This is a genomic window from Oceanobacillus sp. J11TS1 (assembly GCF_018333215.1).
Lineage (GTDB): Bacteria > Bacillota > Bacilli > Bacillales > Amphibacillaceae > Oceanobacillus.
This window is the reverse complement of sequence record NZ_BORO01000006.1, coordinates 1-57,671: the sequence shown is the minus strand read 5'-3', so window position 1 is coordinate 57,671 and position 57,671 is coordinate 1. Positions and strand designations below refer to the sequence as shown.

Here is a 57,671-nt window from a genome sequence, read left to right as displayed (position 1 = left end):
TTGAGTTCTTCAAGACTTTTGATATGGGCTTTTGCAGCTTGGATGACACTATTGGCATAATAGTCATCCAGTTGGAATTGTTGTTTGACGAGCAAATGAAGCGACTTATTTCTTCGCTGCTCGCCCGAACGCTTTTCTTTAACCATTTTATCAAAGGCGAATTGCTTGACGCGATTAAATTGACGCAATGTATCCCCTATAGCAAGTACCATTGAGGATAGCAGCGTATTTTTATAGATTCGGTTGGAAAAGAACGCTCTCATTGCCATCATGTAGACCCCTTTTCTTCTTTATGTTATACCCTATTATACAGGAACATTCGTTTCCTTTCCATCATTTTACGAACAAATGATTGTAATTTTTATTTCGAAGGTCGGAGAACAGGGGCGGGATTCATCTCCACCCTGCTTTGGAGGATGGAGTCTTCTCGCTTGGAAATAATAAATTTCTTCTGGATGAAACAGAAAGGAGATTTATTGTGGAGGATAATGATTTTCCTGTTGGCATTGTAGAGCTTGTAGAAATTAATTTTATTCATCGCAACTGCGAAATTCAAATTATTATCAAACCTGAATTTGGCGGTAAAGGGTATGCAAAATATGCTTTCCAGGAAACCATTAAGTATGCTTTTGAAATTCTAAACATGCATAAAGTCTATCTATATGTCGATACAGAAAATGATAAAGCTTTCCATATTTATGAAAGTCAAGGTTTTAAAGTTGATGGCAATTTTAGAGAGCACTTTTACACAAACGGTACTTATCGGGATGCTTATCTGATGTCCATTCTAAAAAGGGAATGGCTGAAAGAAAGAGAAAGCTGATTATTTTCTCTCTTTCTACCAAAGCTTGTACAGCAATAACAACGATATGCATACTAGTTCTGTTACAACGATATTCCATTCAAAATCACCAGACTATACTTTATTATCCTTCATTTATACACTCTTTCAAAGCGCAATGAAAAGCCTCTCTCTGAACCATTTTAAGTTTAGAGAGAGGCTTCAATTATTGCAATGCCTGTTTGACCTGCCTGATATAATAGAAACGGACAATAAAGAAATAGACGATTTGAATGACTAAGAACAAACTGAGCACCATTGTGGATTCCTTTAAGAGGCTGTAGAAAAACATATTCGACAGTGCAGTTAGTGCTACAGCACCGTGAATCAGTGCTACTGCAATCGGTGCAAAGAAAAGAAGTGCTGTTTGTCTGTTTAATACTTTCTTCAATTCTTTCTCTGTTAGTCCCATTTTCGTTATCGCTTGGAACTTTTTCTTATCTTCGTCTAAATCGGAATACAGTCGGAAGTAAAGAAAGCTTCCTGCTGATACGAAAAAGACGATACCGATAAATAGGCCGACAAATAGAATTGGACCATACATTTTGTTCATTATATATTCTTCATAGTGACCTATCCGGATTCCTTCTGCAGACAACTTACTATCTAATTTCTCTGCTATCTCTAATGGAATTTCTTTATCCGCCGTTTCCTGCCAAGCATAATAATTTTCCCCTGTGGCAGGTTCGGGTAAGCTCTCAAAATCATGATCAGAAACTACATAATACGCTGTAGTAGAAGGCAATACATTAGAAGCTACCATCTGTGCAGGTTCCAAAATAGTGTCATTGTCTAATTCAAGCACAGCATCTTTTAATGCTTCTGCTTCCTCTTCATGCGACGTTTCTCCGCCGACACCAAGCAAAGTCATTTCAGGCCCCATCAAAACTGGGGCCCCATCTTCTACATGAAGGGTTTCATTATCACTTAAATTCGCGATTCGGTTATAGTCAGATTCTTTTGCAATTAAAACCTCTGAATCATCAGGGAGTTTATAGTAATGAAGCGTTACGCGCTCTTTATCCATGTCAATGTTTGCTTTATCCAGCGTGTCATCAATATACGCAACATTTGCTTCCTCATTTCCAGTATCATTATCCTGATAAGAAACGGTAGTTTGATTCACCTGCTTTAGTCCTGCCGTGATATACGACTGAAAACCATACAGCGTGCCAATTGCACTAAAAGCAACCGTAGAAATAATTGCTACTAAGAAAAAGGATCTTGCATTATCCTTCATGCGAAAAGAAAGATCGGAAAGCAATATCATATTTGTTTTATGCCAGAAGAAATTCTCCTTTCTCTTTAATCTGCGAATGATAAATACACTTAACTGCGTAAACAGGAGGTACGTTCCAATGATAACAACAATGATAACCGGAATCATTGCGGCAATTACCATTAATCCATCGACTGTCAAAGCAACAGCATATCCTGATCCAAGCAAAAGAACTCCCAAGATCGTTAAAAATATATTTGCTTTTGGCTCTCCCTTTGACTTTTTATCACCTTTGATTAAGTCAATTAACTTCCGGCTCCGCAAAATATAAGACACAAATATAGAAATGAAGAAAAATAATAGGATAAAGCAGCCAAACGTAAGCAAAATGGGCTGTGTTGGAAAATAAAATGGCAGTTCATTATCAATAATAAGCACATTTTCCGCAACGAGTAAAATTCCTTTGGCAAAAACAAGGCCTAACCCAATACCGCCAATGGTAGCTATAAAGCCAATAAACATATTTTCCAAGAATACCATCGAGCGGATCTGCTTCATGCTCATCCCTTGAATCATTAATAAGCCGAATTCTTTTTTTCTCGATTGTAAGAATGAACTCATCGAATAGAGCACAAAGAAAAAGGAAAATACATAAATAATTCCTGCTGCAACATTCATTCCAAAGCTCACGTAAGAATCCATATTATCCCCTGTCAACTGCGGGTGAGAAGCAAAAATGGAAAATGTAAAAAACACCATTACCGTAAAAAGGCTGGACAGAAAGTACGCAGCATACAGCCGTTTATTTCGGATTACATTATTAAACGCGAACTGACGAAACGTCATTGGAATCCCCTCCCATTAATGAGAGCGTGTCGATAATCTTTTGAAAAAAAGCTTGTCGATTATCTCCCCGGTGAATTTCCGAATAAAACTTCCCATCACGGATGAACACCACACGATTGCAATAGCTCGCAGCCTGCGGATCATGTGTTACCAAAAGCATCGTTGTTTTTTCCTTCTCATTAATCGACTCCAGCATTTCCATCACATCTTTAGAGGATTTCGAATCCAGATTTCCTGTCGGTTCATCTGCCAGGAGCAGCTTCGGCGTATGAATCATGGCCCTGGCAACAGCTGCTCTCTGTGCCTGACCGCCGGAAATTTCATACGTTCTTTTATTCATTATTTCTGTTATCCCCAGCTTTTTAGCGATGTTCTTTGCTTTTTCCTTCATTTCACTTACTTTTTTACCATCAAGCGTTAGTGGCAGCACCATATTTTCTTCCACGGTTAGTGTATGAAGCAGATTAAAATCCTGAAAGACAAATCCTAATTCTCGTCTGCGGAATTGCGCTAACTTTTCCTTTTTCAGACGATGCGGATTTTCCCCGTTAATTAAGATCTCTCCAGTTGTCGGTTCGTCAATGGTGGCAATCATATTCAACAAAGTGGTTTTGCCGCTCCCGGAGGGTCCCATAATCCCAACAAATTCATTATCCTCTACTGTCAAATTGATGTCTGACAGCGCACGATAGGCGATCCTTCCTTCGTATACTTTACTGACCTGTCTTATTTTCAACATGTAAATACTTCCTTCCTTATCGTTTGATTTAAGATGAGTATACCGCTAGATACGAGGAAGAAACTATCGAAATTCCTTTCAGTTACCTTACATTGTTGTAAGGTTTTGCGTTTCCGTGAAGATAATTCGAAACGTTGTACCCTCTCCGACCTGTGACTCAAATTCAATATGATGATGAAGGTGCTCCACTGCCTCTTTTATCAAATATAGCCCCATCCCCGTAGATTCTCTGAATTCCCTGCCATTTTCTCCTGTATAAAAAGCATCAAAAATACGTTTTTTGTCCGCTTCAGGTATCCCTATTCCAAAGTCTTTCACTTCCAAAACAGCTTCTTTTTCTCTTTTATAAACAGAAATAAGAATCGAGTTACTTTTTCCTGCAGAGTATTTCACTGCATTTAAAATAAGCTGCGTCAGAATAAAGAAAAGCCACTTTTCATCTGTTTGCACCGTCAATCCTTCTGTTCTTTCTTCCACTTTCGGATAGACCTTATTACGTATGTAGAATCGTTTATTTTCTCCATTTACCTCATGAACCAATGATGCCAAATGGATTGGCTTGATATGAAAATCCTGTTCAATTGTCCGCAGCCTTGCCATATAAAGAATTGTATTTAACCCAGATTTCATTCGCTCGGTTTCCTCCCGAATACTTGACGAATCTGGCTCGTCCAAATTTTGCGCTGTAAGCTCAATGACGGAGAGCGGCGTTTTCATCTGATGCACCCAGTGATCCATCAATTGGAGATGTTCTTCTCTTTCTTTTTCAATGCTATTTATCTGCTGCTGATAATGTTTATATTGGCTCCGCAAAAGTTCATTCAAAGCTTCTGAAACAGGGTGCTGGCTGTTCTTCTGCAATGATTCATCCAATGTCTCTAGAGGTCTGCTTAATCGTTGATAGAATGCACGCCGACTGAAATATTGATAAAAAAGATAGCAAGCAAGAAAAAAGAATCCGATAAAAATTGCATATAAAGCCGGCAGCAGATTTCGATAACCATCCAGCCAATAAATAAGTAAAATAGCAGCAAATTGTAGTATGTTAAGAGCAATCAGTAAAGCATGTTCCTTTAAAAATAGCTTCATTGCAAATCTCCTTTTTAGTTACATCATTCTTCTTTAAGCGTGCTTTTCAACCGGTAACCAACACTTCTGACCGTTTCAACGCCATCCTCTATCCCGACAGACTGCAGCTTTTTCCGTACTCTTGTTATATTGACATTCAATGTATTTTCATCCACATAAGTCTGGTCATCCCAAAGTTTCACCAGTAAATCTTCCCTGCCGGCAACGCGCGGATAACGATTCATCAAGCTCTCTATAATATCTGCTTCTTTTTTGGACAATTGTGTATCTTTTCCATCAAACGTTAATTCCAACCGCTCCGGAAAAAGCTTTAATCCTTCTACTTCTAAGAAACGTTCTTTGGCGTCATGTGCATATTCCCCGTACGCACGCCGCAGCTGACTGCGTATTTTGGCCATCACAATTTCAGCACTGAACGGCTTCGTTATAAAATCATCGCCACCGTTCTCCAGTGCCATGACTTGATCCATCTCACCAGTTCGAGCAGAAATAAAAATCACCGGGCAAGTAGATGTTTGGCGAATTTGCCTACACCAATAATAGCCATCATAGCTCGGTAAATTAATATCTAGAAGCACCAAATCAGGCTTTGTCTCTTGAAACACTTCCATAATTCTTTCAAAATCCTTGATAAAAGATACCTGATAACCATATTTTTCGATATAGTCCTGCAGATGCTTCGAAATCTTCGGATCATCTTCTACTATCATAATGGTCTGCATCTATTTTCCTCCTCTACGGGCATCGCTGAAATGTTTACGTTTTTCTAAAGTAATTATGGCATAGATTCACAGTTCCCACAAAAACTGAACCATCGCAGCAGTGCCCCTTCACCAAAATATAGATGGAATTGCCCTATTAATAGACTGGATATTACGGGTTCCTGTAGAAGACTACTATGTGGTAACCACAGAAGATAATTGTGATAAACGATGGAGAGGGAATTATGATATATCTTTTAGGATATAACAATGAATCTAATGAACAGCAAATTACTAAAGTATAGACAGAGAGCTGCGTTCGGATGCTTTCTTGAGGATTGGAACAGCCGTCTCCAGGGAGTTTTAAAGAAGAAATGATCAAAGACCTATTTTTATAGCTAAACAAAAAGGGATGTTGCCCCTTTTTAAGGTAAGGTTTAACATCCCATTAAATTGAACGCTATTAGCCCAAATACTCTTTTATCAAAATCGCTTTAAATTCCTCGTACATTTCAAATGATTCTTTTAATAACTCTTCCTGTTCATCATAGTTTCTAAAAGCCGGCATTTTTATCCTAATAATCGAGAATAAACTGTCCAAGGACTACCTAATCTTACTTCATCATTATAGCTTACTTCCCATATATAATCTCCATACTGCCACGAAAAATAATATTAACACCAAATATTAATCCTTCCTGAATTACTTCTTCAATTTAATAATTTAATATCTTATCCACTTATTTTTTTGAGTTAGTGGTACTGACTGGCAATGTGGTGACAAACAACACGTAACGTTTCTAATCATTAATCACAGTAATCTTTAATGATAAACTCTAGTGATTTTGACGGTATATAGATTAAAAATCCCCTTTGCGATAAATTTCGCAAAGGGGATTCAGTGGTGAATCATCATATTATTCTATTTCAATTTTACGACCATTATTAATCTGCTCTTGTTCTTCCTTTTCTACTGTTACTTCTAATACACCGTTTTCCATCCTTGCATGAACTCTTCCATCCGGGTTAGCGTCTGTCAAATATAAGGATCTCTGCATAGAATCACGGCGTCTTTCTCTGTGGATATAAGCACTGTCATCGTCTTTCTTTTCCACTTTTTCTTCTCTATTAACAGAAATAGAGAGCCTGCCATCATCATTTAGGTTAATATCTACATCCTCTTTTTTAACGCCAGGGAGTTCCGCCTCAATAAAATATTTCTCATCTTCTTCTTTTACATCAACCTTGAAGGGGTCAGTAATAAGATTTCTTCTTAATATTGGAAAATCGTTAAAAGCTTCGTCAAAGAAGTCATCAATCATATTAAATGGATTTTTAGGACTAGCGCTCACAACATTTCGATTCTTTCTGTTGAAAGGAATTAATCCTGCCATAACTAATCACTCCTATTGATATTTTACTTTTTGTAAAACAATAAAACCCGCTTAAAATATCTCAAGGTGCTAACCTTCGTCCAAAAGGCAAGTCCCCCTTGGACCACCGACCATTAAAGAGGTTATCAATCATGCTTGAGAGATAACCTTTTTCAACATACACAATACTAGAGTTATCTTTTCTATTAAAAGAATTCAATTTAAGCATAACCGATCACCTCCTTGTAAACAGATTATATGCATTAGCACTCAACAAGTTCAAGTGCTAATTTCTATTTATAATTTACCACATGAATAAATTTTTAAACATAGGATCTCAAAAATTTAGGATCTCTCTAAAAAATAGCCAACAAATGTCATGTTTTTCATAGAGTTATGACGGGTATAGTGAAGTTCAATATTTTTTATTTCATTTTCACTTGAACACGATCTAATAACTTTATGAAAGGGGTCTATCTATGTCCTTACAAATTGTCGGTTTTGCTATTATTATACTAGCCGCTCTGCTCGTAATCGGGAAGCTTATTCGTCTGAAAATCCCTATCCTTCAAAAACTCTTCTTACCTACTTCTTTGATAGGCGGTTTCTTAGCACTCTTATTGGGGCCTGAAGTATTAGGTCGTCTAACTACAGATGGCTTTCTTGATGCTGGCTTCTTTACTGAAGATATAGTAGAAGTTTGGACGGGTTTACCTGAGCTATTGATTAATATTGTTTTTGCATGTTTATTTATTGGATTTGTCTTACCAAAACCTAAAAAGATGTGGAAGATTGGTGGACCGCAAATAGCCTTAGGCTATACAATATCTTGGGCTCAATACGCAGCGGGTATATTACTAGCGCTTACCGTATTAACCCCCCTCTTTGGACTTAGTCCTGCAGCAGGAGCACTCATTGAAATTAGCTTTGTTGGTGGTCATGGCACCGCTGCAGGATTACAAAGTACATTTGAGGAACTTGGATTCTCCGAAGGTTATGACCTTGCTATTGGTTTAGCAACAGCAGGAATACTGTCCGGCGTAGTAATTGGTATGATTATGGTGAATTGGGCTGCACGCAAAGGGAAATCTCAGACGTTACATCATCCCGATGAGATTTCTTTTGAGCAACAAACGGGGATTATAAATAAAGAACACCGTGAATCAGCAGGTACAAAAACTACCTCCCCGCTATCGATTGAACCATTCGCATTTCATTTAGGGCTAATTGGTATTTCGATTTTCATTGGTTATGTACTATTAGAAGCGTTTATTTGGTTAGAAGCTGCAACGTATGGAAGTGCACTGGATATTTATTTATTTGAATATGTTCCTTTGTTTCCATTTGCAATGATTGGCGGGATAATTGTCCAAATCTTTCTATCCCGTTTTGATCATCATGAATTAGTTGATCGAGATACAATTAACACGATTCAAGGAGTAGCATTAGATTTTCTAATTATTAGCGCCATGGCTTCACTAAGCTTGCAAGTAATTGGAGCTAATATCATTCCATTTATTTTACTTGCCGTTGTTGGTATAGCTCTTAATATCTTCCTCTTCCTATATCTCGGACCTAGAATGATTCCAAGTTACTGGTTTGAACGAGGAATTGGAGATTTTGGTCAAAGTACCGGTGTTGCGGCAACAGGAATAATGCTTATGCGTATCGTGGATCCAGAGAATAAATCCCCTGCACTCAATGCGTTTGGTTATAAACAAATATTATTTGAACCAATGGTTGGTGGTGGACTTGTAACTGCTGCTTCCGTACCGTTTATCATCCAATTTGGAGCAATTCCTGTATTAATAGCAGTGATTTTATTAACCACTGCATTTTGGTTATTAGGTACATTATACTTTGGAAAAATGAAAGAATTCGATTAGTGTATAAGCAACAGCATGAGTACTATTTCATGTTGTTGCTTTTTTCTCACTATAGTATCTTTAGAGAAATTTAGTTTCGTGTATTTCTTCACTGGATGTGCACCAATGAAGCTAACACTAGAATATCCATGAACCTGCCCGTGAAGAATTAAAGAGCAATAAATAATAATCGCTTGGCGTTTTTAGAATTTAAAGTCAAAGCAACAGGTAAAGCATTAAACAGCGTAAAATCAGCTTGTAGTGAAAATGAATCAATCGGCGACCTTATTAGTATTATTTCTTGTCCATATCCTTCTTTATTTGCAAAATGTTTCAATGCTTTTTTATATAATCTCCATTTATAAAATTAAAATGTATTGACATCAGTTTATCAATTTTTTCTTTATCCTCAACTAGTTCATATTCTTTAACCACTCTATTTCCTCCTATCATCTTTAATCTAAAGTCGGGAAAAAGTTAGTTACCTCCCCGGCTTCATTTAGATAACCTCTAAATTTTAATGTTTCCAGTCTTATCTTTTCTAGGTATTCTATATTCAACTCCAAAGATTCCTTCAATAGAAGGATGTGACTTCTTAGAAGCAATCAAATCTCATCCTATCACTCCTCTAAAAAATCGTAACGTAACATTATATTCTGATACTATTTTTATAAAATTTAATTATTTTTAATCCTGTAATTCAATTCATACGATGCATCTTCTACATCATCTTTAAGCTTTGGATTATCTTTGAAACTTTCTATCAATATTCTATACTGTTCTTTTCCTGAATAGCCTAAAATTGATAAGATATAACTGATACACTGCTCATTAAAAATAGATAAATTGGAAACTATAGGTGTTAAATTTAACTCTTCATCGACAACTTTAGAATCTTCCGTATCAAGAATGATTCCGAGAATCTCTTCTTTCATATCATCATCATCTTGCTGAACTAGATATCTAATCAATATATCTAAATATTTAACTGTTGTTTCTTTATCAATATCTCCATATTGTAAGTAATCTCCAATATCAGCAATACGATTTATCTTAACTTGTATACTAGCTTCTGTATCATTGAAAATCTCTTCTAATTTATCTTCAAATTCCATACGGATTTCCCTTCTTTCTAAAATCACAAAATTTTATTTTCCAATGGTTGAATAGAATATGAGTGCTATTTGCCATTTCATCACTATAATGAGGCCTTCTTGGATATATTCCTTGTACCAATATTCACCTAAATTAAAATGCATCAATACCAACTAGTCATTCGGAACAGAGAGGCCATACATTACAAATGGATACACTGTCCTCCTTCTAAAAGTGAAAAACAGGAGCACTGTCCTTCATAAAAGGTGTGCTCCTGTCCACGTTCATTTATTTGTATCTGATGTTAATGCTAGATACCGTCTATTCCTCATCCATTCCGAGGTCTTCCTCTTCTCCTAAATTACCTTCAGGCTCACCTTCACCTACGTCCGGTTCAGGATATATATTTTGCTGCCCTTCCGAGAAGTCTGGTGGATTCGGCGGCGCGGAAGCATTATTGCTAATACGTATCTCCACTGTGTAGGTCATTGGCACAAATTCGTTAAATACACCCATGTCAACCACGGTACCTTTGACTTCCGGTGAATCAACATACTTTACAATATAGTTGATATCAGCGCCTTTTGACTTATATTGTTCATAAAACAATCTTGGCAAATCACCTTCTGATTGTCCGCGGAAATCATGCAAATATGGTTTCCCCTGCGAATACGTAACGGTAATATTTTTATCGTCTTTTTCCGTCAGCTTTGTATCTGGCTCAATCGATTGTGCAATCATTGTTCCATAGGAAACATCTGCATGAAAAACTTGTTTGACTGTCACGTTTAGATCTGGATAATTCATCGCCGCTTCTTCTGGGGTCACTTCTCCAAAATTAGGAACGACTATTGCTTCTCCTACTGACACGACGACTTTCATTTCATCCCTTTTCGCAATTTTTTCATCCGGGGCTTCACTTTGACTAATGATATTACCTGCTTCAACGCTTTCCGAATCAGCTTCTTCATAGGTCATCTCGATTTCATTCGTTTCTGCCCATTTCTCTACTTCCTCTTTAGGTTTTCCTGTAAAGTCAGGGATCGTAATATTCTTCTCAAAAACTTCTTTCCCTTTGGAATAGTAGACAGCGGCACTATCTTTCCGTTTGTATTCTGATGCATCTATATTGCTATCCTTGATGGAAAATTTAATAAAGTTTCCTTCCTCAATATCGTCACTATATTCTGTGACCATCTGCAGGTTTTCTGCTTTATTTTCATCAATCCAATTCTGTGCTTCTTCTTGACTCATTTCCGAAAAGTCAGCAAGCGGAATAACCTCTTCAGGGTCAGGACCGAGACTGCTTGTGAGCGTAAGTGTCTTACCTTTCCGAATTCTTTTGCCTTCTGGGACACTTTGCGAAATCACTGCGTTTGCATCATGCTCCATGCTATATTCTTGTTCCAATTCGACCTCGACATCATTTTCCTGTGCCCAAGCACGTACATCAGAAACCGGCTTGCCCACAAAATTTTCAACCTTTACGTGTACAAGCATATAATATAGGAAGAAAATCAAAATACAAGCTAAGACAGCACCCGCGATAATCAGGACCATCCGGCGTTTCTTTTTCCTGCGATAATCCAGGTCAATCTCTATTTCTTCTTCCGCATCCTGACGGCGGCTGCTTCTAGAAGAAAGAGGCTCTGACTTTATAGGAGCCTTTCTCTCAGAGACTGTCTCTTCTCTTTCCACAGCAGAGGCCTGCTCTTGCCTTGGCTCTGTTTTTTCAGCCTTTACCGCTTTCTTGTCATCTCTTTCCTTATCTTCTTTTTCATTCACCAAATCATCATACTTGTCTTTATTAAACTTTGATAAAAAATCACTCATAAGGAGACAGTACACCCTTCCTCAAATGAAATGCCTGATCGGACTGTAAAGCAATTTCATTAGAGTGCGTTACTACAATGACACATTTTCCATGTTCATGCGCTAACTTTTTAAAGATATCAATGATTTCCTGCTCCATATCTTCATCAAGATTTCCTGTAGGCTCATCGGCAAGAATCAGTTCCACATTGGTTGCTAAGGCACGAGCAATAGCCACACGCTGCTGCTCTCCCCCAGAGAGCTTATTAACCAGACGATCTGCTTTGTTTCTTACAATACCGATGTAATCTAGTAAATTATAGGCTACTGTTTTGGTATCTTCCGGAATGTCGTTTTCCGTAATCGACATGGGAACCAGTACATTTTCCACAGCTGTTAAGGTTGGAATCAGATTATAACTCTGAAAAATAATCCCGATATTATTACGGCGATATTTTTCATAGCCAATTTTCTTTATATCCTCTTCATTAAATAACACTTCTCCGCTATGTGGTGAATCCAAGGCACTGAGTAACGATAATAAGGTGGTTTTCCCGGAGCCGGACTGCCCTAGAATGGTATAAAACTTCCCCTTCTCAAAAGAGACGGATGTATCTTTTAAAATATAACGGCGCTGTTCGCCATCCTGATAATAATAATTTAAATCCTTTGCTTCTAATATCATGATTTCACCTCTCTATTACATCAGTATTTTCTTCGGATTCAACCGTACAATATAAATTAATGGAATAATCGTTGAAATTAAAATGGTTAATAACCCGATACCATAGAATCCTAGTACATAACTTGAGTTAAGCTCTACTTCATAGGAATCTAGCACGTCCTCTGTCGTCAAATTGCTTTCCAGGTTTTCATAGTAAACACCTTCAAAGTACTCACTTTCATTATCATTCGATTTCATGATGGTATCTGATACCTGTCCCGCCAATAGATTTCCGCTGAACAAGGATAGTGTGATTCCAACAATGGCAACGACCATGACTTCAATTAAAATTTGGCCAATCACCTTACTTCTCTTTTCACCTAAAGATAAATAAATACCTAATTCACGTTTGCGATCTCGTAAGAATAGTAAAACAACTAAGCCAGTAATCAAAATGGTTGCTGCCACTGCTACCATCAAAACATATTTTGCTAGTTTTGACATGGACTCCATCGGCCCTGAAATTCTTTCGTATTGATCACTCGCACTGATTACGGTATAAAGTTCCGGTAATAACGGTAATACTTCTTCTCTAAATGCTTCAATATCTTCTGGTTTATTTAAGTAATAAATCGGCTCATAGTATTCAAAAGATTCATCTTCCATCATTTCTGCAAATTCTGGATCATTTTCTGCATATACTTCCATTGTGAAATTATCCTCAGCAGATACAATCGCATTTGGAACGTACATTGCATTTTGATATTCGATATCCTCCATAAGGAACATATCGCTATCTTCATTTTTATCATCAGATTCTTCTTTTGCAGATTGTGGATCAAATAATCCAATCACTTCTAATACAACATCTCTGGAACCTATAAGTTCTTCTTCCTCTGAATCTTCTGGATAATCGTAGACCGCGTTCAATAACGTAAATGTATCTCCTACTTCCAGATTGTTTTCAGATGCAAGCTTTTGGGAAATAACCGTTACAGAAGCACCATTATCAATCTCTTCCTCTGTAAATACACGCCCATCTACTAATTTTGCTTTACCTTCTTCAAAATCAATTACTGGAGCATAGTTAATTCCTTTCAGCCTAAATGGCATATTATCTCCAGAGAAAAAGCCTTCCCCGAGATCCGCATCTTCATACGGTTCAATACTTTCTGACCCCACCCAGGTTGTCATATTATAATCATAATATTTCACATATGAGAGATCGCCGATTTGTTTAATCAAATCAATATCTAACATTTCCGGCTCAAATGTTTCCAATTCTTCTTCACTCATTTTGTCCCAAGCTTCATAATCCATATCAACTGTTGCTGCAGTCCCTAGTCTCTCTTTGATGGTTGACTCCACGTTTCCAGTTGCTTGCTGAATTGAAATAGCGCCAGATATTAAATTCCCTAAAATAAAAATAACTGCTAATAGTATTAATGATTTCCCCTTTTTTCTTGTAATACCTAAAAATGCCCGTTTAATAAAATTCATTACAAACCCCCTCACTGAAAAATCGTTCCAAAACTACTTTTTCATAAATTCTGCTTATGTATACCCATTCAAATATTAGTAAACTATTATCCAAGTAAGCTTCTAGATACAATACATCCCCTCTCTATTCATTCGTTTTGCTGTATTAATACATTAACACACCATTTACATGTATTATATTCGTAATATATCACAAAAACAACATTATTTTTAAATATATCCAAAACTTTCTTCTATTTATATACAACAAGCTATCTCAGACCGATCCGAAATAGCTTGTTATGTTTATTTAAATATTTTCCTGTCTTAATGTTTCTACAATATTATCTTTCTTCAATTTAGAAGTGGAATAAAGCATGGCAACTCCGACGATGACAAAGACAGCCAAAATGACAATGCCGATATAAATCCACGGTAATTGAAAACGATAGTCGAAAGCACTCCTTGTTTGTAAGTGAATCCAATACATAACAACAAAACTGATCGGCAAGCCGTAGATTAACGACTTGATTCCGTAAAACAGACTTTCAAACCGGATCATTTTGCGGAAAGCTTTTGGCGTCATGCCAATCGATTTCATTGTTGCAAATTCTCTTTTTCGCAGTGCCACACTGGTTGAAATCGTGTTAAATATATTTGCAATCGAAATAAGCGTTATTAGTGTTATAAACCCGTAAATAAAGATAGATAAGGCTAAAGTCAGTTGTTTGTCCTGCTGCCGAAATTCATAGATATTGCTTATTTCTAAACTATTACTCGGCTCAAGAGCCTCTATATCGTCTTGTACCTGGTAAGGGTCATCAGAAGTCAGATATAATCCCAACTCCTTGTCCTGACTATAAGGTACACTTTCCATCAGATTGTTAAATGTTTGTTCATGGACAATAACAAACAGTGTATTCATAGAAGGATGAAAATCTCCCATCGGAAAATTATCCGTAAGGCCTATTAGATTAAGTTCCTCATTCGTTATTTTCCATTCATCTGTTTCCTCATTATAGTTGTTTTCTATTCGAAGGGGCAGTTGATCATCCTTGTTAACATGCAACATTTCACTTTCAACATATTTATTATTATTATCCATATAGGAAACGGTATTAACTAAAACAGCTTGCTGTTTGTCATTAGATACTGCTGAAATATTGTTTTTACGGAGGTATTCATCCCATTCTTTTGTTGGGAGACCTATTAGTGCAATTGTATAGCTTGTTCCTTCTTCATCTATCTCTTCTGAACCATAGATATCCTCCATCCCTTCCATTGTATTCCCAGCAATCTCTTCAGGAATATAGGCAGGAAAATATATTTGCTGATACATAATAATATCTTTTACTTTATCCATATTTTCAATTGTTGGGTATATATCAGTCAGCTTGTTTTCACCAGAATTATCCAGCATCGAAATGTCATAATTCTGTTCCTCAGACTGCAGCTCATAGGATTTCGTCAACGTGGTGGTAAAAAATCCGACCGACAAAAATAAGATAATACTGATCATTAAAGAGAATACAGTAACATGATAGCGTTTCTTATTTCTTTTTAAATTCTTCAGGGCGATTTCTGCTTCATAGCCAAACAGTTTCTGAACAAGACGGTTTGTTTTGATTTTCTTTTTGGTAAGTTTAATATCCTTCGCCTGACGAATCGCATCAATCGCCGTAATTTTAGAAGCTCTGACAGCCGGTATCCAGGCAGAAATCATAATGGTCAGGAGAGAAACCACTATCGCAATAATAAAGATAGGCAATGTCACAACCAAGCGAAAATCTGAATGGAGTCCCACACCTGATAACATCTGATTGATATAGTGCAGCGTAATGCCCATCCCTAATAATCCGGCACCAATTCCAATCGGGATACTAATGAGGGCAATGACAAATCCTTCAAATAATACCGAATTCCGCTTTTGTCTTTTCGTCGCCCCGACACTGGAGAGCATCCCTAAATAACGCGACCGCTCAGATACAGATATTGCAAAAGCATTATATATTAACGCAATCGACCCAACCATAACAATGATCATGATTACGGTAAGCAACCCCGATAAAGCGGCAACCATGCCACTGTTTAAAGAGATTAAATGCATATCTAATAAGGGTGTATTGAATCGAATGTTTTCTGCATCAATCCCAATATCTGACCCCAGTTGTTCAACATCATCAAATAGTGTTTTCCTTAATTTCTTCCCATGAACATATACACCCTCAATCTCTGTTAAAGATAAACCATCTGTATAAGATAACACGGAATAACCTGGTGACCATGGGTAATCCCAAATAGGCTCTTCTATCTCACCGACAATTGTAAAACTGTGTTCTTCCTGATTACGTAACTCTTCACTTATCCCGTCATCATCTACATAGACTGATTCGTCATGATCTAATGAACGTTCTTCTTCAGCACCAGTCTCATATCTTTCCCCAATATCTAACTCAATCGTGTCTCCAATCTGATAATCAAAATCTTCTCCTTTTAATGCCTCGGAAATAACAACCTCGTTTTTATTGGTAGGGAGCTTCCCCTTTGTCAGATTCACTTGCATTTGTTCCATAGCTGTTTCATCCATCGCTCGAACGTAGAGATATCTTTTCGTCAACTGATCATTTAAAGGTGCAAACCCCAATTCATCCACAAGGCCTATAGAGTCTGTATTATCATCGGCTTGAATTGCCTTTAATTGTTCCTTATCCACATCCTGCATAGCATAATGCCAATCACCATTATTTGCGATGGCATCCCGCTGCTGCATATCAATAAAAGAAAAACCCAAAGTTGCAACCGCCGTAATCATCGCAACAGAGATAATGACACCAAAAATCGTAACAAGCGTTCTTCGCTTATTCTCCTTTAAATGTCTCAGCGTTACTTTATTGACAATATTCATGGACGAATCACCTCGTCCTTGGCAATCGTGCCATCCTCTATTGAAATCACTCGATCCGCCTGTAAGGCAATGCGGTCATCATGTGTAATAACGACGAGTGTCTGATTATATGTTTTATTAAACAGCTTTAACAAATCAATAATTTCTTTACTGTTTTTACTGTCCAGATTTCCTGTCGGCTCATCTGCCAGAATAATCGAAGGATTACTGATCAGCGCCCTGCCAATCGAAACACGCTGCTGCTGACCGCCGGATAATTGATTCGGTAAATAATCCAAACGTTTTTGCAGTCCCAATATCTCCACAATTTCTTTGAAATGCTTCTTGTCTACTTTATGCGCATCTAGGAGCATTGGTAAGGTGATATTTTCTTCCACCGTTAAAATCGGCAGGAGATTATAAAATTGATAAATGAGACCAATTTGCCGTCTCCGAAAGATAGCCAGCTGCGTTTCATTTAATGCATAAATATCCGTATTTTCTATAAATACCCTTCCATCCGTAGGTCTGTCCACACCTCCCAACAAATGAAGCAAGGTTGACTTCCCAGACCCAGATGGTCCGATAATCGCCACAAATTCTCCCTGCTTCACAGAAAAAGATACATTATCCAATGCCTTTACTGCTGTATCACCTTTCCCGTACACTTTAGACAAATTTTCAATCCGCATTAATTCCATTCCGTTTTCCTCCTTGTAACTTTTCTATGCCTTCTACTTTACTTGTCCAAAATGACGGGTCAGTGACAATAATGGTGACAATATTGTCACTTTAAACAACCTGCTTATAAAATTTTATAATAAAGGTAGTTCCTTTTCCCGGTTCACTGATCACTTCAATATCTCCCAGCTGATTGGTGACAATGGAATGGGCCATTGCCAGTCCTATACCAACACTGCCGTCTGCCGCATGACTGCCCTTATAAAAACGTTTGAAAATATGCGGAAGCTCTGTCTTTTCAATCCCTTGCCCATTATCTTTGATTCGTATTTCCGTGAAAATGGCGTTTTCCTCATAAGAAATTGTAATTTTTCCGCCATTTGGTGTATGTTCCATTGCATTCTTTAAAATATTTATACAAGCCTCTTTTGTCCAGTTTTTATCACCAATAAATGCAGTTTCTGGCGTTTCTTCTATTTCCAGCTCTATTCCTTTCAGCTCAACAGGTATTTCCATCGGTGCGATTACTTCTTTTACGAGCTCGTTCACATCAATCTTCTCCCTGTTAAATAAAGTGGTTCCTGCATCAATTTTTGAAAGCTTTAACAATGAAGAAACCAGCCACTCCATCCGCTCCAATTGCTTGCTTATGTGAAGGGTAAATTCTCGCCGTTTTTCAGCCTCTAAATTCGGATCGCTTAATAGATCAGCCATCACTGTCATGGACGTAAGCGGTGTTTTGATTTGATGGGAAATGTCTGAGATCGCATCCGTAAGTTTTTCTTTATCCTTCTGTAATCCTTCCTGCTGTTCAGATAACATCCTTGTCATCTTATAAATTTCGTTCTTTAGTATACTGAGATCTCCTTCTGTATTATCCCGGACATCCAATGAGGTATCTCCTGCCATTATTTTTCGTAAGTAGCCCGATAGCTGAATCATCTTCTGGTAACGCCATGCCATCCATAACAGATAGCAAACAGCCAGACTGACGCCAACAATGGCAATAAATAATGCTGTTACCGGTGAATGTGCGTAACCAAATAGAATTCCTATTCCTAGAACCAGTACAGTGACGATGATAAAAACGCGGATTTCTTTATTCCTTAACATCTTCTGTCGCCATCCTATATCCTAATCCTCTAACTGTTTCTATCAATACTGGCTTTTGCGGATTGTCCTCTATTTTTTTCCGAAGCCGTTTAATATACACTGTGAGCGTGTTATCATTAACAAACTCGCCGGCAACATCCCATATCATTTCTAAAAGCTGTTCCCGCGAAAGAATCTGTCCTCGATGGTTGATAAAAATCATTAACAGCCGATATTCCAGTGCTGTTAGAGTAAGCTCAGCATGCGCTTTGTGCACTTTTCCTTCTAACGGGAGCACCTCTAACGGGCCAATCTGGATAGAATCTTTTTCATGCGTGCCATTCTTTTGATAGCGTCTGAGCACGGTTTTAATCCGCGAGCTTAATTCGCGGATACGAAATGGTTTGGTAATATAATCATCCGCTCCCATATCCAGCCCCATCACCACATTCACCTCATCATCCGCAACGGTCAGAAAAATAACCGGAACATCCGCTTTTTCTTTCACGCAACGGCATAAATCATAACCGCTGCCATCAGGCAAGGATAAATCAAATAAGCATAAGGAAATACTGTTAATCTGTGTTTCTATTATTTCTGTTGCTTCTTGGGCATGATGGCTAACCAACGTCTCATAACCTTCCTGACTTAATGAGTATTCCAAGCCAGAAGCTATTGTTTTATCATCCTCTACAATGAGTAGTTTCATGTCTATTCCTCCATTATTTCTCCACTGCTATCGCTTGAACTATTGCCTATTATACTAATAGTCGTGAATAAGTTACATGGTTCAAGTTATTTTTCTATGCTAGTCTTACAAAAATATAACATCTGCATACCCATCCTGTATAATAGCAGTTGGCAATAACCCTCATAGAATGAAACCTATACTTTCACCTGAAAATAAATTAAAAAAGATTGTAACGAACGCATCATTTTATGGATATATAGATGATTCGTTTTTAGGATTGCTACTAAATGGAATGAGAGGAGGGAAATGGTGAACCAGGAAGATGTCTATCAAAAATATGCGGACTTTATTTTTAAATATTTATTAACGTTAACCAATAATGATTATCAATCTGCCGAAGAATTGACACAAGAGACGTTTTATCAAGCAATCAAGTCCATCAATAACTTTCACGATACCGGAAAAGCAAAATTTTCTACCTGGCTTTGTTCCATTGCAAAAAATGTTTGGCTGCAGGAGTTGAATCGTGAAAAGAAAAGGCATCTATTGGCAGAATCATTAAGTAATGAAAAAACGTTCTCTTCCCATTTGGAGGAAGAATATTTTAGAAATGAAGATAAAATGCAATTTTTCAAACTAGCCCACCAGCTCAGTGAAAAAAAGCGAGAGATACTTTATCTTAGGCTACTGGGCGATTTATCTTTTAAAGAAATAGGCTCCATTTTTGGAGAATCAGAGAATTGGGCAAGAGTAACATTTTATCGTGCCAAACAACAAATGCGAAAGGGTGATAAAACTGATGAATCATAGTGTTTTTAGAGATTTAGTGCCAAACTATATCGAACATTTAACGAGTGAAGAGACGAATAAACAAATGGAAAAACATATGGAGCAATGTAAGGATTGCAGAGAGTATGTAAAGGAATTGCAGGAAGACTTGTCCATAGAACATACAAATGAACATAAGGACGAGAAGAGAAATATCGACTATTTAAAAAAGGTGCGCTTAAAAAACAGGAAAAAGATTTTTATAATTACAGGAACTCTGGTAACTCTTTTCCTTATCCTGTCGATCAGCTATTATCTTCTTTTTGTCCATATGTGGATTGCTGATAAAGATAACGTGGAGACCACCATTCAACAGCATGATTCTGCCGTTACACTAACTTTCAAATCAAATAAAGATAATCGTTACCTTATGGCTATGGAAAATCAAATGAACCAGGACTATACGGATTGGATTATTATTTATGAGAGTTGGAGTATTTTTCCTGAAATATCTTGGATGCCTGATTCGGAAATTGCAATGCTTTATAAAAGTGGAGCTGATATCACCTATACATTCTTAGATGAAAATACGTTATTACTACCCAATGGAGAAGCAAAGAAGCTGACAGATAAAGACAAAATAGAAATCCAATATAAAGATCACTCGGAAGAAATATTATTAACGGATTTATATAATTCGGCAAACCTTTCTAAATAATCTTTTAAAATAATTTTAATATTTAGGTTGTTTTTCATTTTAAAGGAATCTATGATGTACTTAGACGCCGGCGTACTACTTTTTAAGGAGAATATGGTATATGAAAATTGAACAATTTCCAGATCTGCCAATTGTCTATATGCGGAGAACAGGAAAATACGGGGTGGGGAATAATCAATTGATGGATAGGTTTAAACATTGGATGGGCTATAATAACGCTTCACACACTAACTTATTTACAGATAATGCGGTTGTATTAGGAATTATCAGGGACAACCCGGCACTTGTTCCTCCTAAAGAATGTCGATACGACACGGCATTGGTACTGTCTGCTCAGCAGGAAATTAACGACGAATGTGTTCAACATGATATTTTACAAGGTGGCAGCTACGCTATTTTTACTATCCATCATACAGCGGAGGCGTTAAACGAAGCATGGGAGGTCGTTTTCAATAAATTAGCTGAAACTGGCCATCAATTAGATACAACAAGACTATTTTAGAGAGGTATATCCAATTTATGCTGGAGAAACATCTTTGTGAAATTTGTTTACCTATACAGGCGTAAAATATAAAGCAAGAAACCTTTTGCAATACTGTATAATAGTTAGCCATTATTAGCTTGATCTAAATTAATTTGTTTATGAAATAATGGTTAGAACAAAACTCTCCTATGAGTTTGTAACCTTGTCATTGCATTGATATAGGATTACCAAAACCTTCCATTATGCGAAGAAGATCTTTTAAAAAAGCAGCAAGTTAGGTTTATACACATCAGCTTAACTTAACTTGCCTTTCTTTATGTAGCTTTGCTTCTAATATGCCCTCCTATGTTTGTTCCTTATCACAACTTTCCCATTAGATTATCCCTTTTTCTCTTCCAATATGCTCAAAGCCTTTTTGCCCACTCGTGTAATTGGGATAATAGCTCTTTCTTTTCATTCCATACATAATACAAGCTTTCTTTGGAAATATAACAACAGTAGTTAACCAAGTTTAAGTACTTTTAAACGAAAGAATGGAGGCTTTCTTATGGTTCAGCAAAACCCACATGAACAGATTCAACAAGCTACTCAGCTTGTCCAGCAGTCTATGGAAACAATCCAATTTGCAAAAAATGATGCAAGTGTCAATCACCAGCAATACCTACAGGCTACCGAACAACTGCAGCAAGCAGATGAAGTATTACAACAAGCACAAAATCAATATGGTGATCAAGCACTTCGGAATCCTCAGTATCAACAAACACAGGAACTTCTACACAACTTGCGTCAGCAGTTACAGAAAGTAGAACGCCAAGAGAAAAGAAACTTTTAGTTTTTCACTGCTACCTTGCGTTAGATCAAGCTAAGTTTGCTGTGTTCAGAAACCAAAGCGTCGGGCTGGGGCTACGATTACTCGGCCCACCAAAGTGATTTTGCGATTACTCGACTCACCGGAAACATTTGCAACATTATGCTTAAAAAAACGAATAAGGGAATCGTCAACATTCTTAACTTTGGCGATTCCCTGTTAATTTTATTAGGAAAAGCTTCATTCATTGGTTGTTTCGCCGCAGCATGTTCTTGCAAAGAATAACTAATTTCACCATAGATTAATAACCGTTAGTGTTCCGAGCCAATTTCTTGGTATCCTACATAATCTTCTTTGTTTTAAGCAGCATAGATAAGCAATAATTCACCTATTCTAATATTTACTGGATTGTTATAAAAAATAAAACTATATTGTCAACCTAAATAAAAACAAGGTTGACATATTGTTATCAACTCTATTATTCTATTAATATTACAATTAAGAAAGAGGGAAGTAAATTGAAGTTAAGAGACATGATGTTTATTTCATTATTCGCAGCAATTATGGGGGTATTTGCATTCTTCCCGCCAATTCCAGTTCCATTTATTCCTGTTCCGATTACATTACAGACGCTCGGTGTCATGCTGGCGGGCGGTGTATTAGGAGCGAGGCGCGGCGGACTTAGTTTATTACTTTTTGTTTTTCTCGTTGCTGTCGGAGTGCCTTTATTAACTGGGGGACGCGGCGGTTTAGGAGTTCTTATCGGACCAAGCGGAGGCTATATTCTATCATGGCCTGTAGCTGCATGGATTATCGGATATTTGGCAGAAAAAAATATCCATTATTTAACGTACTCGAAACTAGTATTGATTACAATCCTTGGCGGCGTTATTGTTGTTAATATAATAGGAGTTACCTATTTATCTATTTTATCCAATCTGCCATGGGCACCAACAGCAATCTCAGCTCTCGTTTTTTTACCCGGAGATGTTTTAAAAGCTCTTATAGCGAGTGCTATTATCATAAAATTGAATCGGGTATACCCATTGATTGATAATAGCAAACAACCTACATAGTAAGGCGGTGAATCCGATGACTATCGGAAACCAGTTAGAAAGATTTGCAAACGAACAAGCCAATAAAGTTGCGATTTATTTTCAAGATCAAACGATTACCTACAGCGTTTTTTATAAAAGCGTTCAACAATATAAGGCACTTCTACAGCAGCAACAGACGGAGACAAATAGACCCCAAAAGGTAGCACTTTTCATCGGTAATGAGCCTGCTTTTTTAGAGGCTTATTTTGCCGTAATTACATTAGGCTGGATAGCCATCCCTTTTGATGTAAAATGGAGCGAACAAGAGGCAACCCGGGTCATGGAAATGGCTGAGCCTGATATGGTCGTTGCCAGTTCCTCTTTTGAAAAACGAGCAAACTATCATTTCTCTGTAACCTTTTTCACAGACGACGTGCACGTGCATGATATAAACGGGCAAGGCTCCGAGAATTTCTTAGCGGACAGCCCTTTTTATATCGGGTTTACTTCTGGGTCAACCGGGCAGCCAAAAGGTTTTATTCGCAGTCATACTTCATGGCTTGCCAGTTTTACTGCAGGGGAAAAGGCTTTTCATTACGGGAAAGAGGACACTATTCTGGCACCGGGACCGCTCTGTCACTCACTTTCTTTATTCGGTGCCACGCATGCCCTTCATATTGGTGCTAGCTTTTATCTTACTTCCTCGTTTTCAGAAACAGAGATTTCACATCTCATACGCACTAAAAAAGCAACCGTTATTTCTGCCGTTCCAACGATGCTGAGTGGATTAGCAAAACAAGAAGAAGTAATTGAAGCACCCGTTACGTTCCTGTCCTCAGGAGCAAAACTCAGGCCCGCCATCAAAAAGGCGTTAACAACTGCCTTTCCAAACAGTGCGCTTTACGAGTATTATGGTGCCTCTGAATTAAGTTATGTGTCCTTTGCTACAAAGGAAATAGCAGATAAATTCCCTAACAGCGTCGGGAAGCCTTTCCCAGGTGTAGTTATTACGATACGCGATGAAAATAAGGAAATTCTTCCTCCAGGGCAGATCGGAAATGTTTATATCGAGAGCGATTTTTTATTTACCGGCTATGTCAAAAATGAGACAGCTACCAAACAAGTTTTAACCCAATATGGGGCAACGATTGATGATTTAGGATTTTTAAATGAGGAAGGCGTTCTAACAATTATTGGACGCAAAAACAATATGATTATCAGCGGCGGCCAAAATATTTATCCGGAGGAAGTCGAAAAAATAATAAAGGATTTCCCGGATGTAAAAGAAGTCATCGTTATTGGAATGGATGATGAACATTGGGGACAAAAGGTTGTTGCCTTGATTGAATGGAAGAATAGTAATCCCGATAATTTAAAGCAATTAAAAGCACATTGTCGAAAACAGCTTGCCATTTATAAACGGCCAAGAAAATATTATACCGTTACAGACTTGCCTTATACAAAAACAGGAAAAATCGCTCGCAATACGATTGAAAAAAATCTGACGGAGTGGATTCAATGAATAAACCAGTCATCGTCGCAGCAAAACGAACAGCAATCGGCAAAATTGGCGGTATGTTTAAACAGGTGCCGCCGGAAAAGCTAGGCGCTGCTGTTATTCAAGCGCTTTTAGCAGAGCACTCCATTGCAGCCGAGCAAATTGATGAAGTGATTTTAGGTAATGCAATCGGTCCAGGCGGAAATATTGCCAGGCTCACTGCTTTGACTGCCGGTCTTCCTGTTGAAATTCCAGCAGTCACTATTGATCGCCAATGCGGCTCCGGACTAGAGGCAATCAATATGGCATGCCGTCATATTCAAGCAGGAGCAGGTGATATTTATATTGCTGGAGGTATAGAAAGTACGAGCCTTGCACCTTGGAAAATGGAAAAGCCGACGACGCTTTACACCACACCAAACTTCTATTCACGCGCCCGTTTTTCACCGGATTCCATTGGCGATCCTGATATGGGACTTGCTGCAGACAATGTTGCCAATACTTTTCACATTTCTAGAGAAGCTCAGGACCATTTTGCTTATGAAAGCCATCAAAAAGCAATACGTGCACAGAATGAAGGCAGATTTACAAAAGAAATAGTTCCTATTCGAGGTATAGATACAGATGAGGGACCAAGAGAATCTTTAAGCCCGCGCATGCTTAGACGTTTTAGTCCTGCTTTTACCGATGACGGGACGGTAACTGCTGGAAATGCCTGCGCAATCAATGATGGAGCCGCCGCCGTTCTTATTATGTCTGAGAAAAAATGTCGTGAATTAGAACAAACGCCTATCCTGTCTTTTACCGATGCAACCAGTGCAGGTGTTAACCCCAACCTTCTCGGCATCGGTCCCATTCCGGCAGTAAAAAAACTTTTAAAACGGATCGATAAAACAATCGAGCAAATTGATTTAATTGAATTTAATGAAGCTTTTGCCTCTCAAGTATTAGCTTCTATAAAGGAGCTGCATATTCCTCTAGAGCGATTAAATATTGGCGGAGGAGCACTTGCTTTCGGCCATCCTTATGGAGCATCCGGTGCTATCCTTGTTACTAGATTATGTACCGAAATAGAGCGTACAGGGGCAAAATTTGGTCTTGCTACACTCGGAATCGGCGGCGGGCTTGGCTTAGCAACCCTATTTGAAAGGTATGAAGTTCATGATTGATAAAAAATGGATCGGTGCGAAAACAGATTGGATTCCAATAACCGTAACAAGCAAACAGATTGAGCAATTCTGTCAGACTATCGATGAAAAAAATCCATTATATCTTGATAAACATGCTGCAAAGAAGGCAGGGTATGAGGACATTTTACTCCCTCCGACTTATCCAATTTTATTTTGGCAACGCTTAAAGATCCCATGGTTGATAGGCGATTTCACAATGATTCAAAGTGAACAATCCTTTTCTTACAAACAGACACTTATCGCAAACAAACGATATCACTGCCAAATAGACCTCAAAAAACTGCGTACACGAGGCAAACAACAATTTATCGTCCACCGATTATCCATTGTTGATAAGGATAAATTAGCGGCAACAAGTGATACAACGATGGTGCTTCGTTACACAGAGGAGTGATTACATTGATTTCTTTTTACGAAGAAATGGAAATAGAAATAACAGAGCATTTAGTGAAGCAATATGCAGCTGTTTCTGGTGATACAAATCCGATTCACCTTTTAAAAGCCGCTGCAAACCAAGCAGGATTCCCAATCCAGGTTGCCCACGGGATGCTATCCATGGCGATGGGCGCAAAAATCATTTCACCGCTGCTTCTGAATGGGTGGATGCTTTCTAATTATAAAATGACGTTCTCCTCCCCCCTTTTTGTATATGATATTTTGAGACTGAAAACGGAAATGGTTACACAAACAAATCAGAGAATATCCCTGAAAGCGATTGGGGAAAATCAGCATCGGGATAGAGTGGTATGTGGAAAGATCGAATTTAGGAACGAATAATCCAGCCCAATGATTATATTTTAATAAGAAGTTTAGAATTCTCATTGGGCTTAGCAAGTTATATTATTCTTCCACTCTATCTTTCAAACGATTCCAAATAACGATAAAGCGTCGATTTACTTATTCCCGTTTCCTTTTTTATATCAAACAATTTAAAACCATCATGATACATCGCAATTGCCTTTTTAATATTTTCATCGGATTTTTTAGGGCGCCCAATGGACTTCCCCTGTTGCTTTGCTTCATACATCCCCTGTGTGGTAGATTGTTTTATGCTGTCTGATTGGAATTGAAGCACATATACCATCATATCTTGCAAATAGATATGAAGCAGTGTATCACTTTGAATTCCTTCATTCAGAAAATGGACTCTCACATTATCTTTCTCGCACACTTGTAGTATTTCCATCAGGTGATGAAATGTGTCAGCCAGAGCAATCATTTTCTCTACTACAATACAATCTCCAGGCTGTATCTCCATTAAAAGCGCCTCCAGCTCATGTCTTTTTTTAGGAGTCCCATGCTCTTCTTGATAAATCCGATCGCATTTACTCCTTAGTATATTTAATTGATTTTGAGATTGTTTATCATTATATAACGGTCTTATATATCCATATATCATATTATCCGCTCCTATTTATTCCTAAAAGGGTTCCTTTTTAGGAAAGTTAGTGCTACAATGTGAAAAGAAATTTAGAAAAGGAGTTTATCATGCAAAATTTAAAACAACAATGGTTCGGTAATATTCGGGCTGACATTTTATCCGGTATTGTCGTTGCGCTCGCCCTTATTCCTGAAGCAATAGCTTTCTCTATCATAGCAGGTGTCGATCCGATGATAGGTTTATACACATCTTTTATTATTGCTGTGGTCATTGCCTTTGCCGGTGGACGACCAGGAATGATTTCTGCAGCTACGGGAGCAATGGCTTTGCTTATGGTTCCACTAGTCCGGGACTACGGCCTTGATTACTTATTAGCTGCAACTATCTTAACAGGTATTATCCAAGTTATCTTTGGGATATGCAAAATCGCTAAAGTAATGAAATTTATTCCTAATGCAGTGATGATTGGCTTTGTCAACGCATTAGCTATTTTGATTTTCATGGCACAGCTAGAGCATTTCATCGGCATATCGACCATGACCTATGTATTCGTGGGAGTTACGTTAATCCTATTATATACCTTACCACGTTTCATCAAAGTAGTTCCAGCTCCGTTAATAGCAATTGTATTATTAACGTCCATTGCAATATTCAGTGGTGTTGAATTAAAAACGGTAGGAGATCTTGGTACAATTACAAAATCTTTCCCATCTTTCTTTATTCCAAATGTTCCTTTTAACTTGGAAACATTCCAAATTATCTTTCCATATTCCTTGTCCTTAGCGATTGTCGGCCTATTAGAAACATTGCTTACATCCCGAATTGTCGATGATATGACCGGAACGGAAAGTCATAAAAATCAGGAAGCCCGCGGACAAGGAATTGCGAATTTCATTACCGGGTTCTTCGGCGGAATGGCAGGCTGTGCTATGATTGGCCAATCTGTCATTAATGTGAAATCAGGGGGGCGAGGACGTTTATCTACATTGATTGCAGGTATCTTTTTAATGTTCCTCATTATTGTGTTAGGTGATTTAGTTGTCCAAATCCCAATGCCAGTATTAGTCGGAATCATGATTATGGTAAGTATCGGAACGTTTGATTGGAGTTCCTTTAAATACTTAGTAAAAGCTCCTCGGACCGATGCAATCGTTATGTTAGCTACCGTCGGAATTGTCGTTTATACACATGACTTATCTAAAGGTGTTCTTGCCGGGGTACTCTTAAGTGCCATTTTCTTCGTAATTAAAATTTCAACAGTTACTATTTCGAAAAATGAAAATCACTATAGTATTCATGGGCAACTCTTTTTCGCCTCGATTGACGGATTTGTTAATTACTTTAAAAAAGCGGATATACAGGGTGAAAACATCCAGATTGATTTCTCCAACAGCCGCATTTGGGATGATTCAGGTGTTGGCGCTGTTTTAAAAGTGATAGATCTGGTAAAAGAAAAAGGAGCTCATGTGGAGCTTGTTGAAATCGATGCCTCAAGTAAGAAAATAATGGATAAATTAAATGGGGTTTTATCATCCCATTAAATGGAGGGTTATTTATGTATAAACATATCTTACTCGCTTCAGACGGTTCAGAAAATGCAGTACGTGCAGCTAAAGAAGCGGTCAAAATGGCTTCTTACGATAAGGAATCGATTATCGATGTTGTTTATGTCATTGATATTGAAAAATCAAAGACGGATGTTCTGCACTCGACTTCCAGTGAAGCAATTGAATTGGAGCGCCGTAAAAAAAATTCCAAAGTCATTCAATTTCTAAATGAAGCAAATGCGAATTATAAAACAACGATTCTACGCGGAAAACCTGGGCCGGAAATCGTGAAGTATGCCAATAATCACCGTGTTGATGTGGTCGTGATCGGCAGCCGCGGACTAAATGTACTGCAAGAAATGGTGCTAGGCAGTGTCAGTCACAAGGTAATGAAACGTGTTCATTGTCCTGCATTGATTGTGAAATAAATATATATTGCAGAGGAAAGTCAGTTAGTATAACCGCTTGTTCATCATCTTCATAGCAAGTGGTTGTCTGCTTCGCTCTCTACCGCATATTCAGGAAAAGGAACAATACACACAAAATAAAAAGTGAGAACTTGGTTAAAATATCCTTATCTCGAAACGTTACTGTTTCAAGGAGGGAATTTTATGCATGCTAATCAAATCCAAGAGAACACAGTCAAAGAGGTAAATACATTAGTATTCGACATTGTAGGAACGCTTGTCGATAGTGTTGGTACTACTAATCGTGAAATGAAGGAAGTATTTAGTAATTGCGGAATGGATGAAAACCTAGCGCAGGACGTAGCGCTTGAGTGGGGAATGAAACAAGGTTCTTTCCCAGAAGCTATTGCCAACGGACAACAACCTTGGATGCTTGAAGATAATATGCGCCGCCATACACTTGAATCTATTCTCAAGAACCGAAATATCTCGTTAAAACACGACGATTTCGAACGTTTAGCAACAGTAGGAAGGCGTTTTACACCATGGCCAGAAGCATCACGACAGCTCAATCAACTTAGCTCTTTAATTACAACGGCTGGACTGACAAACTCGGGCTTCACTCAAATTATTGAGGTATGTACTCGTGCCGAATTGCGTTGGCATGCGCTTCTATCAACTCAATTTGCACGTACAATATAAGCCACAACCCGCCGCATATAAACTGGCTATCGACATGCTTGGAATTGAACCGGCGAACACACTATATATCTCTACGCATCCTTGGGATTTACGTGCTGCGGCAGCACATGGATTTCGTACAGCCTACTTGCCACGCGAACATGCGCAAACTCCAAATCCTAGTGATCATTTCAATCTAGCTCTTAACTCGTTAGATGATCTTATTGATATGCTGCGAATAGTGGAATAACGTCATTATTAAATGTTTTAATCCAGAAAGCATATCCCCTGTACAGCTGATTGAATACTTTCTGATTTAATTTATTCTTAAATAAAAAAAGCTGAAAAATTCTCCATTAGAGTAAAAGTTTCAGCTTTTTATTATGCATTTCATCGAAGGAACATTCTATAAACAATATTTCTCACCTAAATGAACTACTTGTTTTAATATACTAGCCCAATTTACTTTTTTCCGATTGATCTATAACAGAATCTGATGAAGCAGCTTCTACATAAGTCAACGTCTTTCCTGTAATGCCAAAAAGAATTGTTAAAATGGGACAGAGTAAACAGAAGAAGGCAAACGGTAAGTATTCCAATGTCGAAACACCTAACACGCCCGTAATAAAGACCCCGCAAACACTCCACGGAACAAGTGGGTTAATTACAGTCCCTGCATCCTCTGACACCCTTGATAAGTTTTTATTCGCTAAACCAACTTTTTGGTACTGCGGCTGGAATGTTTCCGTTGTTAAAAGGATGGATAAGTATTGTTCTCCCACAAGCACATTGACACCAATTGCATTTAATGCGGAGCCGATAATTACCGATTTGACAGATTGCAGCGCTCCTTCTATCGAGGCAAATAATCTTGGTATAATCCCAAGCTTAAACAGTAACCCTCCCATTCCTAATGCAAGTAAAATTATTCCGATTGTAAAAAACATACTTTCCATTCCGCCACGCGTCAAGAGGGAATCAATTTCTTCAATCCCTGTTTCTGAAACATAACCTCCAAAAAGCGTCCCAAATAGTCCGACTATGGATGGAATAGTATGGACAAAAGAAATAAGAATGGCACTAAGCGCACCGGCTGCAAGTGATAATAATGCGGGCGCCTTAAAAATGGAGAAAATCACCAGAACTGTAAGCGGGATTATTGCGTTATACCATTGAATCAATCCTGTATCCAAAAGCCCCTGCTTATATAATTCCATTTGAGTAAAGTTTGCAGTCGAAATATTCGGTGAAATAACCCCGAACATGATTAAAGCAATCAAAAACGCAGGGATTGTTGTCCACATCATATTTTTGATATGTTCAAACAAATCTACTTTTATGATGGATGAAGCCATGTTCGTTGTATCAGAGAGCGGTGACATCTTATCACCAAAGAATGCACCAGATACAATCGCTCCCGCCGTAATAGCAAGTGAAATATCAAGAGCCTGGGATATACCGATAAAAGCAAGACCAACTGTAGCCACTGTTGTTAAAGAACTTCCCACACTAATTCCAACAATAGAAGTAACGATTAAAACAATAGCATAATAAAAGTTTGGTGTTATTAATTCAAATCCAGCATAAATCAGAGTTGGAATTGTACCACCATAAATCCAGGCAGAAATTAAAATACCAATCATAAAAAAGATAAAGATGGCACTAATTCCAGATACTGCGCCTTCAGCCAAACCTTCCTGTAACTTTTCGTATGGTATTTTCTTTATTATCCCATATAGGATTAACAGTAAGAGTGAAATCGCTAATGGAAGATGTGGCGGTGCTTCGAAATAGATAATACTAATACTCATAATGGCAATCACGGCTATCGTTACTGTAACGGCTTCGGCTAATGACGGCATTTGTTCAGGCTTTATACGAAACATGGTTTTCCCCCTTTTTTTAAATTAATTCCAACATAAGAAGTTTTGGATTTTGCAGCAAGGCTTTAAAACGATTTGTAAATGCAATTGCATTTCCTCCATCTGTCACGCGATGGTCAAATGTTAACGTTACATTCATTATGGAGCGAATAACAATCTCATCATGCTTATTTACTACAGGCATCTTTTTCGTCTTGTGGAATGCCATTAATCCTACTTCCGGATAATTAATAATCGGTGTTGCACCTATACTCCCCATTGGACCAACATTACTAATTGTAAAGGTACTTCCTGTAATCTCTTTTGGCGTCAAATTATTATTTCTTGCCCTTTCTGTTAGTGATTTCAATTCTTTATGAATTTCAAGGATTGATTTTTTATTTGCATTTTTGATTACCGGAACAATTAGCCCTTCTTGCGTATCTGTCGCGATGCCCATATGAACATTTTTCTCCAGCTTGATCTCTTCTTTTACCTCATCAAGTTTGGCATTAAAGATTGGAAAATCACTTAAGGAAATTGTAAGCGCTTTAATAAAAAAGGCTGCAACAGAGACATTAACATCCTGCTTAATTTCATTTTTGAATTTTAGTATTTCAGTCATATCAATTTCTTCCATGTGGTGAACATGAGGAATTGTATAAATCGACTGACTCATTTTCTTTGCAATTTGCTTGCGTCGGCCTGTAAACGGGATAATCTCTACCTCAACTTCTAAATTGGTCGATGGATTTTTATTATTTGTTTCTTGTACGGATTGGTTTTGACGCAATTTTTCCTCTGTAGTTGTAGCAGCCACCTCTTCACGCTGCGCAAAACGTTGAACATCCTCCACGGTAATTCTTCCGTTTTTTCCGGTACCCTCCACTAATTCAATATTAACTCCGAGTTCTCTTGCAATTTTCCTGGTATATGGAGCTGCTTTAATTCGTTTCGGCCCCCTTATTTCTACAGCTTTCGTTTGCGAACCCCGTGTATCCCTTTCCTGCGCTTGTAAGAAATGATAGCTTACTTGCGGCTTTTCCTCTTCGGCTTCCGTTTTCCTAGAATCACCTTCTGCGTCAATCAACAAAATGGTTGTACCAACAGGAATCGTTTTACCTTCTTCAATTAGAATTTTTTTGACCACCCCTTTTGCAGGAGCCGTTAGTTCGGTAACCATTTTTTCCGTTTGTAATTCTACTATCGGCTGATCTTCTTCAACTAGATCACCTTCCCTAATGAAGTAAGCCAAGACGTCACCTTCTGTCATTCCTTCTCCGATATCGTGCAGTTTAACCTCGATCAATGATTCCACCTCCTAAAAATCAATCACTTTATGAATCGCATCCATCACACGTGCTGGCGTTGGAATATTATGTTCCTCCAAGGCCCAAAATGGAACATGGACATCAGCCCCGGTAACCCGTTCAATAGGTGATTTCATATATAAAAATGACGTGTCATTTATAATTGATATAATATCATTACCCAAACCACCAGTAGCCGGTGCTTCATGTACGATGACAGTACGGCCAGTTTTTTGCATCGATTTAGCGATGATATCTTTATCAATAGGATAAAGCGTTCGCAAATCAATAACATCACATGTAATTCCCTTCTCTTCCGCTTGTTTAGCTGCTTGCATCGCAACAGGGATCATTGCTCCCCACGCAATAATCGTTACGTCTTCTCCTTCTTGGATCAATTTCCCTTTACCAAGTTCAACTTTATATTTTTCTTCCGGAACTTCGTCTCGAAAAGCTCGATATAATTTAAGCGGCTCTAGAAATAGAACTGGATCCGGGTCTTCAATTGCCGAAATGAGCAGCCCTTTCGCATCGTACGGGTTGGAGGGACAGACTACTTTTATTCCGGGCATGTGGGTGAACAGTGCTTCCATACTATCTGAATGAATTTCAGGTGCCCTTACTCCAGCTCCATACGGCGCTCGTATTACCATCGGTACGGTAAATCTTCCTTTTGTCCGATACCGCATTCTCGTAGCATGCGTCATAATTTGTTCATATGCAGGATAGATAAACCCTAAAAATTGAATTTCCGCAACAGGCAGCATTCCATTCATTGCCATACCAATAGAAGTACCGATAATTCCTGCCTCACTCAAAGGCGTGTCAAAAACGCGACTTTCTCCAAACTCCTCCTGCAGACCATCCGTTGCTCTAAAAACACCGCCATTCACACCAACATCTTCCCCGAGTACGATTACTTCTTCTCTTTCTTTCAGCATAGTACGCAGACCATCTGTAATCGCCTGAATAGGAGTGAGCTTATTCGTTTTTATCTTCGTCAGCATTTCATTTCACCTCGCCAATGGTTTATATATTCTTGCTTTTGCTGTTCAATCGTCCATGTTGGCTTTTCAAACATATAATCATAAATATCATTTATATCTGGCGGCGGCATGGATTCTAGGCCTTTTACCGCATTATCAATTTCCTTTTTTATTTCATCTTTTATTCGGTCTTTCCAATTCTCGTCCCAATAACCATATGCTTTCATAAATAGTTCTAAACGTAGTATCGGATCATTTTGACGATGTTTTTCATTTTCTTCCTTTTGATTTCGGTATTTTGTTGGATCATCTGCAGTTGTATGAGCACCATAGCGCCATGTAACTGCCTCAATTAAGGTTGGCCCTCCGCCATTTCTAGCTTGTTCTAACGCTTTTTTTGTCTCGAAATACACGGCCAATACATCATTCCCATCAATTCTTCTACCTGGAATGTCATAGGCTAACGATTTTTGAGCAATCGTTTCGGAATTCATTTGTTTCCAGACTGGAACAGATATGGCATAACGATTATTTTGGTTAAAAAACACAACTGGAGCCTGATAAACACTGGCAAAGTTCAATCCTTCATGAAAATCCCCTTCAGAAGTTGCTCCGTCCCCAAAGTAAACAATCACAGCCTGATTAGATCCTTTGTATTTATTCGCCATTGCCACTCCTGTTGCGAGCGGCAGCTGCGTGGCAATTGGTACAGACGGTGGCACTATGTTCTTTCCTTCAGGCGGAAGATTTCCTTCTATCCGCCCGTTCCATGACGATAAAATATTATACGACCTGCCAAATGTAATACTTGCAGCATGATCTCTGTAAGTAGGGAACATCCAGTCATCTTCCTCTAATGCCAGGGCACTTCCTACCTGCGCAGCCTCCTGGCCTTCAAAACCTGGATAGGTACCCAGCCGGCCTTGACGTTGCAGATTTATTGCCTTTTGATCAAAAGTTCGCATGCAGACAAGCTGACGGTAAAATCGCTGAACTAATTCTTGACTGATTTCATTTTTATATGTGCCATCAACATAGCGTCCTTCTTTATCAATAATTTGAATAACAGGAAATTCTTCTTCCATATTCCTTTCCATGCTTCATCACCTCTTTTTCATTATTCTGAATTTAATAAGTTAGTATATGAACTCCGTATCTATAGGAAAACTATTCCCGTACGTTCCATTTTGGTCTACGCTTCCTTGCATAAAAATTGTTCCGGCTCCGTTGTAATGCTAATGATTCCTGTACCTTTCTGTTGGCAGCTTCCACAGTGGTAATGGAATACATATTAGCCTGACGATAAATATCCAGTAATGAATGATAGATTGCTTTCGTTTTTTCAAGTACTCTCTGCTGGTTTGGTCCATACAATTCGTCAGCTACCTGAATCAGTCCGCCAGCATTGACAATATAATCAGGTGCATATAATATACCTTTTTCCTGAAGTTTTTTCGCATGGTTTGACGATTGTAGCTGGTTATTCGCTGAGCCAACAATTCCTTTTACGTTTAACTGGTCAATTGTTTGGTCATTGATAACCGCCCCCATTGCACAAGGAATAAAAACATCTGCACCCACGCTGTAAATTGCATCACAATCTACAATATGGACTGTACCATTTGTATTTTTTGCTTTTTCTTTAATTAACTGAACTGTATTTTTATTTAGATCGTTTACATAAAGTTCGGCCCCTGTTTCAAGTAATTGTTCAGCTACTTTATATCCAACCTTCCCCAAGCCTTGAATAACATAGCTTCTATTACCCAATCGTTTATCGCTAAAGAGGTATTGGTTTGTTGCTTCCAATGCATAGATCACTCCATGAGCGGTAGAAATGGAGGAATCTCCACTCCCGCCATAGGCTTCAGGAATGCCATTGATAAAATTAGTCTCTTTAAGTGCCTGCACAAAATCATCGGTTGTCGTCCCCATGTCTGTACCTGTATAAAAGCGGCCGTTTAAGGAGTCAACAAATTGGCCAAATGACCGAAACAGACCAGGGGATTTATCGTTCTCTGGATCACCGATAATAACTGCCTTTCCGCCGCCAAAATCAAGGTCAGCAGCTGCACATTTATAGGTCATTCCTTCTGAAAGACGGAGAACATCCTCCAACGCTTCATCAACACTTTTATATGGATACATTCTTGTTCCACCTAAAGCTGGGCCCAGAGTTGTGTCATGGATGGCGATAATAGCCTGTAACCCAGTTGTCGGGTCATTACAAAACACCACCTGTTCATGGTTTGCTATTTTTTGAAAAATGTCTGGTTCCGCTACTTTGATTTCTTCAAGTTGTTTCAATATTACTCCCCCATTTCATTTACTTTCCATTTGAATTTGTCTATCCAGTTTCTCTCGCATTGTACCCTTTGGCAAAATCACCTGCTCCACTTCTCCTTTGCCAATCAGTCCATATTCATTTTTAGCCACTACTTCTGTTACTATTTTTCGGTTGGTGATAGATTTAACGATAGCCTTCACCTCAATAAATGTTCTCAACGCAGATGGCGCGATATGTTTTACCTGTACAGCAGCTCCCGCGCTTTCCTCATTTTCCTCAATAAAAGGAAGCAGTACTTTTCTAGATGCCCATTCCATGTCATAAACCATAGAAGCAGTAGAGTACGTTGGGTGAACAACTTCTTCCCCAAACCGAGCAAACTTATCTTCCGTTACTTCTACACGAATAATAGCAGTGTCTCCAATCTGTAATCCTTCCTTCACCCCGGTTCATCCTTTCAAGTCCACCTATTTTGTATACGCTTACAATAATCCGATAAAAAAATTAACTTCTAAGGACTTAAATATTCTGACAATAGTCAACATTTATTATATTAGGTTAACGGTTAACTGTCAACTGCCTTTCTATAAAAAAATCTTAATCCAATTACACACTGGATTAAGATTTAATATGAAGTAAGACCCCGTCAAGCGCGTTCTTTATATGAATGCTCATGATATCAGCCGCTTCTTCTTCATTTTTGTTTACCAATTTTTCATAAATCTTTTCGTGTTCTTCGATAAACGAAGGATAAAACTCCCCGCCAACCATGCTAATACGCATATAGTGAGTCTTTACCTTTATCGCTTCTAGCAATTTTATGAGCTGATCATTATTTGAAGCTTCAATAATTATTGTATGGAATTCCTGATCTAGTTGGCCAAGTTCCGCAGAATCCTGTTTCACTTTTTTCGTTTTTTCTAAATTAGCAATCAATTGCTCTTTTATATCATCCGAAAAATTTTTTATAGCGAGACGAACGGCCAAAACTTCTAGGCTTTCCCGGCATTGAAAAATATCAACAACATCATCAACAGTTGGTTCATACACTCGAACAAAGCCATCATTATAAAGCAATAAACCATCTTGTATTAACATACGAATTGCTTCTCTTACAGTCCCACGGCTAGTTCCAAGCTTACTCGCCATCTTCGCTTCTACAACACGTTCGGATGGCTTCAGTTCTCCATTCATTATCAACTCTTTTATTAAATGGTAGGCTTGTAAATGTAGTGATTCTGATTTTACAATTTTACTCATCATTGCATCTCCTTATTTCTCAACTTGACTTATAGTTCCCCTGCAATTTAATAGGAAGAACTGTATATTTGTTCCACGGATAAACCCTCTATTTTACTTCCCTTCTCAGAACTAAAAAAAATCCATTTAAGTAAAGTATCATTCAGTGAAGGGAAAATTTTCCAAAGTGAAACTTTGATTGATGTCGTTGTTGCGAAAACGCATTTTCGCAACAATTTTCTTTTTTACCGAATATGGATTGCTTCAAGTATTTCAACACAATTATTAGCAGGGCTAATTTCACCTTAAAACGCATACAAATATAAGTAATATAGAATTGTAACGACCGTAATATTATAGCATAAATTACTTTAGGGGAAGTAGAGAATGATATAAGAAAAAAGAACAGTGGTATAACTAGTCTGCAATAATTTACCTGAAGCCTCTAGGATGGGAGCACGTATGAGAAATAAGCATTTTTGAACCAATACATATTTTAATCCCAAAAGAAAAAGGACAATACCACTCATCTCAAAAGCAGCAGTCTGTCCCTTCACTGAATTTATATATCAACCCTATTTAAATCAGGAAATGCACACTTTATATACGTCCATTTCTATTAATTACGATCAATCAATCCCTTGTAGGATCTCTATCTATTCACCAAGTAAAATATTATCTAATTATCTCATTAAATCCGGCAAAATTGTAACGAGCTGCGGGAATATAATAAGAAAACCTACACACACAATCATAGCAATAATCATTGGTAAAACACCTTTAAATATTGTCTGCAGCGGAATATTTTTAGCCACCCCTTTAATTACATAAACACTAATCCCCAAGGGAGGTGTTAATGCACCAATATTGATAACCATAATCATAATAACACCGAACCAAACACCATTGAAACCTAGTTCAGTAATGATTGGATATAAAATTGGCAATGTAATGACAATTAATGCCAAACTTTCTATGAAACATCCAAGTATCAGTAATACAATTAATATACCGATTAAAATAAGATATGGGTTCATATTAAGATTACCAACATAACTTGTAAACACCACGGGGATCCTGCTGATTGCTAGAAACTGTCCAAATAAATTTGCACCGATCAAAATAAAAAAAATAAAAGCCGTCAAACGAATGGCTTCCTCAAGTGCGTTTTTTAGAGTCTTCCATGTAAGTTTTCTGGAAATAAACGCAAAGATAAGAGCACCAAAAGCACCTACCCCAGCCGCTTCTGTTGGAGTGAAAATACCTAAATAAATACCACCAATGCTCACAAGAAATAGACCTAAAAATGGCCAGATATTTTTTAACGTATGTAGCCTTTCTAAATTGGTCGCTTTTCCTTCTCTTGGTGGTGCAATGGATGGGTCTTTACGAGCAAGTATATAGACTGTAATAATAAAAATAATGATTTGCAAAATACCAGGAATAATTCCTGAAATTAATAATGCACCAATAGGTTCTCTTGTAAGGATTCCATACAAAATTAATATAACACTAGGCGGGATTAATATCCCAAGTGTTCCACCTGCGGCAACACTGGATGTAGACAAACCTGGTTTATATTTATATTTCTCCATTTCTGGCAAAGCAATTTTTGCAACGGTTGCAGTTGTCGCATTTAAAGAACCAGAAATGGATGAGAATATTGCAGCTGTTCCAATGGTAGCCATCGCTAAGCCGCCCCGCAGGTGACCAACCCAACTATCAACCATACGATATAGATCCTTTCCAATTCCCGTATAGGACAAAATCATTCCCATTAAAATAAATAGTGGAATAACACTTAATGAATAGTTGCTAGAGGTATCAAATGGGGTTCTTCCAAGTTGGGCAAAAGCGACATCCCAGCCTCTAATTGCCGTCGTTCCAAGCAAACTAACGATAATTAACGTGACCGCTACTGGAATCTTCACAAAAAATAATATAATTATTGCTATGACCCCTAATACACCAATTAGCTCCGGACTCATCATTTCCCCACCTTTCTAAAATATTTTATGGCCAAAAGCAGACCTGTTAAAGCAAAGACAATTGCCCCTATTCCTGCCACTCCAGCAAAAATATAGACTGGCAACCCTAAATCTCCTGTAACAGTCCCTGAAGTAAAGTAACGTTCAGCATACCAAAACAAGCTAACAGACATAAGGATCATTACAGCAGCAACAACTAAATTAATAATTCCTTCAATAATCCATTGCACACTGACTGGAAATTTTGCAACAACAAAATCGATAGATACGTGCTCTTCTTTTAAATGGGTATATCCTATGCTTAAAAATATTATCATTGATAGGCCTAGCTCTGTAACTTCAACAGCACCGGTAATTGGTTGATTAAAAATCCACCTGCCAATGACATCAAATGTGATTAAGAATACCATTATAATCAAAACTGCCTGGGCTACAAATTGCAGCCCGTTGTTTATTTTCGTTATCACACTTTCCACATTAATACTCCTTTCCGCCCTCGCTTAATTCTTCTTTTAGTTCCATCGCACGGTCATATAATTTTTGCGCATCATATCCTTCTTTTTCTCTTTCTTCAATCCACGTATCCACAACTGGTTCCAGTGCTTCTTGCCAAGGCTTTAATAAATCGCCTTCTAATTTAATTACCTCTGCCCCAGTCTCCTTTGCAATTTCTAAACCAATTTCACCGTCTGCATCATAAATACTCCCTGCTTCTTTCGCCAATTCTATTCCAGTCAATTGATCTAACACTTTTTGGTCCGAATCACGAAAGCTGTCGTATGTCTTTTGATTCATTACACTGAAGAACGGCGTAGCAGAAAAATTACCAATGGTAATATAGTTTGTCACCTCATGAAAGCTGTAGTTATTAATGGCCTCAAAGGGAACCATTGCAGCATCAATAACACCTCTTTCAAGGGATTCATAAACGTCCCCCATCGGCATTGATACCGGTGTTGCCCCTAAAGCTTCTATGATATGGTTGGCAAGCGGGGATGGTGAGCGCACGCGCAGACCTTTCATATCGTCTGGGGTTTGAATTTTAAAATCTCTGCTTATAATTTGAGCAGGTTCAGCAGAAAAAAGAAACAATGGATGTGTATCAGCATGTTCTTCCTGCATTTCTGGAAACTCTTCGTATAATGTCATCAAAATTTCCGAGGCATGCGCAGCGGACTCTGCTAAAAAAGGCATTTCCATTACTGTTACAAGTGGAAACCTGCCCGGTGAATAGCCATAAACACTTAAGGCAATATCCGCTTCTCTTGTTACTGCCATATCATATTGCGATCCTGCATCACCAAGTGTATTGGACGGATAAAACTCCATGCTGATTCTTCCATCCGTTTGTTTATGCAAGTCTTCTGCAAACCCTTCCAAAATTTTTGTTTGAATTGGATGGTTTCCCGGTTGGAAGTGAGAAACAATCAAATTGTGAAGTTGATTTGATTCATCCGTTTGTGAAGATGCCTGCTTATGGTCACAAGCTGCCATAAAGAAAACGAAAAGTATAAATACAGCAATTGGAATATTTTTTCTAAGATAGCTTTTTATCATTATCTCTCCCCCACGTATTTTTAATTAAACAGCAACCACCAACTTCTATTCTATTTTTTCAGCATAATAGAAAAAGATACGAAATCATTTAAGTAGTTTTCGTCTTCTTTTTCTGGATTAACCCATTTATCTGTTGTCCATCCAATAAGATCATAATCACTCATCGCTTTCCCAACTAACGCTTTATATCTGTCTGATTGATCCATGAACCAAATCACCTTTTATATCGCGTGTGGATATTATTTAGTTTATAAGTAGGCGCTGTAAACTCAAATAATTCTAGGGATAGCGCTAAATAGCGTTTCTCATAAATATCTGCAAAGTGGTCCTTGATGGCTTGAAACAAGTCATCGCACAAAGCCTTTTTAGCTTCCTCGGATCTGCCGCTGCCAAGCTTTAGGGTGGCATGAACAAATGCATCATCCTCAGAACCATCGGCAACGCGATAGTCTTTTAATTCAATTGCTCTTGAACGGAGTCCGCCTATCGGTATTAGATTAGAATGAGAAAGAAGCGCATTATTTACTTTCTCCAGCAGCAATGGGATATTTGTTTCCTCTTTTAGGTTATCTGTATATTCAATAATCAAATGTGGCATCGTCTCCGTCCTTTCCTCTTATAAATCAAGAATTTCCCAGTAATACGTTCTCATGTACTAGAAACCTAAATATACTCACTTTCACCGATCCAAGTACAAAAACAACATCCCTATATCAGGAACACGCACTGACTTTTTAATTTACTTGGAAAGTTTCTTCCCCTACGATTGTATTGACTAGTTTTCCTACACCTTCTATTTCAGTAATTACTTCGTCTCCAACTTTTGTATCTACAGATCCTTTAGGCGTCCCTGTAAGGATAATATCCCCTGGGTTTAATGTCATAAACCCGCTTAAGTATTCAATCAGTATTGGCACAGAAAAAATCATATCTGCTGTTGTGCCTTCTTGGACGATTTTTCCGTTAACAGTCGTACGCAGTTTTAAGTTCATTGGATCTTCAATATCCTCTTTATCAACTAGCCATGGACCAATCGGTGTGCAGGTATCACGGTTTTTCACACGGAGATTCGGGCGATAATAATTTTCCAAATAATCACGGAGTGCATAGTCATTAGCAACTGTGTAGCCACGTACATAATCATATGCATCTTCTTTTTTGACATTTTTCGCCGTTTTACCAATTACTACAGCGAGTTCACATTCATAATGCATAAAGGTAACATCGCTAGGCCGATATGTTTCACCGCGGTGACCAATAAACGTATTCGGCCCTTTCAGAAATACGAGGGGATCTTTTGGTGCTTCTTTAAAGGAAAGCTCCGCTGCATGATCTGCAAAATTCAAACCAAGTGTAAATACAGTTTGAGGTTCCACAGGTGGTAGCCATGTAACATCCGTTTCTTTTACAATTCGCCCATCATGTAGTTTTATTCCATTATTCACTTCCACTGCATCTTGGATTAACCCGTTATAAGCTACACGTGCGTGTTTCATTTGATTCCGCCTCCTACAAGTGCATTCTCATTAATTACTTTATTTACTAATTTTCCAATTCCTTCAATTTCTACCTCGACACTATCATTTTCTCTTGCAATTGGCGCATTTTCCGGAATACCGACTAATAATGTATCTCCTTCATACAACGTCATAAAGTCTGTTACGTCGACAAGTAATTGTTCTACAGATCGAATTAAATTAGATGTATTGTTCTCCTGTTTTAATTCTCCATTAATATAAACGCGAACGCCCAGCTCATTTGGATTTGTTATAGCATGTTTGTTAACAATCCATGGGCCAATTGGGCAAAATCCATCTCTTGCCTTCTCTTTATATGCAGGACGATATACACTTTCATGTGGAATACTTACATCATTTACTATGGTATAACCCTCTACATAATCAAGTGCATTATCTTTATTGACCTTTCTAGCCACTTTTCCTATAACCACTCCCAATGTTGCTCCAATGGAAAGTTCCTCAAATCCGTCAGGTAAAGGAATGAAGGTGCCATTTCCAATATGCGTATTCATTGGCTTGATATATAAAATTGGAGCCTTTGGCGGGGCCTTATATGGTTCTTCGTACATGAAAGGTTCTACTTTCGCATATGCACCTTTGTAGTTTAATGCGGTTCCATATATTGTCCCAGATAAGGGTACATCAAATGTTAGCTCATTTGTCCGATACTGCTTCCCATCCACTTCAATTAAATCGGTTTCAGATTGATAAGATCCTTCCTTTAACTGCTGTATACCGTGATATTTAAATTTAATATGCTTCATTAACAACTCACTCCTGTTCAATCATTGAAAAATAGTAATCTTCTCTTCATTAAAATTTGAAGAAAAAGAGACCAGTAGCTTACTGGTCTAAATTCAATTTCTTCCTAGTTATCTATTTAGCTATTTAAAGCTGCTTTATCAAGTTTTCCATATTCAATAAGCGTTTCACGAATTTCTTCTTGTAATTCTTCAGATGGCAATCCCATTGGCTTACGTAAAACAGGCTCAATTTTGCCCATCATTCCAAGTGCAGCTTTAACTGGCGCCGGGTTTGTATCTTTAAATAAAACATCATTTAAATTCATTAACTTATAGTGAAGATCAAGCGCTCTATCTAAGTCTCCTTCTTCCCACGCATCATGCATTTCAGCAACTAATTTAGGCTCTACATTTGCTGTCGCACTAATTGATCCTGCACCGCCGATAGTAAGCATCGGATAGCAAAGCAGTTCAATTCCAGAATATAATAAGAAATCCCTTCCACAGCGAAGCATTACTCTATTGACATGTTCAAAGTCTTTATTTGATTCTTTTGCACCAACAATATTAGGACAATCATTAACTAAGCGCGCCATTGTTTCAACTTCCATATTCTGAGCGGTACGTCCTGGTATATTATAAATAATGATTGGAATTTCAACAGAATCAGCAACCGTTTTAAAATGATCGTATAATGCCTCCTGGTTCGGTTTATTATAGTAAGGAACAATAACCATTGCTGCGTCAGCGCCCATTTCTTCTGCCTTTTTCGTTAGGTACAATGTTTCATCATGGTTTACAGATCCGGTTCCCGGGGCGAATGGTACACGTCCATTAATTGTTTTAATTGCATTTTCCATGACTTGAACACGTTCTTCGGTTGTAAGTGAGCTAGGTTCACCCGAGGTACCGGTTACGGATATAGCGTGAGTACCATTTTCCAACTGATATTCGATTAATTCGGATTGTTTTTCAAAGTCAATGTCACCATTTTCTTTAAAAGGTGTGATAACTGGTGCAATCGATCCTCTTAATCTTTTTCTAATGTCATCGTATCTATTATTCATATCTTTTCAGATCCTCCTATAAATATAATGAAAAGTTAAATTATACTCTGTGGCTTTCTTTTTTCTAATGTTGGTTGGGCCGTTTCAACCTTTTCTCCAGTATAGACATTAAGAACAGTAGAAGCTTCCTCAAACCAGCTGTCCGGCGCCTCATGCCCCCAAAATGTTTGACGTTGTGGATCATCCAAATCCCATTCGATTGGGTCAAAATCACCATCACCAGTATAATAATCACCGTTATACAATTCGATACGATGACCGTCCGGATCCCTTAAGTAAAGGAAGAATGCATTAGACAATCCATGACGAGCTGGCCCGCGCTCGATCGCCGGAGCTAACCCTTTTGCTGCGAGATAGTCACATCCATCAATCAAACTCATTGGGTCTTTTAGCCAGAAACCAATATGATGAAGGCGAGGTCCAACGCTGTTCATAAATGCAGTGTCATGTACACCTGGTTTTCGGTGTAACCATGCTGCCCAGATATTTTCCTCCCCTTTACTTGTTGTATATTCAGAGCAGGCAAAGCCTAATTCATTTATATAGTAGTCATAAGCTTTTTGTACATCTGATACTGCACAATTGAAATGATCGATACGTTGTACTTTGGCACCTACATGAATATCAAAGCGTTGCAACATACGGTCTACTTTCTCCATTTCATAGTAAAATTCAACAGGAATTCCGTTGATATCTTGAATACGAATTGTACGTCCAATCGCTGGTTGTGAACCTTTTTCCATCCATTTAACTTCTGTCCCCTGACTTCGGAAGAATATTTCCAGTTCATCAAGATCTTCTTCTCTGCTTACTCGGTAACTGATTACTTCAACAGCTGCTTCTGGTTTCTTTTTCAGCCATAGGCAATGATGATTATGGTCCTCAATGGCTCGATAGAAAATATTTTCGTCGTCGGATTCTGTTTCAATAAAACCTAGAGCGTTGTAAAACTCTCTTGATTTTTCTAAATCTGTCACATGTAAAACAGCACGCCCTGTACGCTTAATGTCAAAATTCATACCGGTTTCCCCTCTCGTTCCAAGGTATTATTTCCCAAGTTGTGGAATATGGTGATCATTTATAGATACATGTATAATTTTCGTCTCTGTGTAGAATTCAAATGCATAGTATCCACCTTCACGGCCAATACCACTATGTTTGGATCCTCCAAAAGGAGTTCTTAAATCACGTACATTTTGAGAATTCACCCATAACATACCTGACTCGATTGCTTGAGCAACGCGATGTCCTCGCTTAATATCATTTGTCCATACGTAACCAGCAAGGCCATATCTTACGTCGTTTGCTTTTTCAACCACTTCTTCTTCATCTCTAAATGTCATTACTGCGATTACAGGTCCAAAAATTTCTTCCTGAACAACTCGCATTTCATTCGTCGCATTCATTAATATTGTTGGTGCTACGTAGTTTCCACGGTTCAAATCTTCAGGAATATATCCGCTTATCACTTCACATCCCTCTTCAGCAGCAATTTCAAGATAATTCTTTACGTTGTTATAATGCGTTGTATGGATCAATGGTCCAACTTGTGTTTCTTCATCTAACGGATCACCAACTTTAATATTTGCAACGCGTTCTTTTAATTTTTCTATGAACTGATCGGCAATATCTTCATGCAAGTATAAACGTGAGTTAGCGGTACAACGTTCACCGTTAAATGAGAATATTCCCCATGTAGCAGCATCTAGTGCTCTATCCAAATCCGCATCCTCAAATACAATTATTGGGGATTTACCGCCAAGTTCCATTGAAAATCTTTTCAATGTATCCGCACCATTTTTCATAATTGTAGATCCTGTCGTTGTTTCACCTGTAAAAGATATTAATTGTACAACTGGATGTTTTACTAAAGCGTCCCCAGCAGTTTCGCCAAAACCATGAACAATATTGAATACGCCATCAGGCAGCCCTGCTTGGTCAATGATTTCAGCCATCCGATTAGCAGTTAATGGCGACCACTCAGCAGGTTTTAATATTACGGTATTACCTGTTGCAAGTGCAGGCGCAATCTTCCATGTTTCTAGCATAAATGGTGCATTCCATGGAGTGATTAAACCTGCAACACCCACCGCTGAACGGATAGAGTAGTTAATAAATTCATCGTCTACCTGGTAGGCTTCTCCGTACAATTGACTTTTCACCGTATCTGCATAATATCGAAAGTTGCTGGCGGAACGGGATACTTGCTTCTTTGTTTGGTTAATTGGCAGCCCTGTATCTAACGATTCAAGGAAAGCGATTTCATCTGTATGCTCTTCAATTAAATCTCCAATTTTGTAAATGTAATTTAGTCTCTCAGCTTGTTTCATTTGGCCCCATTCGCCTTTAAAAGCTTTCTTTGCAGCTTTTACTGCTTTATCAATATCTGCTGACTGACCCGAAGCAATGTTATTTATCTTTTCGTTTGTAAAAGGACTGATATTTTCAAAAGTACCATTCTCTTCTGCATTAACAAATTCACCATCAATATATAATTTAATATCGTTTAGTTTACCAGCTAAATCTCTATGTTTATCTGTTACAACTTGTTTATTTGTCACAATACCCTCTCCCCTTGTTAAATTTCTTTCCGCAACAATCATACGATCAATTTATTTTATTTTTAAAATATTCTCAACAAAAACTCTGTATTGCACTATTAATTAGGGTTAAATGGTCCCCGGACAGTCTGATCTTCTCTAAACGAATCAACTAAGTTTTAACTTGCTTTCCATTAAATATTGATTCGGGCAATTAGTATGCGTTAGATTATGAAATGAACAATTTAAATTCGGCAAATTCCCTTCCAAGGTCAAATTCTATTAAGGGCGTGAATCAGAATTGCACTTGTTGATAATTCTTTCGCTAGCTAATTAATAACGATTCGTTGTCCGGGCGCATAGAAACATCAATAATTTTTGTTTTCATATAGTTAGTTATAAGCCTTTTGTTTTTTTAATTGCTTCCTATCCACAATAAATCTATCTTATTGTTCCAAGGTCTCTTATTATGCAGTATATTCATTCTGTCTATAGCCACCATACTTGCCGCAGAAGAAGGTTAATGGTTCACCATCTGATAACTTTAGATCAATTACCTTCCCAATAAATAGCGTATGGTCTCCTACGACAATTGTTTGGTCTACATCACAAACAACAGAAGCTAAAGAATCCTTGATTGCCGGAACTCCTTCCATTTCATCAAATTCGATAGCTCCTTCTTTTTCTTTTTGTCCAGCAAAATGCATTGAAATATCTTGCTGTTCATCAGATAGGAAACTTACCCCAAACTGTCCAGAGCTTTTAATCTTATCAAGCATATTCGCATTATTATCAATTGAAATCGTTATCAATTTAGGTTCTAATGAAACAGACATAAACGCGTTGGCAGTCATTCCATGAATATCTTCCCCGTCATTTGTTGTAATAACTGTTACCCCTGTGGCAAACTTCCCCATCACATTACGGAATTCTCTACTATCCACTTTGAAACTCCCCCTTTTTATTTACACTGAAACACTTCGCGCAGTTCTAACTTCGCTCATAAAGGCAATAGAACAAGTTTTATCCAATTCATAAAGCGGTTCATTTAATTCCAGCTCATTTTCGGTTCGGGATTCTGGATGATGATAAAACTTCCCATATAATCGTTTTTCTCCTTGGATAACTTCCACATTATAAATCCCCGGAGCTGGTAATAACGATTTGTGATTCGGCTGCACCACTATATTTCCATTCGTACTGTAATCCAATATATTAACTTCCACTTCATAGTTAGCGCCTAAATAATAGGGTACTAGATCCAATTCCCCCCTTTGAATTAACTCTTTTATAAGGGTGGAACTTATTTTCTCATGCAGGTAGGTTTTCTTCGGAATAACGGATAAACCAAACTGAGAACTTTTTCTTGATTCTCTCCGGAGAAGGTCATTATTCCCTTGCGCCTTAAAGCCAAACGTGAAATCAAAACCAACTACCACATGTTTTACATTTAAACCAACAATATAAGTTTGGATGAAATCAGCAGGTGGGAGTGAAGCGAAAGTACGATCAAACGTCATCACAAATAATTTATCCACTCCCATTTCTGCCATCCTATTAATTTTCTGCGGCAACGGCATTAGGTACTTACGATTTTTATCTCCTCTGATAACTTCATCCGGATGCGGGCTAAATGTCATTGCTGTAAACAAGACATTTTTTTCATACGCAAGCTTTTTAGCATGATTTAAAAGTGCCTGATGTCCTAAATGAATACCATCAAAAAATCCGATTGCCATAATGTGAGGCTCCTGATCTATTTGTTCATCCAAATGAGTTAAATATACTACCTCCATCGTCTTCCTCCCTTCCGTATTTTTTATTTAATCTTGCAGCTTCTACGATAACAATTACTTAACACCTATTTAATTAAAGTCCATCATTGTATCATTATTTCACGAGTTCAAAACTTGGTTTTTTAATATTTTGGCTTTCAAGAAAATCATCAACCATTGATTTATATTTTTCTTTATCATATTGGTCAAAGTAAGCCATCCCCATTTTTATTGGATCCCCAAAGAAGTAATACTCATAATGTGTTTGGCGACTTCCAAATGCACTCATTGTCATATCCCATGCCAAACGGAATATTTGCACCCTTTCAAATCCTTCTACGTTTTTACCTTGCATTGCTCTGTTTAGGATTGGCCCAATCTCTTCGTTTGCAAAATCATTATATGTTGGAATTCCCATTAGGCCTGAAGCGCCAAGAATCCTTAAGATTTCTGCCAACCGCGGGTATACACGAGGAAACCAATTTCTAGCTGCATTCAATGCTTCAAAATCCGGAGTCATCATTCCCCATTTATCAAGTTTCGCATTATGTTCTGCTTTATATAGATGAGAGCGCATATTTTCAAGGGTCAGCATAATTTCTGTACCTTTGTCTTTAACATGTTGAAAACCATCAATACCAATGGAATCCATTAATTTTAGAGCAACCCCTAGCAGAAACTCTACTTTCGCAATATCTTTGGCAATTACTTGATGGGACATATGCACAACTGCATTTGTTTCACCAAAAGCACGGTTACATAGATCAGAATCTTCAAGAATAAAAACTCTGTCCCATGGCACAAGCACATGATCAAAAGATACGATTGCATCTCCCTCTTCAAACTTGGATGCAACTGGATGGTCGTATGCGTTCTTACCATAATCAAATGATTCTCGGCTCAGGTATTTTAATCCTGGTGTATTATTAGGAATTGCAAAAGCTAATGAATACGGATCATCCTTTGCTCCTGATTTAACTACGGTTGACGGGAAGACAAAGATTTCATCTGTAATTCCGGCTTGTGTTGCAAGTAGGCGGATTCCGTCTACGATAACACCTTCTTCATTTTTTTCAACAACATGCAATGCAACGTTTGCATCTTTTTGTTCCGCCTGAATCTTCGCACGGTTTACTTGTGGGTGAATAAGCGTATGGGTTAAACTAATGTCATTTTCACGAGCAAATTCCGCATATTTTCTGGCGTTATCCGCAAATTCTGGATTGGCTCCCTGCCCATAAAAATCATACGCTTTTGTCATTGTCATTACTTCTGCATTAAGGTAGTCCGGTGCGCGCCCCATTAGCCCTTTTGTAAATCCTTGCCATTCCATCATTGCTTCACGGCGTTCAATTAATTGATCAATGGTTTCTGGCACCATAAATGTCTTTCCTACTTTGTCACCTGTAGTCGGTGAAGTATAAAGCATTTTTTCCGGTTTTTCATGCTGGATATCATATAATTTTGCCATGGAATCAATGGCACCTTTAAAGGCAGGGTGTGTCGTCACATCTTCTACTCTTTCCCCTTGAATGTAAACGTTGTTATTTGCTTTTTTCAAGTTATCAATATACTGTTGACCTGTTTTTGCTGGCATTTCCTTATCCTCCTTTAATATTGTTTAGTTTTATAGCTAGAAAATCCCAAATTAACTGAATGCGCTTTCATTAAAACGCAAAAATAAAGCCTTCTTTTTATTGAAAATTAATAATCAATGAATAAATATTGTAAATTTATCAATAATTCGATCTTGTTTGTATAATACCATGAAAATAAATATATTTAAAATATCTATTTTATTTGTTTTGTATATATATTATATATATCAATATATGTTCATATATTATTAAAGCAGTTTTCACAGGTATGCTAGAGCCGTGTATTAGTAGTTTAGTTGACTTCTCAATATGCATTTAAATTTAGTTTCTGACTTTTTGTGAATTTTATACTATTATAAAATTAATATCTGGTTTATGCTTTTCATATATAAATATGTGCGATCAGGAGTGTGAAGAGAATGGATATGAGACAATTGCGGTACTTCTATACAATCGCAACTGAGGGGCAAATTACAAAAGCCGCCAATAAACTTCATATGGCCCAACCACCATTAAGCCAAAGTTTAAAAGCCTTAGAAAAAGAACTTGGTGTTACATTGCTTGAAAGAAACGGAAGAAAAATAGAGTTAACCACAGCGGGTAAAGTGCTGTACAACAAGGCAAACCATTTTTTCAATTATTTAGAGGAAACGATTACAGAAGTAAGGGAGACAGGTGAAGGCTTAAAGGGTAATCTTTCCATTGGATGTGTTAAATCAGCTTTTTCCCATATTCCCGACCGTATGAAAGTATTTCGGGAAAAATACCCAGACGTTACATTTGAATTAAGGGAAGGTGATTCCTACCTCCTTGCCGAAGACCTCAAAAATCGGGAAATTGATTTAGCCATTATTCGCTTACCATTAGAAATGGATGCGTTTTCTAGCTATTTCCTACCTGATGAAAATTATGTTGCTGTTCTACCAGCCAAATGGGCTACGCCTTACAACACTGCTACTATAACCATGGAGAAGCTAGCAGAATTACCATTATTGTTATTGCGCAGAATAAGTGGAATTGGTCAATACGAACTGATTCTTAATAAATTTAAAAAACATACACTAAACCCTAATATTGTTACGGTCTGTCCCGATGTGGATATGATATTAGAACTAGTTAGTAAAGAAGTGGGCGCCTCTATTGTGCCTGAGTCTACATTGAAAAAAGTGAATCTTAGTGGAATAACTAGTCTAGCCATTAAAGATGGCACTCTTATTTCTAGATCATCTATCATTTGGCTGAAAGATCGTTACCTTTCAAAAAGTGCAAAACATTTTATCGAGCTATTTCATAATTGGGATGACACAGTTGAGCATCACGTTAAAACAGATTAGCATATGGCCCTTCTTTAAATGGGGCAACACCAAAATCAATGGTTGAAACGAGTAAGAGCAAAAACACGGAGGTTCCTACAGGAAAGCGTAATGGTCTTCGGTAGGGCGAGTAAAAATAGATATGATCAAGAACAAAAGCGCAGAGCGCCTGTTTAAAAACGTAGAGATTGGAGTGGCACAACTGAGATAAAGGAAACACGGTGAGGTAACGAACCGATGTTGACTTTCACCACGGGCATAAGCGCGACTACGGCTCTGCCTGCGCCTACCGGCTTGTCAGTCGCCAAGTCTTCTTTTCACCACGGGCATAAGTGCGACTATGGCTCTGCCTGCGCCTATCGGCTTGTCAGTCGCCAAGTCTTCTTTATCGTAGGGCGTGACGGGAAATCTCTAAAGTTTGGCGCTCGGAGCTGGACACGGCTATTTTCTATAATTAGTTATCCACCAGGAAATAATTCTATAATTTCCTATGCAATAAAAAAAAGAGCATTTATCATATACTAAGTATATAACAAATGCTCTGTTAACTTATTTCAATTTAATGCTAATCCTTCTATTCTATTTCTTACTATGATGGCTCATCTCAAGTCTTTCCCTACATTACAACTTAAAAATAATCCCCATCAGTGAATAAATAATCACTGTTGAAAAAACAACCGTCATATGAATTAAGGAATAGATAAACATGGATTTCGCCCATTTTTCCGAATCCATACGTTTATAGCCAAAAACACTTAATAGCAGCCAGATGATACTCATCAGAAGTGCTACGAGCATCAACCCAATACTCAATGAACTGAATAAAAAGCTGATCCCAACCATGATAACTAAATAGATATTTGTCTGGATATATGTCCGTCTGACTCCTTTTACAACTGGAAGCATCGGAACTCCTGCAGCCTTATATTCTTCATGCTTCCGAATCGATATCGCATAAAAATGCGGCATTTGCCAAATAATCGTAATCACAAAAAGTCCAAGAATGGCCGGATGCGTAATATCCGGATACATAGCTGCCCATCCGATTAAAGGCGGCATTGCCCCAGAGATACTGCCAATCTCTGTGTTGTAGACCGTTCTCCGCTTACTCCACATTGTATAAGGAACCACATAAAAGAATAATCCGAGAAAACCTAAGAATCCGGCTAGCGGTGTAGTTAAGGTCAATAAAATAATACCGGCGACAGCCATAAAAATAGCAAGCCATAAAACTGTTTTAGGCTTGATTTCACCTGTAACGGTGGGTCTTCCCTGTGTTCTTTTCATAATCGCATCAATATCTCGATCATATAAATTATTAAAAGCTCCAGCTGCTCCTATCACGAAAATAGAACCTAAAAACGCAAACAGGATTTCTGGCAGCTTCTCGAAAATACTAATTTGATAAGTATATAAAGATAATGTGAGTCCCGCAAACATAGGAATCAGGTTAGAACGTATAATACCTGTCTTGACTGTTTGGGAAAGAATTTTAGACAAAGGCTTTTTTTGATCTTGCCCATTGTTTACTTCTGCCATTTCTAATCCAATCTCCTTTTTCTCCATCATTCACCAAACTTTCATCTAGATTAAAATGAAGAGCTTGCAAGTGATAAAATCTTAAGCACTAAGAAAAATATATACTATACACTATTTTATTTCCAGTTAATCAGTTTGTATAGAAGGTTTTATTAGCTGAAATTGTGAACATTAATAGAACGCTTTTTTGCAATTTTATAATTTTACGGTTTAAAATCCTGGCGTGACAGAATTTTATTTTCGCTTCCTGGTCTGCAATTAAAGGAGCCTCAATTGATTGTCTATTATAACGAAATAATCCTATAATAATAAAGACCGTTCCCATACTGTAACATGGAAACGGCCACAATAGGTCTAACCCGTTAAGAGGAATAGCGCTATTCAGGTTGTTAACCCCTTCACTCCTATCAAGCATATGGGGGTGTTTTTCTGCATTTTTATCGGACATAATAAAAGCAACTAAAGCTTCAAATTGGTGTGGTTTTTTTACTCTATCCGACAACTTTCTGTGCTTTACGATGTTTAAGTAAAGTGATAACTCCTGCAATAAGATAGGCTATACTAGCTATTACTCCTAAACCGAGCGTTAAAACCGTACTTAAAACAGCTATCACGGTTAATAGAATACCAACTAATTTTACTTTTTTCCGTTTGCTTAGAAAGATGATTGCCATCATACCTAAAAGTACACAAATGACAGATATAGTAATAATAAATAGCACGCTATTACTAAAAAAATCAATCTGTTCCTCCATTGTTGCACTGCGAGTTTTATCACCTGCATTTTCAAGTGTATCCTCTATGTATCCTTTAAACTCCTCATCAGTTTCCAGATTATCAAGCATGCTGTAGGAGTTCATGGCTAAAACCCCGAATGATAATAGCCCGATTACAATAAGTATAATGCTTACTGTATATTTTATTTCCTTTATTTCCAAAATGCTCCCCTCCTCATCGTTTCACATGTCATTAAATAGGAATAGCTAACCTCCCCTCTCCATATAGTAAATCAAAAATAGATAAAATAAAAAGGATTCAAGCAAGATAACCATTTTCCGTCAATTTAAAATATATCTTACTCCCTTCTTCATTACTAAAGTTTGAGATACGAAGCTGCTGTAAAAAAGGGAGAAGAACATATTACAAAATATGGTAAAAAACTCCCCTCAAATGTGTATTCTTCTTATTCCCCCACCAATTCCAGACAAAATTTCTTTTATATATTAGTGATGGATTATTCCCCAGGAAATAATCCATTCATACAAACCATTACCAAAAGAAGGTTGATCATGATGCAGAATAATTTTACGATCACTGCTGCTATCTTCTTTGGCAGGCTTTTTACCCCCTAAATCATTCTTCTATTTCTGAATAATAAGATTTAGACTCAAAATCAATTGACACTTTGTCAGTGGCGAGTATATACTTGCTTTATGGAAGGAGGGATGCTGGATGCGCGATGTAAAATTACCTGAAATCCGAAAAGCAGAAATCTTAGATGCTTCTATGAAATTATTTATGGAAAAAGGTTACTTGCAAACGACGACACAGGATATTATTAACGAGGTTGGCATTTCCCGCGGCCTGCTTTATTATCACTTTAAAAATAAAGAAGAGATACTCTATATCTTAGTTGACAGATCCGTTAATCCATTAATCGCTCAAATGGAAAAAATTACAGAAGATAACACACTTAACCCAGTAGAGAAATTACAACAATTCCTACAAACAACGATTATCCAGGAAGAAACTGTTACAGAAGAAACAATTACGCTGCAAGAAACCGTTCAGCTAGAAGAGAACAGGTATATGATGGATCGCTTTTATCATAAATTGATTGAAAAACTGCTCCCGTTACTAACACAAATTATTGAAGAAGGAAAAAAACAGAACCTTTTTCAAGTAGAACATCCTTATGAGACCGCTCAATTCTTAGTTACGGGATATGTTTTTGTTTCCAACGATATCAAACTCCGTCATATGAGCATGGAAAAAATGATGATTTATTTACAAGCATTCAAGAGACTATTATCAAAATCTCTGGGAATAGAAGAATCCATATTGGATGGATAACCAATGGATATTATTTCATTGGTTTCTTTCATCACTACAACTGACAATTTGTCAATAGGAGGAAATATATGCTAAAACTTAATCATGTGACCAAAATTTATGAAGATGGAACAAGGGCTATAACAGATATTAATCTCCATATTCAGAGCGGAGATATTTACGGATTTATCGGGTCAAATGGAGCTGGTAAGTCCACGACCATCAAATCGATTGTTGGCATTCATCCTTTTGAGGAAGGTGAAATTTGGATAGACGGTTATTCGATGAAATCCGACCCCGTCCTCTGTAAACTAAGAATGGCATTTATCCCTGACAATCCGAATCTTTATGAGCATTTAACTGGTCTGCAGTATATCAACTTTATTGCTGATATTTTCGAGGTTCCCCTGCCGGATCGTAAACGGCGTCTAAAAAAATACAGTACCATTTTCGAAATGACAAGCAAGCTGAATAACCGTATTGCTTCTTACTCCCATGGTATGAAACAACGGACTGCATTAATTGCTGCCTTGGTTCATAAACCGAAATTATTTATTTTAGATGAACCATTTGTCGGTCTAGATCCAACTGCCTCTTTTGAATTAAAAAAGATAATGCAATCGCATGCGAAAAATGGAGGAATTGTCTTCTTTTCAACGCATGTATTGGAAGTTGCTGAAAGGCTATGCAATAAAGTAGCAATTATCCATAAAGGGAAGCTTGTCAAAAACGGGTTTATGGAGGATGTTGTCGGTTTGAAAAGCTTAGAAGAAATTTTTATGGAGGTTCGTTATGAATCAAAAAATATGGATATTATTTAAAAATGACCTGTGGAGCAGCCTCCATATCAATCATTTGTTTCGGTCCGGCAAACAGAATAACGTGGCTAAATTAACAGCTATCGTTGTGCTTCTAATGGGGATACTCCTACTCGTTTATAATGCAATCACCGCTCAATCACTGGCGAATCTTGGAGAAGCAGCGTTGATACCAACCTATATGCTTTCTGTTTCCAGCATAATGATGATTTTCTTATCGCTTTTACGAGCGAATGGAACGATTTTTGGAAATAGCGATTTTGAACAGCTATCTACCTATCCTATCAGCGAAAAGGAAATATTTATAAGTAAACTTCTTCACTTATATTTTTTTAACTTACTGATCAGCTTTCTTTTTACCATTCCTGCATTACTGGTCTGGGCACCACTTGCAGCATTATCACCCATTTGGATCATCCTATTTTGTATGGTATCCCTGATCACACCGGTTATCCCTATTTGCGTTGGGGTGATTTTTGGGGGTTTTGTCTATCGGCTTGCTGCTTATTTTCAGCATATGAATCTGATTGCTGTCTTATTTTCTTTCATACTTTTAGGTCTTTTTAGTTATTTTGTTATCACGCATTCTAACCAATCCGCCCAGATGCAGGACATGCATACAATGCTATACAGTCAGATTACAACTATTTACCTACCATCGGTCTTATTGCAGTTTCATAACAGCCAGCATATTCTCCCGATCTTTACTTTTCTTTTTATTAGCTGCTTCTTGCTCGTCGCTCTGATTCATATTGGGAGTAAATACTACCGGAATCTTCACCTTCTGCTGATTGCTTTAACGAGTAAAACTAACGCTAAGCAGCAATCCATCAAGCAAAGGAACGTTCGGTTTGCAATATGGCAAAAAGAATTTTCAACTTTATTTAGCTCGTACAACTACTTGCTAAATTCCACACTAGGTATTGTGGTCCTAATTTTCTTTAATACGGCAATACTTCTCTTCGGAATGGAAAAATTGACTTCAGCTCTATCATTGCCATTTTCCATAGAGACGATAAAAAATGGATATCCAATGTTTATTGCAGCAATGCTTTTGTTAAGTAACCCGTCAACCGCTGCTTTATCAATGGAAGGAAATAAAATCTGGATTTTAAAAACCCTGCCTATGAAGCAAAAACATGTGATTCAAGCAAAATTAGCCTGTACGTTTTCGCTGCACTTTATTGGTTTTTTCATTAGTATTCTTGCTTTTTCAATCAGACTCTCTCCAAATGTGGAACAGATGATTTGGGCCGTAATTATTCCTTTAAGCTATTCAGCTTTCATTTCTACATTCGGTTTAATGCTGAATTTTTCTTATCCCTATTTCAGTTGGAAAAATGATATGTATATTGTCAAACAAAGCCCGCCTGTTTTGATATCTGCTTTTACCGGAATGGCAATGCTGTTGTCGCCATTTGTACTTATACTATTTGATATTTTGCCGATATCTGTTATTTACCTGGCTAATTCAATTATCTTAATCGTTTTATCCATTGGTTGTTATCAACGAACTTGTTCCATCAAATTGGTGTAGAGGAGAATGCTTATGAAAAAAGATGTCCTTGTATTTTTTATTATACTGTTTATTTTATTTATCGCAATATTATTCCTGCCCAATTCCATCCCGATTCATTTTAATTGGAAGGGAGAAGCAGATATCGTAGTTAATAGATATTTTCTTCTATTCGGTGTTATTATTCCCTACTCTATTTACTGGAAATATTCTAGGGGAAAGAAGCACTAGTACTTCTATATGTAAAAGAGGCTGGGACAAAACCCAGTAAAAACAGAAAAGTGACTTTCTACAAAGATAAGTAGGAAGTCACTTTTTTAATTTGATTAAAAAATAAAATAAATGTACAAAAAAAGGATACCTTCTGATAA

General features: G+C 37.7%; 57 protein-coding genes (1 of these 57 running past the window's edge). 20 read left to right on the top strand and 37 right to left on the bottom strand.

The features are described 5' to 3' along the window. Window positions 1-269, bottom strand: the 5' portion of a protein-coding gene (locus KI343_RS06740; RefSeq protein ID WP_244856767.1) for an IS200/IS605 family accessory protein TnpB-related protein. It extends 1,435 nt beyond the left edge of the window; the window shows 269 of its 1,704 coding nt (coding positions 1-269); its start codon is at window positions 267-269; the stop codon falls past the left edge of the window. Window positions 270-391: 122 nt separating this feature from the next. Here KI343_RS06740 and KI343_RS06735 point away from each other — a divergent pair, with 122 nt between their 5' ends. Next, a complete protein-coding gene (locus KI343_RS06735) occupies window positions 392-823 on the top strand; it encodes a GNAT family N-acetyltransferase (protein WP_212925776.1) in 432 nt (143 codons plus the stop codon). 184 nt (window positions 824-1,007) lie between these two features. Here the strand turns inward: KI343_RS06735 and KI343_RS06730 are convergent, their stop codons facing one another. The 5 genes from KI343_RS06730 to KI343_RS06710 all read right to left on the bottom strand — a co-directional run bounded on the left by KI343_RS06730 (window position 1,008) and on the right by KI343_RS06710 (window position 6,829). Next, window positions 1,008-2,906, bottom strand: coding sequence for an ABC transporter permease (locus KI343_RS06730; RefSeq protein ID WP_212925676.1), 1,899 nt, complete (start codon window positions 2,904-2,906; stop codon window positions 1,008-1,010). Beyond that, on the bottom strand, window positions 2,881-3,645 hold the full coding sequence (locus KI343_RS06725) for an ABC transporter ATP-binding protein (protein ID WP_212925675.1): 765 nt from the start codon (window positions 3,643-3,645) through the stop codon (window positions 2,881-2,883). Before KI343_RS06725 ends, KI343_RS06730 begins: the two co-directional genes overlap by 26 nt. An 87-nt stretch (window positions 3,646-3,732) precedes the next feature. Further along, window positions 3,733-4,734 (bottom strand): sensor histidine kinase, encoded by a 1,002-nt coding sequence (locus KI343_RS06720; protein WP_212925674.1) that lies wholly within the window; start codon window positions 4,732-4,734, stop codon window positions 3,733-3,735. Between the two features lie 23 nt (window positions 4,735-4,757). Beyond that, complete coding sequence (locus KI343_RS06715; protein WP_212925673.1) at window positions 4,758-5,456, bottom strand: response regulator transcription factor; 699 nt, start codon at window positions 5,454-5,456, stop codon at window positions 4,758-4,760. A gap of 896 nt (window positions 5,457-6,352) precedes the next feature. Continuing rightward, window positions 6,353-6,829, bottom strand: coding sequence for an Hsp20/alpha crystallin family protein (locus tag KI343_RS06710; RefSeq protein ID WP_212925672.1), 477 nt, complete (start codon window positions 6,827-6,829; stop codon window positions 6,353-6,355). Window positions 6,830-7,287: 458 nt separating this feature from the next. Between KI343_RS06710 and KI343_RS06705 the strand changes: the two genes are divergently transcribed. Continuing rightward, complete coding sequence (locus KI343_RS06705) at window positions 7,288-8,694, top strand: sodium/glutamate symporter (protein ID WP_212925671.1); 1,407 nt, start codon at window positions 7,288-7,290, stop codon at window positions 8,692-8,694. 656 nt (window positions 8,695-9,350) lie between these two features. Here KI343_RS06705 and KI343_RS06700 read toward each other — a convergent pair. The 8 genes from KI343_RS06700 to KI343_RS06665 form a co-directional block, all read right to left on the bottom strand. After that, on the bottom strand, window positions 9,351-9,788 hold the full coding sequence (locus KI343_RS06700; protein WP_212925670.1) for a hypothetical protein: 438 nt from the start codon (window positions 9,786-9,788) through the stop codon (window positions 9,351-9,353). Window positions 9,789-10,089: 301 nt separating this feature from the next. Continuing rightward, window positions 10,090-11,601: a PASTA domain-containing protein gene (locus KI343_RS06695; RefSeq protein ID WP_212925669.1), complete on the bottom strand. Its 1,512-nt coding sequence runs from the start codon at window positions 11,599-11,601 to the stop codon at window positions 10,090-10,092. Then, window positions 11,594-12,265 (bottom strand): ABC transporter ATP-binding protein, encoded by a 672-nt coding sequence (locus tag KI343_RS06690; protein WP_212925668.1) that lies wholly within the window; start codon window positions 12,263-12,265, stop codon window positions 11,594-11,596. The genes KI343_RS06695 and KI343_RS06690 overlap by 8 nt, the downstream gene beginning before the upstream one ends. A gap of 15 nt (window positions 12,266-12,280) precedes the next feature. Continuing rightward, window positions 12,281-13,744, bottom strand: coding sequence for an ABC transporter permease (locus KI343_RS06685; protein ID WP_212925667.1), 1,464 nt, complete (start codon window positions 13,742-13,744; stop codon window positions 12,281-12,283). 289 nt (window positions 13,745-14,033) lie between these two features. Beyond that, entirely contained in the window at window positions 14,034-16,628 is a 2,595-nt protein-coding gene (locus KI343_RS06680; protein WP_212925666.1) for an ABC transporter permease, read from the bottom strand. Further along, complete coding sequence (locus tag KI343_RS06675; RefSeq protein WP_212925665.1) at window positions 16,625-17,308, bottom strand: ABC transporter ATP-binding protein; 684 nt, start codon at window positions 17,306-17,308, stop codon at window positions 16,625-16,627. The genes KI343_RS06680 and KI343_RS06675 overlap by 4 nt, the downstream gene beginning before the upstream one ends. Window positions 17,309-17,399: 91 nt before the next feature. Continuing rightward, the gene (locus KI343_RS06670; protein ID WP_212925664.1) at window positions 17,400-18,401 is read right to left on the bottom strand and encodes a sensor histidine kinase; all 1,002 of its coding nucleotides are present in this window, start codon (window positions 18,399-18,401) and stop codon (window positions 17,400-17,402) included. Further along, window positions 18,388-19,089, bottom strand: coding sequence for a response regulator transcription factor (locus KI343_RS06665; protein WP_212925663.1), 702 nt, complete (start codon window positions 19,087-19,089; stop codon window positions 18,388-18,390). Before KI343_RS06665 ends, KI343_RS06670 begins: the two co-directional genes overlap by 14 nt. A gap of 291 nt (window positions 19,090-19,380) precedes the next feature. Here KI343_RS06665 and KI343_RS06660 point away from each other — a divergent pair, with 291 nt between their 5' ends. From KI343_RS06660 to KI343_RS06620, 9 genes are all read left to right on the top strand, one after another. Further along, entirely contained in the window at window positions 19,381-19,881 is a 501-nt protein-coding gene (locus KI343_RS06660; RefSeq protein WP_212925662.1) for an RNA polymerase sigma factor, read from the top strand. Continuing rightward, on the top strand, window positions 19,871-20,557 hold the full coding sequence (locus KI343_RS06655; protein WP_212925661.1) for a zf-HC2 domain-containing protein: 687 nt from the start codon (window positions 19,871-19,873) through the stop codon (window positions 20,555-20,557). Before KI343_RS06660 ends, KI343_RS06655 begins: the two co-directional genes overlap by 11 nt. Before the next feature lie 100 nt (window positions 20,558-20,657). Beyond that, window positions 20,658-21,059 carry an AraC family transcriptional regulator gene (locus tag KI343_RS06650; protein WP_212925660.1) on the top strand — a complete coding sequence of 134 codons (402 nt, stop codon included), beginning with the start codon at window positions 20,658-20,660 and terminating at the stop codon, window positions 21,057-21,059. 529 nt (window positions 21,060-21,588) lie between these two features. Continuing rightward, window positions 21,589-21,873 (top strand): hypothetical protein, encoded by a 285-nt coding sequence (locus KI343_RS06645; RefSeq protein WP_212925659.1) that lies wholly within the window; start codon window positions 21,589-21,591, stop codon window positions 21,871-21,873. 494 nt (window positions 21,874-22,367) lie between these two features. After that, window positions 22,368-22,925, top strand: a complete 558-nt coding sequence (locus tag KI343_RS06640) for a biotin transporter BioY (protein ID WP_212925658.1) — start codon at window positions 22,368-22,370, stop codon at window positions 22,923-22,925. 16 nt (window positions 22,926-22,941) lie between these two features. Beyond that, window positions 22,942-24,408 carry an AMP-binding protein gene (locus tag KI343_RS06635; RefSeq protein ID WP_212925657.1) on the top strand — a complete coding sequence of 489 codons (1,467 nt, stop codon included), beginning with the start codon at window positions 22,942-22,944 and terminating at the stop codon, window positions 24,406-24,408. Further along, complete coding sequence (locus KI343_RS06630) at window positions 24,405-25,553, top strand: thiolase family protein (protein ID WP_212925656.1); 1,149 nt, start codon at window positions 24,405-24,407, stop codon at window positions 25,551-25,553. The genes KI343_RS06635 and KI343_RS06630 overlap by 4 nt, the downstream gene beginning before the upstream one ends. Further along, on the top strand, window positions 25,546-25,968 hold the full coding sequence (locus KI343_RS06625) for an FAS1-like dehydratase domain-containing protein (protein WP_212925655.1): 423 nt from the start codon (window positions 25,546-25,548) through the stop codon (window positions 25,966-25,968). Before KI343_RS06630 ends, KI343_RS06625 begins: the two co-directional genes overlap by 8 nt. A 5-nt stretch (window positions 25,969-25,973) precedes the next feature. Beyond that, on the top strand, window positions 25,974-26,351 hold the full coding sequence (locus KI343_RS06620; protein ID WP_212925654.1) for a MaoC family dehydratase: 378 nt from the start codon (window positions 25,974-25,976) through the stop codon (window positions 26,349-26,351). A gap of 76 nt (window positions 26,352-26,427) precedes the next feature. Here KI343_RS06620 and KI343_RS06615 read toward each other — a convergent pair whose 3' ends face one another. After that, a complete protein-coding gene (locus KI343_RS06615; protein WP_212925653.1) occupies window positions 26,428-26,973 on the bottom strand; it encodes a recombinase family protein in 546 nt (181 codons plus the stop codon). 86 nt (window positions 26,974-27,059) lie between these two features. Here KI343_RS06615 and KI343_RS06610 point away from each other — a divergent pair, with 86 nt between their 5' ends. The 4 genes from KI343_RS06610 to KI343_RS06595 all read left to right on the top strand — a co-directional run bounded on the left by KI343_RS06610 (window position 27,060) and on the right by KI343_RS06595 (window position 29,840). After that, window positions 27,060-28,496, top strand: a complete 1,437-nt coding sequence (locus KI343_RS06610; protein ID WP_212925775.1) for a SulP family inorganic anion transporter — start codon at window positions 27,060-27,062, stop codon at window positions 28,494-28,496. Between the two features lie 14 nt (window positions 28,497-28,510). Next, entirely contained in the window at window positions 28,511-28,930 is a 420-nt protein-coding gene (locus KI343_RS06605; protein ID WP_212925652.1) for a universal stress protein, read from the top strand. 183 nt (window positions 28,931-29,113) lie between these two features. After that, window positions 29,114-29,611 carry an HAD family hydrolase gene (locus tag KI343_RS06600; RefSeq protein ID WP_212925651.1) on the top strand — a complete coding sequence of 166 codons (498 nt, stop codon included), beginning with the start codon at window positions 29,114-29,116 and terminating at the stop codon, window positions 29,609-29,611. 34 nt (window positions 29,612-29,645) lie between these two features. Next, entirely contained in the window at window positions 29,646-29,840 is a 195-nt protein-coding gene (locus KI343_RS06595; protein WP_212925650.1) for an HAD family hydrolase, read from the top strand. A gap of 202 nt (window positions 29,841-30,042) precedes the next feature. Here KI343_RS06595 and nhaC read toward each other — a convergent pair whose 3' ends face one another. The 20 genes from nhaC to hpaB form a co-directional block, all read right to left on the bottom strand. Next, window positions 30,043-31,476 carry a Na+/H+ antiporter NhaC gene (nhaC, locus tag KI343_RS06590; RefSeq protein WP_212925649.1) on the bottom strand — a complete coding sequence of 478 codons (1,434 nt, stop codon included), beginning with the start codon at window positions 31,474-31,476 and terminating at the stop codon, window positions 30,043-30,045. 16 nt (window positions 31,477-31,492) lie between these two features. Then, window positions 31,493-32,761 (bottom strand): dihydrolipoamide acetyltransferase family protein, encoded by a 1,269-nt coding sequence (locus KI343_RS06585; protein ID WP_212925648.1) that lies wholly within the window; start codon window positions 32,759-32,761, stop codon window positions 31,493-31,495. 12 nt (window positions 32,762-32,773) lie between these two features. Continuing rightward, window positions 32,774-33,769 carry an alpha-ketoacid dehydrogenase subunit beta gene (locus KI343_RS06580; RefSeq protein WP_212925647.1) on the bottom strand — a complete coding sequence of 332 codons (996 nt, stop codon included), beginning with the start codon at window positions 33,767-33,769 and terminating at the stop codon, window positions 32,774-32,776. Then, window positions 33,763-34,833, bottom strand: a complete 1,071-nt coding sequence (gene pdhA / locus KI343_RS06575; protein ID WP_212925774.1) for a pyruvate dehydrogenase (acetyl-transferring) E1 component subunit alpha — start codon at window positions 34,831-34,833, stop codon at window positions 33,763-33,765. Before pdhA ends, KI343_RS06580 begins: the two co-directional genes overlap by 7 nt. An 82-nt stretch (window positions 34,834-34,915) precedes the next feature. Next, a complete protein-coding gene (locus KI343_RS06570; RefSeq protein ID WP_212925646.1) occupies window positions 34,916-36,055 on the bottom strand; it encodes a Leu/Phe/Val dehydrogenase in 1,140 nt (379 codons plus the stop codon). Between the two features lie 15 nt (window positions 36,056-36,070). Beyond that, window positions 36,071-36,478, bottom strand: a complete 408-nt coding sequence (locus tag KI343_RS06565) for a thioesterase family protein (protein WP_212925645.1) — start codon at window positions 36,476-36,478, stop codon at window positions 36,071-36,073. Between the two features lie 175 nt (window positions 36,479-36,653). Further along, window positions 36,654-37,295, bottom strand: a complete 642-nt coding sequence (locus tag KI343_RS06560; RefSeq protein ID WP_212925644.1) for a GntR family transcriptional regulator — start codon at window positions 37,293-37,295, stop codon at window positions 36,654-36,656. Between the two features lie 662 nt (window positions 37,296-37,957). Then, window positions 37,958-39,262, bottom strand: coding sequence for a TRAP transporter large permease (locus KI343_RS06555; protein WP_212925643.1), 1,305 nt, complete (start codon window positions 39,260-39,262; stop codon window positions 37,958-37,960). After that, window positions 39,262-39,738, bottom strand: a complete 477-nt coding sequence (locus KI343_RS06550) for a TRAP transporter small permease (RefSeq protein WP_212925642.1) — start codon at window positions 39,736-39,738, stop codon at window positions 39,262-39,264. The genes KI343_RS06555 and KI343_RS06550 overlap by 1 nt, the downstream gene beginning before the upstream one ends. 1 nt (window position 39,739) lies before the next feature. Continuing rightward, entirely contained in the window at window positions 39,740-40,819 is a 1,080-nt protein-coding gene (locus KI343_RS06545; protein WP_212925641.1) for a TRAP transporter substrate-binding protein, read from the bottom strand. A 50-nt stretch (window positions 40,820-40,869) separates the two neighbouring features. Beyond that, window positions 40,870-41,025 (bottom strand): hypothetical protein, encoded by a 156-nt coding sequence (locus KI343_RS06540; protein WP_212925640.1) that lies wholly within the window; start codon window positions 41,023-41,025, stop codon window positions 40,870-40,872. An 8-nt stretch (window positions 41,026-41,033) separates the two neighbouring features. Further along, entirely contained in the window at window positions 41,034-41,417 is a 384-nt protein-coding gene (locus KI343_RS06535) for a 5-carboxymethyl-2-hydroxymuconate Delta-isomerase (protein ID WP_212925639.1), read from the bottom strand. Window positions 41,418-41,553: 136 nt separating this feature from the next. Further along, complete coding sequence (locus tag KI343_RS06530; protein ID WP_212925638.1) at window positions 41,554-42,315, bottom strand: fumarylacetoacetate hydrolase family protein; 762 nt, start codon at window positions 42,313-42,315, stop codon at window positions 41,554-41,556. Next, on the bottom strand, window positions 42,312-43,103 hold the full coding sequence (locus KI343_RS06525) for a fumarylacetoacetate hydrolase family protein (protein WP_212925637.1): 792 nt from the start codon (window positions 43,101-43,103) through the stop codon (window positions 42,312-42,314). The genes KI343_RS06530 and KI343_RS06525 overlap by 4 nt, the downstream gene beginning before the upstream one ends. Window positions 43,104-43,219: 116 nt before the next feature. Continuing rightward, on the bottom strand, window positions 43,220-44,149 hold the full coding sequence (gene hpaI, locus KI343_RS06520) for a 2,4-dihydroxyhept-2-ene-1,7-dioic acid aldolase (RefSeq protein ID WP_212925636.1): 930 nt from the start codon (window positions 44,147-44,149) through the stop codon (window positions 43,220-43,222). 35 nt (window positions 44,150-44,184) lie between these two features. After that, the gene (gene hpaD / locus KI343_RS06515) at window positions 44,185-45,168 is read right to left on the bottom strand and encodes a 3,4-dihydroxyphenylacetate 2,3-dioxygenase (protein ID WP_212925635.1); all 984 of its coding nucleotides are present in this window, start codon (window positions 45,166-45,168) and stop codon (window positions 44,185-44,187) included. A 27-nt stretch (window positions 45,169-45,195) separates the two neighbouring features. Next, on the bottom strand, window positions 45,196-46,713 hold the full coding sequence (gene hpaE / locus KI343_RS06510; protein WP_244856798.1) for a 5-carboxymethyl-2-hydroxymuconate semialdehyde dehydrogenase: 1,518 nt from the start codon (window positions 46,711-46,713) through the stop codon (window positions 45,196-45,198). 443 nt (window positions 46,714-47,156) lie between these two features. Further along, window positions 47,157-47,633, bottom strand: a complete 477-nt coding sequence (locus tag KI343_RS06505; protein WP_212925633.1) for a flavin reductase family protein — start codon at window positions 47,631-47,633, stop codon at window positions 47,157-47,159. Window positions 47,634-47,654: 21 nt separating this feature from the next. After that, window positions 47,655-48,485: an FAD synthetase family protein gene (locus tag KI343_RS06500; protein ID WP_212925632.1), complete on the bottom strand. Its 831-nt coding sequence runs from the start codon at window positions 48,483-48,485 to the stop codon at window positions 47,655-47,657. 94 nt (window positions 48,486-48,579) lie between these two features. Further along, complete coding sequence (gene hpaB / locus KI343_RS06495) at window positions 48,580-50,061, bottom strand: 4-hydroxyphenylacetate 3-monooxygenase, oxygenase component (RefSeq protein ID WP_212925631.1); 1,482 nt, start codon at window positions 50,059-50,061, stop codon at window positions 48,580-48,582. 420 nt (window positions 50,062-50,481) lie between these two features. On the opposite strand from hpaB, the gene KI343_RS06490 reads away from it, so the two are divergent. Then, the gene (locus KI343_RS06490; protein WP_212925630.1) at window positions 50,482-51,396 is read left to right on the top strand and encodes a LysR family transcriptional regulator; all 915 of its coding nucleotides are present in this window, start codon (window positions 50,482-50,484) and stop codon (window positions 51,394-51,396) included. Window positions 51,397-51,996: 600 nt separating this feature from the next. Here the strand turns inward: KI343_RS06490 and cyoE are convergent. Together cyoE and KI343_RS06480 are read right to left on the bottom strand one after the other, a co-directional pair. Beyond that, window positions 51,997-52,914: a heme o synthase gene (gene cyoE, locus KI343_RS06485; RefSeq protein WP_212925773.1), complete on the bottom strand. Its 918-nt coding sequence runs from the start codon at window positions 52,912-52,914 to the stop codon at window positions 51,997-51,999. 491 nt (window positions 52,915-53,405) lie between these two features. Further along, window positions 53,406-53,852 carry a DUF4064 domain-containing protein gene (locus tag KI343_RS06480; RefSeq protein WP_212925629.1) on the bottom strand — a complete coding sequence of 149 codons (447 nt, stop codon included), beginning with the start codon at window positions 53,850-53,852 and terminating at the stop codon, window positions 53,406-53,408. 514 nt (window positions 53,853-54,366) lie between these two features. Between KI343_RS06480 and KI343_RS06475 the strand changes: the two genes are divergently transcribed. From KI343_RS06475 to KI343_RS06460, 4 genes are all read left to right on the top strand, one after another. After that, the gene (locus KI343_RS06475) at window positions 54,367-54,987 is read left to right on the top strand and encodes a TetR/AcrR family transcriptional regulator (protein WP_212925628.1); all 621 of its coding nucleotides are present in this window, start codon (window positions 54,367-54,369) and stop codon (window positions 54,985-54,987) included. Between the two features lie 68 nt (window positions 54,988-55,055). After that, the gene (locus KI343_RS06470) at window positions 55,056-55,787 is read left to right on the top strand and encodes an ABC transporter ATP-binding protein (protein WP_212925627.1); all 732 of its coding nucleotides are present in this window, start codon (window positions 55,056-55,058) and stop codon (window positions 55,785-55,787) included. Continuing rightward, window positions 55,759-57,321: a hypothetical protein gene (locus KI343_RS06465; RefSeq protein ID WP_212925626.1), complete on the top strand. Its 1,563-nt coding sequence runs from the start codon at window positions 55,759-55,761 to the stop codon at window positions 57,319-57,321. The genes KI343_RS06470 and KI343_RS06465 overlap by 29 nt, the downstream gene beginning before the upstream one ends. A 12-nt stretch (window positions 57,322-57,333) precedes the next feature. After that, window positions 57,334-57,531 carry a DUF1648 domain-containing protein gene (locus KI343_RS06460; protein WP_244856765.1) on the top strand — a complete coding sequence of 66 codons (198 nt, stop codon included), beginning with the start codon at window positions 57,334-57,336 and terminating at the stop codon, window positions 57,529-57,531. Window positions 57,532-57,671 lie beyond the last annotated feature (140 nt).

Excerpts from the sequence above, each read along its gene's own strand:
- KI343_RS06730 (WP_212925676.1), bottom strand. The coding sequence starts at position 2,906 with ATGACGTTTCGTCAGTTCGCGTTTAATAATGTAATCCGAAATAAACGG.
- KI343_RS06725 (WP_212925675.1), bottom strand. The coding sequence starts at position 3,645 with ATGTTGAAAATAAGACAGGTCAGTAAAGTATACGAAGGAAGGATCGCC.
- KI343_RS06720 (WP_212925674.1), bottom strand. The coding sequence starts at position 4,734 with ATGAAGCTATTTTTAAAGGAACATGCTTTACTGATTGCTCTTAACATA.
- KI343_RS06715 (WP_212925673.1), bottom strand. The coding sequence starts at position 5,456 with ATGCAGACCATTATGATAGTAGAAGATGATCCGAAGATTTCGAAGCAT.
- KI343_RS06710 (WP_212925672.1), bottom strand. The coding sequence starts at position 6,829 with ATGGCAGGATTAATTCCTTTCAACAGAAAGAATCGAAATGTTGTGAGC.
- KI343_RS06705 (WP_212925671.1), top strand. The coding sequence starts at position 7,288 with ATGTCCTTACAAATTGTCGGTTTTGCTATTATTATACTAGCCGCTCTG.
- KI343_RS06700 (WP_212925670.1), bottom strand. The coding sequence starts at position 9,788 with ATGGAATTTGAAGATAAATTAGAAGAGATTTTCAATGATACAGAAGCT.
- KI343_RS06695 (WP_212925669.1), bottom strand. The coding sequence starts at position 11,601 with ATGAGTGATTTTTTATCAAAGTTTAATAAAGACAAGTATGATGATTTG.
- KI343_RS06690 (WP_212925668.1), bottom strand. The coding sequence starts at position 12,265 with ATGATATTAGAAGCAAAGGATTTAAATTATTATTATCAGGATGGCGAA.
- KI343_RS06685 (WP_212925667.1), bottom strand. The coding sequence starts at position 13,744 with ATGAATTTTATTAAACGGGCATTTTTAGGTATTACAAGAAAAAAGGGG.
- KI343_RS06680 (WP_212925666.1), bottom strand. The coding sequence starts at position 16,628 with ATGAATATTGTCAATAAAGTAACGCTGAGACATTTAAAGGAGAATAAG.
- KI343_RS06675 (WP_212925665.1), bottom strand. The coding sequence starts at position 17,308 with ATGGAATTAATGCGGATTGAAAATTTGTCTAAAGTGTACGGGAAAGGT.
- KI343_RS06670 (WP_212925664.1), bottom strand. The coding sequence starts at position 18,401 with ATGTTAAGGAATAAAGAAATCCGCGTTTTTATCATCGTCACTGTACTG.
- KI343_RS06665 (WP_212925663.1), bottom strand. The coding sequence starts at position 19,089 with ATGAAACTACTCATTGTAGAGGATGATAAAACAATAGCTTCTGGCTTG.
- KI343_RS06655 (WP_212925661.1), top strand. The coding sequence starts at position 19,871 with ATGAATCATAGTGTTTTTAGAGATTTAGTGCCAAACTATATCGAACAT.
- KI343_RS06650 (WP_212925660.1), top strand. The coding sequence starts at position 20,658 with ATGAAAATTGAACAATTTCCAGATCTGCCAATTGTCTATATGCGGAGA.
- KI343_RS06645 (WP_212925659.1), top strand. The coding sequence starts at position 21,589 with ATGGTTCAGCAAAACCCACATGAACAGATTCAACAAGCTACTCAGCTT.
- KI343_RS06635 (WP_212925657.1), top strand. The coding sequence starts at position 22,942 with ATGACTATCGGAAACCAGTTAGAAAGATTTGCAAACGAACAAGCCAAT.
- KI343_RS06630 (WP_212925656.1), top strand. The coding sequence starts at position 24,405 with ATGAATAAACCAGTCATCGTCGCAGCAAAACGAACAGCAATCGGCAAA.
- KI343_RS06625 (WP_212925655.1), top strand. The coding sequence starts at position 25,546 with ATGATTGATAAAAAATGGATCGGTGCGAAAACAGATTGGATTCCAATA.
- KI343_RS06615 (WP_212925653.1), bottom strand. The coding sequence starts at position 26,973 with ATGATATATGGATATATAAGACCGTTATATAATGATAAACAATCTCAA.
- KI343_RS06605 (WP_212925652.1), top strand. The coding sequence starts at position 28,511 with ATGTATAAACATATCTTACTCGCTTCAGACGGTTCAGAAAATGCAGTA.
- KI343_RS06600 (WP_212925651.1), top strand. The coding sequence starts at position 29,114 with ATGCATGCTAATCAAATCCAAGAGAACACAGTCAAAGAGGTAAATACA.
- KI343_RS06595 (WP_212925650.1), top strand. The coding sequence starts at position 29,646 with ATGCTTGGAATTGAACCGGCGAACACACTATATATCTCTACGCATCCT.
- nhaC (WP_212925649.1), bottom strand. The coding sequence starts at position 31,476 with ATGTTTCGTATAAAGCCTGAACAAATGCCGTCATTAGCCGAAGCCGTT.
- KI343_RS06580 (WP_212925647.1), bottom strand. The coding sequence starts at position 33,769 with ATGCTGACGAAGATAAAAACGAATAAGCTCACTCCTATTCAGGCGATT.
- pdhA (WP_212925774.1), bottom strand. The coding sequence starts at position 34,833 with ATGGAAGAAGAATTTCCTGTTATTCAAATTATTGATAAAGAAGGACGC.
- KI343_RS06560 (WP_212925644.1), bottom strand. The coding sequence starts at position 37,295 with ATGAGTAAAATTGTAAAATCAGAATCACTACATTTACAAGCCTACCAT.
- KI343_RS06555 (WP_212925643.1), bottom strand. The coding sequence starts at position 39,262 with ATGAGTCCGGAGCTAATTGGTGTATTAGGGGTCATAGCAATAATTATA.
- KI343_RS06545 (WP_212925641.1), bottom strand. The coding sequence starts at position 40,819 with ATGATAAAAAGCTATCTTAGAAAAAATATTCCAATTGCTGTATTTATA.
- KI343_RS06540 (WP_212925640.1), bottom strand. The coding sequence starts at position 41,025 with ATGGATCAATCAGACAGATATAAAGCGTTAGTTGGGAAAGCGATGAGT.
- KI343_RS06535 (WP_212925639.1), bottom strand. The coding sequence starts at position 41,417 with ATGCCACATTTGATTATTGAATATACAGATAACCTAAAAGAGGAAACA.
- KI343_RS06530 (WP_212925638.1), bottom strand. The coding sequence starts at position 42,315 with ATGAAACACGCACGTGTAGCTTATAACGGGTTAATCCAAGATGCAGTG.
- KI343_RS06525 (WP_212925637.1), bottom strand. The coding sequence starts at position 43,103 with ATGAAGCATATTAAATTTAAATATCACGGTATACAGCAGTTAAAGGAA.
- hpaI (WP_212925636.1), bottom strand. The coding sequence starts at position 44,149 with ATGAATAATAGATACGATGACATTAGAAAAAGATTAAGAGGATCGATT.
- hpaD (WP_212925635.1), bottom strand. The coding sequence starts at position 45,168 with ATGAATTTTGACATTAAGCGTACAGGGCGTGCTGTTTTACATGTGACA.
- KI343_RS06500 (WP_212925632.1), bottom strand. The coding sequence starts at position 48,485 with ATGGAGGTAGTATATTTAACTCATTTGGATGAACAAATAGATCAGGAG.
- hpaB (WP_212925631.1), bottom strand. The coding sequence starts at position 50,061 with ATGCCAGCAAAAACAGGTCAACAGTATATTGATAACTTGAAAAAAGCA.
- KI343_RS06490 (WP_212925630.1), top strand. The coding sequence starts at position 50,482 with ATGGATATGAGACAATTGCGGTACTTCTATACAATCGCAACTGAGGGG.
- cyoE (WP_212925773.1), bottom strand. The coding sequence starts at position 52,914 with ATGGCAGAAGTAAACAATGGGCAAGATCAAAAAAAGCCTTTGTCTAAA.
- KI343_RS06475 (WP_212925628.1), top strand. The coding sequence starts at position 54,367 with ATGCGCGATGTAAAATTACCTGAAATCCGAAAAGCAGAAATCTTAGAT.
- KI343_RS06470 (WP_212925627.1), top strand. The coding sequence starts at position 55,056 with ATGCTAAAACTTAATCATGTGACCAAAATTTATGAAGATGGAACAAGG.
- KI343_RS06465 (WP_212925626.1), top strand. The coding sequence starts at position 55,759 with ATGAATCAAAAAATATGGATATTATTTAAAAATGACCTGTGGAGCAGC.
- KI343_RS06460 (WP_244856765.1), top strand. The coding sequence starts at position 57,334 with ATGAAAAAAGATGTCCTTGTATTTTTTATTATACTGTTTATTTTATTT.